This window comes from Floridaenema aerugineum BLCC-F46, from assembly GCF_041929345.1.
Taxonomy (GTDB): domain Bacteria; phylum Cyanobacteriota; class Cyanobacteriia; order Cyanobacteriales; family Aerosakkonemataceae; genus Floridanema; species Floridanema aerugineum.
In genome coordinates, this window is sequence record NZ_JBHFNQ010000227.1 from 1 (window position 1) to 56,431 (window position 56,431).

The following is a 56,431-nucleotide window of genomic DNA, read 5'->3' on the forward strand; positions in this document are numbered from 1 at the left end:
TACCGATAAGAAAGGGATTGGCAAGTTAAAACTCAAAGGAACGTGGGATCTGAACTTCTACCAATTAGAGCAGATAAAACGAGTCAGGATAGTTCGGCGGGCTGATGGCTACTACGTCCAATTCTTAGTAAAAGTGGACAATAAAGTAGATTGTCAGCCTTCAGGTAAAGCGATTGGCTTGGATGTAGGAATTAAAGAATTCTATACAGATTCCAATGGTTATTCGGAACCAAATCCTAAGTTTTATCGAACAAGCGAAAAACGTCTGAAGTTTAGACAAAGACGGGTTTCCCGTAAAAATAAAGGCTCTGCCAACCGGAGGAAAGCTGTTAATAGATTAGGGAGAGTCCACCTCAAAATAAGTAGGCAACGTGAAGAACACGCCAAGAGAGTGGCGCGTTGCGTAGTTCAATCTAACGATTTGATTGCCTACGAAGATTTGAGGATTAAGAATTTGGTTAAAAATCATTGTCTCAGCCTTTCTATTAATGATGTAGGTTGGTATCAATTTAGAAAATGGTTGGAGTATTTCGGGATGAAGTTTGGCAAGATAACCATTGCGGTTAATCCAGCTTATACATCCCAAGAGTGTTTCTCTTGCGGTGCAATAGTAAAAAAATCCCTATCCATGAGAACTCATATTTGTAAATGTGGGTTCATATTGGATAGGGATTGGAATGCGGCACTGATGATTCTAAAAGCAGCCTTGAGTACGGTAGGGCATACCGGAACTTGGATCAAAGATCCGAACGCTTCAGGAGATTTGGCCGCTACCTTGGCTGGAGTAATCTTGTCAAGGCAAGCTGAGTCTATGAATGAAGAATCCTCGTGCCTTTAGGTCGAGGAGTGTCAAGCACCCTAGTAATCTAGTTGCCCAATTTGAGATTTCTGCGTCTTACTCAGAACTTGCACCCACAACCCAGAGCAAATCCAAAATCTAAAATTTAAAATCTAAAATTAATAGACTTGTTGGTGCGGCAATAGATGAAAAAAAAGGCGTGGATTATTTTAGGATTTAGTGCTAGCTGCGTAAGTGCCACAGCCCTAGCCTTCGAGAGTTCCTCAGTAGGAGATTCAGGGATTGATGCAATTCGGCTGCACAATCCTCCTTACAATTTGATTGGGCGAAAAATTGCGATCGGACAAGTAGAAATCGGTCGCCCCGGACTCTTCGGCATAGACAAAGCAGCAAATCGAAATCCCACATTAGTACAAGTTACACGAGTATTTTGGCGAGACAGTCCAGCGAAAACCGACACCGATGTAGATCCCCACGCCTTCAGCGTTGCGGGAATGATGATTAGTAGCGCCAAAGCATTCCCCGGAGTTGCGCCTGGGGCAAGATTGTACTCTTCGGCTATTGGTTCAATGGACAAAGGCGGACAACCAGAAGAATGTCTCGCCTCCCAATATCTCGCCCAACAGAATGGCGGAGATCTGCGTGCGATTAACTTCAGTTTTGGCGAATCTTTAGAAAGAGACCCCCGTCCCCAAGCAGTTTTAGATGGTAATGCCCTGTTAACTCAGTGTATCGACTGGTCTGCTCAGACTCATGATGTACTTTACTTAATTGCTGGAAATCAAGGACGAGGCGGCATTCCCATTCCCACTGATAACTTTAATGGCATTAACGTCGCCTTTACCAAGCGCGTCAAAGGAGTTTTTTCCAAAGTAGACTTTGCCAACATTGGAGATAGTGCAGCTTCTGTGGTGCGTCGTCTTGCGGGAAGAGAAATTAACTTAGGCCCTCGGCGTGCCATTGGTTTAGTCGCACCCGGACATGATATCAACGTTTTGAATATCGAAGGCACAATCCAAAAAGTCAGCGGCACCAGTTTAGCAACACCTCATGTTACTGCCACAGTAGGTTTGTTGCAAGAATTTGGCGATCGCCAACTGCGTACCAAACAACCTAACTGGAGTCTCGACTCCCGCCGTCACCAAGTCACCAAAGCAGTACTACTTAACTCCACCGACAAACTCAAAGACCAAGGCGACGGTTTATTCTTGGGCATGGGTAAAACCATCACCGACAAAAGCAACCGGACTTGGCTAGAATCCGACGCTTACAAAGATGCCAAAATTCCCCTAGATATGCAAATGGGTACAGGTCAGCTGAACGCTTACCGCGCCTATCAACAATTTAAAGGCGGACAGTGGAAACCATCCCAAAATGTCCCCGAAATAGGTTGGGATTACCACAAAATAGACACTAACGCCTCTGTAGACTATGTACTAGAAAAACCCTTACAACAAGGAAGCTACGTTTCTTTAACTTTAGTTTGGAATCGTTTAGTCCAGTTAAACGATACCAACAAAAATGGGCAATATGATATTGGGGAAACTTTTAGAGATCAAGGCTTAAACAACCTCGACCTTTACCTAATACCCGCAGACAGTAACGACACCACCGCCTACACCTGCGCTTCCATCAGCGAAGTTGACAGCACAGAACACATCTTCTGCCCCATACCTAAAACAGGTCGTTACAAAATCCGCGTCCAACACCGCAAACAAGTCAACGAACCTACTCAATCTTACGCCCTAGCTTGGTGGACTGCACCCGCTAAGTAGGGGCAGGGGGCACAGGAGCAGGGGGGCAGGGGAGATAACTTAAAACTCACGACTTTCTTCCTAACTCAAAACTCAAAACTCAAAACTCAAAACTCCCCCAGTCCCCAGTCCCCAGTCCCCAGTCCCTAATCACTAATCACCAAAAACAAATGAGAAAAACTAATCCTTTTGAAAATTCTGACTTGAAGCAATTACAGTTATTTTGGTACTTAATACCTGTGTTTGGCGTTTTTCCGTCCCTTTGGACATTGTACTGCCGCCAAGGTAGTCGAGAGGAAATGGCAGCTAGTAGATTATCTGTAACTCTAGCTTTTGGTTGGCTCTTGGGTTACATTTTATTGGCAGCCGGAGCAGATACTTCTGAATCCTGGAAATTGCCTCTGTTAGTAACCAATAGCTTATTTACTTCTGGTTACTTTGTGGTGAGTACTTGGTTAATGTTCCGGTTGTGGCAGCGCCAATCTTTGCGCTTACCTGGGATTACACGCATCTCCGAACGGGTAGTTCGTAAATATCTACCCTAATGTCCAACCTAACAATTTGAAAATCACGATCGGGATTATGCGTAGGCGTAGCCTCTGCGTAGCAAGTATCGCTACTCAACCTCAAACTACTACTGATAAAATTTATAACCCGGAGCTTTCCACTCCCCAGTAGTAGATACTTGTATGATTATTTCCATCGTCAGGTGTGAGTAACTTTAAAGACAGCCATTTTTTCGTGTGTGAGGAAGCTAGTGCCAACTACAAAAATTTCCAATTTATTCTCTCAAAGGCAAGAAACTGTCCAGAATATTGGCTCACAGCCATCTAAAATTAGTCAGCTACGTTGGCTATGGCTAGGATTTAGCTTAACTGGTGTAGCAATGCTGTCGGCAACCGCAGGAGCTTTGCTGGCAGTATCGCTTTCGACAACACCGTTAATGCAGAGTCGTCTGAGCCCAGAAGAAGCAGCAGTATTTTCGAGCGGCAACATCTCTACAACTAACCTCAAGTTGCCAGAGTTAACCCGACCTGTAAATATTTTAGTTCTGGGAATTAAAGTTTTACCTTCAGATTTGGGAGAAAAACCAGACCCAGCTTTGGGAGGATACGAACCTGTACTCAACTCTTTTGAAGGTTTATCCGATACGATGCTGTTATTGCGGTTTAATCCGCAAACCAAAAAGTTAATTATTCTTTCTGTACCTCGTGATACGCGCACTTTTGTAGAAGGAGTGGGTGTCACTAAAATTAATGCGGCTAATGTTCATGGTGGTCCGGCGCTGAGTGCGAAAACTGTGAGCAATCTACTGGGAGATATTAGAATCGATCGCTATGTCCGCATCAACGTCCAAGGTGTAGAAAAACTGATCGATGCTTTAGGTGGTGTCACTGTTCATATACCTTACGACATGAAATATACCGACAACACCCAACACCTTTACATCGATTTTAAAGCCGGAAAACAACACCTCGACGGCGCTCAAACCCAAAATTTACTCCGCTTCCGCCAAGACAAACTAGGAGATATTGGTAGAGTACAACGGCAACAAATGGTTATGAGAGCATTAATGGAACAAGCTCTTAATCCCGTTACTTTAGCTAGATTACCAGAAATTCTCCGCGTAATTCAATCTCACATTGACACTAACCTATCCGTTGAAGAATTAGTTGCCTTAGTAGGTTTTGGTGTGAAAATGAATCGTTCTGATGCTCAAATGTTATTAGTACCAGGAGAGTTTAGTAACGAAGGAGAATATGATGCTAGCTATTGGTTGCCTAATCGCAGAGGAATTTCTCAGTTAGTCAGTCAATATTTAGAACCTCCTAATCAATCAGAATCAAAAACTAATCGTAGCAGTGATTTGACTGGTGTAAAAATAGCTATTAAAGACAGCACAGGTGATTCACAATCAGTGAATTATTTAGTAAGAAAGTTGCGAAAAGCAGGCTATCGAAATGTTAAAGTTACTGAACCTTGGACAGAAACTTTAAGCGAAACACGCATTGTCGCTCAAAAAGGCGATAGCAAAGCAGCTGAAGCTATAAGTCAAGCATTGGAATTTGGTGAAGTGCGTGTAGAAAGTACTGGCTACCTCAACTCCGATATCACTATTTTTATTGGCACAGATTGGGTACAACAACAAAAATCATCTCAGTAATTTGGCAATTAGTTCGTTGTCAGGACTTTAGTCCTTCTGTGAGTTCGTTGTCAGGACTTTAGTCCTTCTGGAAGAAACAAAATTTGGACTGAAGTCCTCACAACAAACACTAAAAACAATCAATCTAAAATTACTTGGTTTTTTGGCAAATCCAATCAATTAAAATGGGATTGACTACTTCTGGCGCTTCATCTTGGGGACAATGACCTAAACCTTCTAAAGGAATAAACTTTTCTACTTGGGGGAATTTGGCTAATTCTCTTCCTAAATCGATCGGTTCCCAAGGGTCATCTGTTCCCCATAACATAATTGCTGGACAAGGCAAAATTGGTAACAAATCTTCTGGTAATGGCCCTTGAGAATAGCGAGTAAATGCTAAAAACACATCTACTGCGCCTGGATCTAAGGCTGGTGCCATTAACATATCTACTAGTTCGTCTGTGACTGCTTCGGGACGTTTGTAAGCTTGCAGGAGAATTTTCCTGACTACTTTCGGCTTGGCTATTTGACTAAAGAATAATTGCCCGATTAATCTGAATGCTAAGATTTTTTGGACAATGGGAGCACCAGAGCGACGGTGCCAGGGTAGGGTGGCGCGTTTGCGATCGTGCAACAATCGTAAAGAACAATTGAGCAGTGCTACCCCTTTAACCATTTCGGGAAAGTCTACAGCCGCTTGCATTGCTACTATACAGCCGATCGAATTCCCCACCAAAAAAGCTGGTTCACCTACCACTTCTCGACAAAAATCACCGATTTGCTGCGCCCAAGTTTCAAAAGTATAGTTAATTTCCGCCCCCGGCGCAGGTTTCGCCGAACCCCCAAAACCAATTAAGTCAATGGCAAAAACTCGCGCATTTTGCGCCAGTTGGGGAATATTTTTCCGCCAATGCGCCCAAGAAGCCCCAAATCCATGTACTAAAACCATAGCAGGCCCTTGGTTGCCTTGTGCTTGGTAACAGATGGGAAAACCTCGCCAAGTCCAAGTTTGAGTTGTCACAGTTGTTCTGGAAATAGAGCTAGTCATGACATTATTAGGAAAAGCAATCACTCTCTTTATTGTGAACAATTAGATAAATAACTTAAGTTGCTATTGGATAGTACGAATCCCACTACCTACTACCTACTACCGACTACCAGCAACTTGAATAAATACTTCACACACAAAATGTCACTTGTGCTGTTATCTTTAATTGGATACTATTTTTAATTGCAACCATAAGTCATTTCATGGGTACAGGATACCAGCGGATTTTACTGAAGCTGAGCGGTGAAGCCCTCATGGGCGAGCTCGGCTATGGCATCGATCCCCAAGTCGTTCAGGAAATCGCCTCTGAAGTGGCAGAAGTCGTCAGCACAGGCGTACAAGTAGCGATCGTCGTCGGTGGTGGCAACATCTTTCGAGGCGTGAAAGGGGCGGCACGAGGCATGGATCGGGCCACAGCAGATTATATTGGCATGATTGCTACGGTGATGAATGCGATGACTTTGCAGGATGCTTTGGAACAAATTAATGTCCCAACACGAGTGCAAAGTGCGATCGCCATGCAGGAAGTCGCAGAACCTTACATCCGCAGACGCGCTATTCGTCACTTGGAAAAAGGACGAGTGGTGATTTTTGGCGCAGGTTCGGGAAATCCTTTCTTCACTACTGATACTACAGCTGCCCTACGCGCAGCAGAAATCAATGCTGATGTGATTTTTAAAGCTACCAAAGTTGACGGGATTTATGATTCAGATCCATATATCAATCCTCAAGCTCGTCGCTATCATAGTTTGAACTACACTCACGTTTTGACTCAAGACCTACGAGTGATGGATAGTACTGCGATCGCCCTTTGTAAAGAAAACAATATTCCGATTATTGTATTTGACCTGGGAGTTCGGGGAAATATTCGTCGGGCTGTGACAGGAGAACAAATCGGTACCATCGTGGGAGGATTATATGAAGTTACCTGATGTTGAAGACCACATGCACAAGGCTGTTGAATCAACTCAACGATCTTTCAACACCATCCGCACTGGACGCGCTAATGCTTCGCTTTTGGATAAAATAACGGTGGAATATTACGGCGCACCCACACCTTTAAAATCTCTGGCGAGTATCAATACTCCCGATGCTAGTACGATTACGATTCAACCTTTCGATCGCTCTAGTTTGAATCTGATTGAAAAAGCTATTTCTCTGTCAGATATTGGCTTGACTCCTAACAATGATGGTTCGCTAATTCGCTTGAATATTCCACCACTGACAAGCGATCGCCGCAAAGAATTGGTCAAGTTAGCTGCTAAATACGCTGAAGAAGGCAAAGTCTCGATTCGCAATATCCGGCGCGACGCTGTTGATTCGATTCGTAAGCAAGAAAAGAGTGGCGAATTATCTGAGGATGAAGCTAAAGATAACCAAGATAAAGTTCAGAAATTGACTGACAAATATATTGCCAAAGTTGATGAATTACTCAAAGAGAAGGAGAAAGATATTACCACAGTCTAACGCCACTTCCTAGCTACTAACAATTAGAGCTAGTTCCCTGGAGCAGAAATAACTATACAGTTAAAAACAACTGGAAAAGCTGAATTTACATCCCTTCTTTCCTTGGATCTTTCTTGGACTAGGCTGTCTGAAACATCTGTTGGGCATCACCTGCACGCACAATATAAGCTAAGTGTAGTGGATAGCCCCAGGTGTTGTATATTGCATCTACACAACGCAGAGCTTTTTCCCGATTTCTGTAAGAGCGGAGTACTTTTTCCTTTCCGTTGGAGTAGCGAATACAAACGTTCCAAGTCATCTTTTTATCCTCAAATAAAGGGCGCAGGGGGGCTGGGGGCGGGTGAGAGCAATTTTGTCTGTTTATAAATAGTTAGTGGTCCGATTTGGCAATTTGAAATTTGAATTGTTTAAATGCTTTTTTTTAGTCAAGGCGAGTTTTTTGAGCAATAAGAATCAATCAAGTATTAACTTCGGGCGTTACAAAAACTTTATAACCAATACTAGGCTCTTCACAGAAAATTTGTAATCAGTATAAGTAAGTAATTATATGCTATTTGAAATAACAGAGGGTCTCACCCTCCCTGGATACAAAGCCCTGTTATTCACGTTCAGTAATTTCTAGGAGAATCAGAAAAAATGCAAATTATGTAAAAATTATCCCTGAAGATGTTTAAGTAAATAAAGTGGCAATAACAAATAAAATCCTGTTAAACTCCGATCAAGAGGATGACCTGGGAAGTTGGTCAAAATTCATACCCTAGCTAATTGAGGAGCTAATTTTTGCACTATGTTTGATTGCATTATTGTCGGTGCTGGCCCAGCAGGTGGAACGGCGGCGTATCATTTAGCAAAGCGTGGTAGGTCAGTCTTAATTTTGGAAAAGGAAAGCCTACCTCGATACAAACCTTGTGGTGGTGGTGTGTCTCCGGTGATTGCTGAATGGTTTGATTTCGATTTTGCTCCGGCAATTTCCTTAAAAGTAAGTAAACTTTGTTACACATGGAAAAGGGAAGACCCTGTGGAGGCTAAAATTGAAGGTTCCGAACCTATCTGGGTGGTTCGCCGGGATATCTTCGACCATTTTTTGATTCAAAAAGCACAAAAACAGGGCGCAGAACTACGTGATAATACTGAAGTAACGGGCATTGAATTTAAAAGCGATCGCTGGCAAGTAAATACCGCTAATGGCCCAGTGGAAGGTCGCTACTTGATCGCTGCCGATGGTGCAAAAGGGCCAATGAGTAAATGGTTGGGCTTTAAGGAACGGAAAAAGCGTTTAGCTGGAGCCCTAGAAGCGGAAACAACTAACCCTATAGAATCAGAACCGAGAATCCATTTTGAGTTCGGGATGGTAAAAAATGGCTATCTTTGGAACTTCCCGAAAGCAGACGGTTATTCGATCGGTGCTGGTATATTCCAAGGTGGAGATCAACCAGATTTTAAGAGTATTTTGTCAGAATACAGCAAGCTTTTCGGTTTGAATGCGAACAGCTATAAGCAATTCGATCATCCCCTAGCTTTGTGGGATGGGAATCAAAAATTGCATACCCAAAATGCCTTGTTAGCTGGGGAAGCTGCTTGTGTGGTCGATCCTTTTACTGCTGAAGGCATTCGTCCGGCAATGTTTACTGGGATGAAAGCAGCAGAAGCGATCGATCAAGCTATTGGCGGCAATATCAATGCTTTAGAACAATACACCGAAATTGTGAATGAAGAATGGGGCAGTGATATGGTGTGGGCGCAACGTTTAGCGGGTGTATTTTACCGCGTCCCCAAAGTTGGTTACAAAGTTGGTGTCAAGCGTCCAGCCGCAACTGACATAATGGTAAAAATCTTGTGTGGACAACAGCGTTATAGCGAAATAGCTGGTAAAGCAGTAAAACGTTTAAGTTCTGGTTTAATTCCCGGAATGGGACGCTAAAAATTGAGGTAAATAGATCCCCATAGATCCCCGACTTCTCCAAGAAGTCGGGGATCTCGCTTTGGTATCTAAAATTAAAGTGGCGAATTTAATAGTTTTCTTTGGTGGTTTATGGATGCGATCGCACTAACTATTCCTCATCTTAATGCTAAAGGCTTTGTCGAACTCTGCCAAGCAAATCAAAACTTACGGCTAGAACGTACTGCTACCGGAGAAATTATTATTATGCCCCCGACATATCCTTGGACAGGACAACAAAATTCTGGTCTAAATGCTCAACTTTGGCTTTGGAATCGACAAACAGGTTTAGGTATTACCTTTGATTCTTCCACAGGTTTTACTTTACCTAATGGTGCAGTTCGTTCTCCTGATGTGAGTTGGGTAAGTAATGAAAGATGGGAAACTTTAACAGAAACTCAGCAAAAAGAAGAGTTTTCGCCTTTGTCTCCTGATTTTGTAGTTGAGTTACGTTCTAGTAGTGATTCTTTGAAAAAACTGCGGGAAAAAATGCAGGAGTATATGGAAAATGCTGTGCGTTTGGGTTGGTTAATTGATGGGAAAACCAAGGAGGTGGAAATATATCGTCAAGGTCAAGATGTAGAGGTTTTAGGATCTCCGACAACGGTATCTGGTGAGGATGTTTTGCCAGGATTTGTGTTGGATTTAACTCAAGTTTGGTGAGGGGTGATGCAAAAAGTTTTACTTGGACTAGAAACCCGGTTTCTTGAAGAAACCGGGTTTCTGAAATATTCCCGTTGACCCTCTCCCTTTCCCAAACTAAAAGCCTGAAAATCAGTATTTTTCCTTAGCTTATCGATTGTAGATAGTCAGTGAACTACCGAGTTTTCTCGGTATCAAACATCTCGATAAAAGTTGTAATATATTTAAATGTAAAAATTTGTAATTCTGACATAATTAATAGGAAATGCTTTTTAAAAATGCTCTGGTAAAAATATGCCTGAGCGATTAATACAACTGGATGAAATCCGAAATACCCATAGCGCGGAACAAGTCGCTAGACTATTTCAAAAGTTAGGCTATAACGCCACTTGTGAACTGTTAGATCTGGGCAATTTACAACTACCAGAACGAAGTGCTGAAGCTATCGATCGCGCTTATTTAATTGCCAATCAAGGAAATGGAAAACTACAAATATTTCTATTCCAGTTAAATCCTCTAGAGTGGCTTTCCCAGAGGACTGTTAGTAATAGAATGCTGGCAATTGCTAAGAGTTTATGTCAGCCCCATTACTATTTATTATTGTTAGCAACAAAGGACTATAAGCAGTTATTGGTAGTTAGTCCTTGGCAAAGTTTTGATGCTCAGATGAATTTGAGGGTCAACATTCATAAGTATCTGTTTAATTTAGCCGATCCGAGTTATGCTGATTTACATAGATTAGAAAAAATTGCTGCTTTTAACCTTGATGCCCAAACAATTTACCAAATTCAGCAAAAAACTCTGAGATTTGGGGAATACAAGCAGCAGTTTGACAGGAAAGATACTGTTGGTAGCTACTTACAAGAAATTGGTCGAATTCGACTATTAAAATCATCAGAAGAGATTCAGCTTGTTAGTCAATTTGCCAACTTAGAAGAGTTAGAGAAGCGCAAAGCAAAGAACAAGTTAATAGAGGCAAATCTGCGATTAGTTGTCTCTATTGCCAAAAGATATGCTAATCGAGGTGTTGAACTTTTAGATTTAATTCAGGAAGGAAATTTAGGACTGATTCGAGCAGTTGAAAAATTTGATTATACAAAGGGTTATAAGTTATCAACCTACGCTACTTGGTGGATTAGGCAAAGTATAACACGAGCGATCGCCGATCATTCTCGCAATATCCGTTTGCCAGTTCATCTCCACGAAACTATATCTCGGATTAAGAAAACAACCAAGCAAATTTCCCAAGAAAAAAATCGAATTCCCAAGTACGAAGAAATCGCCGATCGCTTACAGATGACAACTGAAAAGTTGCGCTTTATTATTAACTCTGCTTTACCCATGATTTCCTTAGATATGCCAACTGGTGAATCACAGGAATTTACCTTGGGAGACTTGATTGAATTTGATGGTGAAACACCGGAAGTTTACACGCGCAAAATCGATATAGAAATTCTCCTAAATACTCTCAGTCCTCGCAATCGGCATATTTTAGAAATGCGATATGGCTTGGACGATGGTCGTCAAAAAACCTTAGAAGAAATTGGGCAATATTATGGTATCACCCGCGAAAGAGTTCGTCAAATTGAGAAGAAACAATTGCAGATTTTACGTAAATTGAGCCAGCAAATAGATAGAAAAAATAGAGAACATCCGATGATTAATCAACAAGTTATTTCGGCAAAGCCAACCCCACACTTAACTAGCCAAAACACATTTAATAAACCCAAGCATCTCGATAATAAACAAATGACTTATCTGAGAGATTCGCCAATTGAAGAAAGTGGCGATAGGCAGACTAATAAGAATTTACAAGAGGAGGATTGCCGGAACGATATGAGAGAAAATCAATTGAATTTAGACAGGAGAAATATGGAATATACTTCAGCAGAATTAGGCGAACAAATCGCATATATGGAGTCAGTTTTTGCCCAACTGGATACTCAGCTATCCCAGGCGCGTCTGAAGCTAATTGACCCAGGTATACCAATATCGGAAAAGCTGATTTCAGAACTCGCAGAATCACGAGAAAAATTTATTGAACTTAGGACTAAGGTGTTATCCTTGGCTGAATTTTTGGGAGTGTCGCCTAGTAAAAAATTGGCTGAAATTGTTTCTCTTAAAGATATCAAATCTTTGCTTGAAGAGATTGATTTAGCAGAGGAGAAAAGGTTGGCGGTGACTAAAGTGAGAGAAAATGCTTTAATGGTTTTAGAGCGAGTTTTGGCGATCGCTCACCGAGATAACAGCGATTTTCCACCTTTGCAAGAATGCCAGAAAAAAGCTCAAGACCTCAAAATTGCTATATCAGAGTCACAGGAATCTAACTTACATCCTGACAGTCAAAATTTAGCAGATGGCAATCATCCATTTTCGCACCTTTTGACGCTGATTGAACGCGGCGATGAGTTAGATGACGATACTTGCACAAGTTTACAAGATTCCGTCGAAAAATTATTCAGTAGACCACTATCTGTAGCGGCGTTGAGGGGAAAACTTATTATTTCAAGTGATGGTAAAATAAATTACCAAATATTACCTGAAGTTGAAACAGCGCCTATTTTACGAATAGACGATCCAAAATTAGAGTATAATGAGACATCTATTTCAGAAGATATTAGCCATAATCAACCGGAAATAAAGTCAGAAATTAAGGAATTTGAAACAGCGATCGCAACTCCTCAAAATCTAACGCAGTCGCCTATATTGAAAACTGAGAAAGACTCGTCAGAGTTGGTAGAGACAGAAGCCCAGGTAGAGGCTGAATACGATTTAATGCCAGCGGATGCAGAGGAAGAGAATACTGAACTTATTAGTGAGGAGATTAGGGAAGAAGAGGCACAAATTATTTGCGATCGCATTTGGCAACTGCTAAACGAAAACCAACTCAGCCTTGCTTTTCATTTAGCACGTTGCCTGGAAATCAAACACCCTAATTTTCAGCCTCACTTGCCATCAGCAATAATTCGGGGAGTTATTTTAGGTCGCCATATACGCTATGACCTGGGAAGTGGAGAAATTGCCAATATTCTCAAAGATGACTTTACTAACTCGCTCAATGATTATTTTGTCAATCGAGAAGGTGAATGGAACCAAGCAATTAGTTTGCTTTTAGCTACCGCCGCCTTACGTTCTGCCTTATTAGCACCAAATACTAATGCTTCCGAGATTCTCAACTCACTTCGATTGGGAAAAGATTTTAATCAACTCTATGAATATTGCCAAATCATTGGCAAGTACGGAAATCAACGTTTAGCTTTAGACACAACAGCGATCAAGAAAGTAAAAAGTCAGGCAGTATGGGAAGCAGAAATAGCTTCTTTGCAGAAAAAAGTCGAGGATTGGTGGTTTCAGGCTCCGCATTTAAATATGATTTATAACCCAGCCAAGGCAGTTTGGACTGAGTGGATTAAACCAGAAAAAATTATTTATTCTCTGCTATTTCCGCTCAGGCAAAACGATTTTAACCAGCTAGATGTCGCCAAATCTTATGTTGAGAGATTGTCTTCGGAAGCGAAAATTAACGAAGAAGTAAAACGTACCCAAAAAGAAATCAATCAGATTCGTGGTAATAGTACGCCTATAACTGGTAAACCGCTGAATCTGATTCGCCAGCACGTTCTTGAAGCAGTTGATTTTGCCCGTCAGTGGATCGATCTACAGGAATCTCGACCGGAAAAAAGCAACAATTATCATCAAAAACAAACTCAACAATTGAAACTAGATCTGGCAAATCTTCACCAAGCTGTTTTGCAAGAATTAGATTTGGTGGGTAAGAAAAATTCATCAGTATTGGTGAATGCTGGAATTGCTTGTTGTCGAACAGCGGTAGAAGACATTCGCAATCTCTTCAATCCAAACCAGCCGTTATCGACATTTGAGCCAAAGGTGAAATATCTCCTCCATGCAGAATTGTTAAAACTTCCTTCAGTGCAAATGAATTCAGATTGGGAACCGGAAGAAGGCAGCGAAAGTTTAGTGGTGAAGGAGATTCTGAATCAGGTTTATGACTGTAATTGGCGGCAAGCTTTCGAGGCTCGGAGTAATAAAAAAGACCACGAAGCAACCGATCGAATTATCGAATATCTGCAAAATTATCCTAACGCATCAATTAACATCGATGAGCTTGAAAAACAGCGAAATCATCAGATTAATAATTGTCGTTCCCAATTGCAGGAAGTCCTCAAGGCAACTAGAAGAAAACTCGAAGGTGATGTGGCTTTGGGTTTGCTTGAAGAGAAAGATAGGTTGGATTATGCGGGGAAGATTGACAACATAGAAAATGCTATAGCGACAACACTTCGTTTTGGCGAAAAGATTGCCAAATTGGAAGCTATAGCTAAGGAGATTAACGACAACAAAGCCGAAAAAATTGATGAATATAGGCAGACACTCCTGCGGGAGATAGGTTCACAGCATCCAGCTTATAGCAGAATTAGCAGTGTTTTGGATGAAGGTAATGTTTTGGTTGCTAATGAATATATAAATATGGTTCAGAAGGGGCAAACAATTCCCGAACCAGAGGATCAAAGAGAACCTGCATTTATAGACTTCTTAAAGAAGTATGCCAAGATCGAAGATGTCCTTGAGCCTACTGACCGGAATCAAAATAAACGCCGCGAACTGATTAACGATATTTTAAAAGGTAAAAATATCGGGCCAATTCAGATGCAGAAAGTACAGGGAAATCCTGCTAAACAAGCTTCTGAAATACTGGATACTTGGTTTGCGGTCAAAGGAAGGAAACAAGCAATCACAGAGAAAGATGTTGGTCAAATTCTAAGCTATTTCAGTTTGAACACGGCACCAATCAACATTAGTAAATTTGGGAATTATACAAGGATTGACGTTACCACTGAACTGATTCAAGACAAAAATCGTTGTCCTGTTCCCGCATTTGGCTCACAAGCTAAGGGACATTACCGCATTCTTTGTGTATGGGATAGACCAACTGAAGAGGATCTGCTCAATGCTGTGGGAGATACTTCTAGTGGTTCTCCGGTAATCGTGTTCCATTTCGGAAGAATGACGGAAAAAAGACGGCGCGACTTGGCTCGTTTGTGTCGGGAACGTCGCCGCACTTTCATTGTCATAGATGACAGCCTCATGTTGTATCTCTGTGGAGAAAGAGGCGCACGTCTGCCTGTATTGTTTGACTGTAGTTTACCCTTTACTTTCCTAGAACCCTATACGACAGCGGCGGGCGTATTTGTACCGGAAATGTTTTATGGACGGGAAAGAGAACGACAATCGATCGTCGATCCGATGGGTTCTTGTTTAATTTATGGCGGTCGGCAGTTAGGTAAAACGGTTTTGCTTAACTACGTTCACCGGACTTTTCATGCTCCAAATGAAGGCAGGATATCTCTTTTGTTAGATATCAAAAAAGTTGGACAACAGCAACCTCTAGATGATATTTGGCTTCTTCTTATAGAGGAATTAGAGAAATTGCAAATCCTGGATGCCAAGCGACGTAATCCTCCTAATGCCAAAAGCCTACGACAGCAAATTAAAAGTTGGTTGGATGCAAACAACCAGCGGCGCTTTCTGCTGTTGTTGGATGAGGCAGATAATTTCTTGAAAGCAGATGGCAAGGAAGGTTTTCCGCGATGCGATGAATTAAGAACATTAATGTTGGAGACAAACCGACGTTTTAAGGTAGTATTTGCTGGATTACATAACGTTCAACGTACTACCAGGCTGGAAAACCATCCTCTTGCACATTTTGGAGAACCAATTTGTATTGGCCCTCTGCTGAAAAATGGCGAAATGCGCGAAGCAAGAGCTTTAATTGAACGCCCATTAGCTAGCATTGGATATCGCTTTGAATCACCTGAACTGATTACGCTGATTCTCTCGCAAACTAACTACTATCCCAGTCTGATCCAACTTTATTGCGAACAATTGCTTAAGCACTTTACTAACCCTGATGTTGTCAATTTTGATGGCAAAAATAGTCCTCCTTATGTAATCAATTCGCAGCAGGTTGATGAAGCTTACAATAATCAAGACCTGCGGAAAAAGATCCGCGATCGCTTTATGCTGACATTGGGACTGGATGAGCGCTACGAGGTGATTGCTTACTCTATTGCTTACGAAATCCTGGAGAATAAAGCAGGCAATGTCGATCGGTTTAATGTGTCTTTTATTCGGGAACGAGTGATGGAGTGGTGGTCGGAAGGTTTCCAAGATCTGTCATTAGATGAAATTCAAGTTCTCTTGGAAGAAATGGTCGGTTTAGGGGTTTTACATGAAACAGATAATGCTTGTTTTACACTCAGAAGTCGCAACGTATCGCTACTTATGGGAACCCCAGAAGAGATTTATGCCGCACTTGACAAATCCCGTGAAGTTCCTCTGGTATATGAACCTGCTACTTTTCGATCTTCTCTTGGTATCAAGAATGATTCCCGGCGTAGTCCCTTAACAGCCCAACAGGAATCACAACTTCAAAGCAATAAAAATGACGTTTCGATTATATTTGGTTGCCAAGCAGCAGGACTTGACGACTTAAAGGTTTTTCTGGAATCAATGTTCGGTAAGAAACAAGAATTCTTCTACTATTTGGAGGATATCCTAGCTGAAGTTGATTTTACTCAGCGCTTGCAAGATATTATTGGCAATCGGCAGAAAGATGGTACAACCGTTATTTTTGTGTCTGCTTCCTGTCCTTGGAATCACCACTTTCTTGATGAGGCGAAAAGGCAAGTGGGAAAATTGAGATCGAAAACAAAATTTGTGCGGGTTGTTTTCATTGCCGATCCTCAAAAAGCATGGCATTTGATTAACAAACATACCAAAGATTTTGATGGGGTTAAGGAACTGACCATCAGTTTAAAACCTTGGCATGATGCGGCGCTTCGACAATGGCTAGATGATTGTAATTTTACTATCGATCGAAAAGCCCGTCAAAACATCACCGCAGTTACAGGAAATTGGTCGATCCTGCTTCAGCGTTTTTACCAAAATTCTAAATCTGACATCCATCACTGGGAATCTCATCTGCAAAAGTTGAAAGATTCATTGCATGATTCCCAAACGGCGCGTGAGCAGGTATTACTATTAGGAATTGACCGCCAAGAACAACAGAAAGTTTTGCGTGCTTTAGCGGACTTGTGCCAATTTCCTGATGATAAAGTCTCTGCTGATGATTTAGTTGATTTAACAGATGGTATCCCGGCTGAACTTATTAATAAAGTCCTCAGATGGGCAGATTTGCTAAGTCTTGCGAGTCCTGCTGGTAAGGAAGATGGCAAGGACTTATGGCGGATCAATCCTGTTGTTGGTTCTCTTTTGCAATCGATGGGAAGCTGAAAATTTGTAGAGACGTTTCAAGATTTGTAGAGACGTTTCAAGATTTGTAGAGACGTTTCAAGATTTGTAGAGACGTTTCAAGATTTGTAGAGACGTTTCATGAAACGTCTCTACTTAACTAATTTAAAAATAGAGATTGGTAAATTATGGAACTGCCGGATTACATTGACAACAGTAAAGATAATAAACTAGAAGAAGTTTTGCGATCGCTCATTCTCCACGAAACCCAAACTAACCTGGATATTGCTACCGGATTTTTCCGTATCGAAGCATGGGCTAAGTTAGAAAATGAACTAAAAACCCTAAAAAGTTTGCGTTTACTAATAGGTCGCGATCCGACAATTCGACCAGCAGAAAGCGATCGCATCGACCTAATTCGATACTTACGTCGCGAGGTTCAAGAACAACTAGGAAAAGAAAAATTTAAGCAAAAATATAAACATTTGATTGACCGTTTAATTGCCTATTTACAGCAAGAACATATCCACGTTAGACTCTATGGAGCAGTTGGCGATCGCGGACAATTTCTGCACGCCAAAGCTTATATTTTTGATGATTATAGCATTATTGGTTCTAGCAATTTCACTCCGTCAGGATTGTGCAGTAACACAGAATTGAACGTCCTAAATAAACAACGAAATATTGCCCAAGACTTACGCTACAATTGGTTTGAAAAATTCTGGAATGACCAAAGTGTTGATAAAGATTATAAAGCCAAGTTAATCGATGCTTTGAATGCCTCTAAATTTGGCAGCAAACCTTATACTCCTTATCAGGTATTTTTGAAAGCACTTTATGAACTATTTAAAGAAGATAGATTATTACAAGGAAGCAGTGGTACTTCTGTAGAATTAGCCAGTTTCCAGCAAGAAGGTTTTGAACGAGCTATTAGGTTAATCCAAAAACATGGAGGTTGTATCGTTGCAGATGCCGTAGGTTTGGGGAAAACTTATATCGGCTTAAGAGTGCTGGAACATTACTTAATTAAAGAGAGAAAACCGGGTTATGTTCCCCGTGCGATCGTCGTATGTCCAGCCCAATTAAGGGATTTAGTTTGGTTGAAAAAATTAAATGATTATGGCATCAAAGCTGATGTACTTTCCCAAGAAGAAATTAGCCGGAAAAACTTTGAAACTCGCCGCTATAACAAGCACGATATTATCCTGGTAGATGAATCACACAACTTTCGTAATTCAGCTACAAACCGATACCGAAATCTCCAAAAACTGATTGGTAGCGGCAAGCGAGATAAGCGGGTATTGCTGCTAACTGCGACACCAATTAATACTAGCATATATGACCTTTATCATCAAATTATGCTACTGACTCGCCATAATGACACCTATTACCGCGAATCGGGAATTTCCCATCTTAAAACTTACTTTGAAGCTTTAGCTAAAGGAGGAAAAGAAACTACTGAACTGCTGTTTCAAACAATGGTGAGGCGTTCTCGTCAAGATGTGATTAAGCGACAAGAAGCTGGAGAAGAAATTTATATCGATGGGAAAAAGATTCGCTTTCCCAAACGTCAATTAAAACAATTCAGCTATAACTTTGAGGCTAGCTTTCAGGGACTTTACGCGGGAATTGCTAATCAAATTGATGAATTGCACCTAGCACCTTATAATATTAGGGCGTTTAAGAAAAAGCAGGAAAAGTCAGATGAAGTTCAAGTTAAGAAAAACGCAGCTATTGTTGCTTTGATGAAAACGTTGTATTTGAAGCGATTAGAAAGTTCATTGATTGCTTTTGAAACCAGTATTCGTAATCAAAAAAATTTTCAAGAGCGGTTTTTTAGTTTATTAGAAAGAGGTAAACTGTTAGATAGTAATAACTTTCGCAAAATTCTGGTGACGGAAACAGATGAAGAGGAGAGTAGCTCGGTAGAAGAATTAATAGAATCTTTGCCGGAAATTGACCCTAAAGATTACCAGATCGAACAGATGCGATCGCAAATTGAATCTGACCTTAATTTGCTCAATATTATCTTAATAAAATTAACACAAATTCAGCAAAATGTAGAATTGGGAAAAGATTACGATCGCAAGTTAGCCGCCTTCAAACAACTACTTACCACCGAACTAAAAGGTCAGAAAATTTTGGTATTCAGCTATTTTAAAGATACGACGAATTATTTATACAATCAGTTGCTTTCAGATGAGAAATGGTTAAAGTCGATGGCAGGAGAGGATCGATCGCCGATAATTGATAAAATAACTGGTGAAACTCCCGGTAAACAACGAGAGGAAAAAGTTAACCGTTTCGCACCTAAAGCTAACTCCCAAACTGAATCGGAACAGCAAAATCAGGAAATTGATATTCTGATTTGTACTGATGTTTTATCGGAAGGACAAAACTTACAAGATGCTGGTGTATTAGTTAACTATGACTTGCATTGGAATCCTGTGCGGATGATTCAGCGTGCTGGTAGAATTGACCGTTTAGGTACTAACTATGAGGAGTTATTTATTTATAATTGCTTCCCGGAAGAAGGTTTAGAATCTTTACTTGGATTAGTGAAAAGACTGCAAACTCGGATTGCTATAATTGATAAAGAAGTGGGATTAGATGCAAGCGTTTTAGGCGAAATTATTTCCGAGAAATCCCTCGAAGAATTATACCGACTTAAGCAAGCAAAGACAGATGCAGATAAAGAAGCAATTTTACAGGAATTAGAACAAGCTGTTGATTTAGTTTCTCTTGATGAAATGCGGTTGCCTTTATTAGAATTTTTCAAGCAAGAAGGTGAGGAAGCAGCTGAGGAAATTCCACTGGGAATTCACAGTACCCGTTATCTTTCTATTCCCGAAGCTAAAAATGGAGGAATTTTTCTGGCGTTTCATGCTCAAGAGCAACACTTTTGGCACTTTTACCCCTACATTGATGGTGTCATTTCGGTAAAACCAGAGAATTTAATCAGTGACAAACGGCAAATATTTAACTGGTTGAAGTGCAAAGCGGAAGATTTTCTATCTCCTGACCAAATGTTACCAGTGAAGTTTGATGGCACAATTTTTGATATTTTAGATGCTGCTGTAAGTAATTTAATGGGATATTTTAAAAAACAGGAAACTAGCAGGCAAATCAAACCTAAATTGAGCAAGGTTTTACAAAACATTTACTATGCTTTGTCCCACGAGATAGCAGATACTCCCATCGAGGAAGAAACCAAGGAACTGGTGTTAAAGGTGATTACAAAGGTTGATCTTCGGATCTACGATCGCGATCTAAAAGCAATCTGGAAAAAATATGTTGCTCACAAAGATTTAAATTTATTAGTTTCTGATCTTGATGAGTTATTTGTTGACCAAGATCAGTACTATCAGCTTGAAGAGGAAGCAGAATTAAAGCCAATTAATATCATTACAGAAGAAGATATTCAGCTTGTTTGTTATCAATGGTTTAAACCAAAGTAACCTGACATTCAAGTGGAGAAACAATCCCGTCATCAACCATTTCATCAATTAAATCAAACTCCGATTTTGCACCCCCGTGAAAATAATGGCGGGCGCTCCTGCCCACCCCATCCTTAGATAACTATTGTCACTTTATTTATTTGCACCTACTCAATTGCTTATAATTGTTCGGGGTCAATTCCCTTTTCTCGTAACCGTTCTATTAAAGTTTGATATCGTTGTTTTTCCGCTTCGAGTTGTGCGATCGCATCCTCAGCACGTTGGCGTTCTTCCTCAGCACGTTGGCGTTCCTCTTCCCGCGATCGATCCAATTCCACAGAAGTAAGAAATCGCTGTCCATCGGGACGGAAAATTTCTAACGTATCAGAATTTAACTCAAATTTAATCCCTAATCGCGGACTTACCCAACCATTAATTGCCTCAATTTCTGCTAACTGATTTTCCGAACGGATAAAACCAGTCAATTCCACTTTTTCTGGGTCATAAACATAATATTCTTCAACTTCATGATGTTGATAAAACAAAAGTTTTCTTGACATCTCTGTAACTGTGTTCCCTGGAGATAAAATTTCAAAGACTACCTGGGGAGGGATGTTATTTTCTAACCATTGTTTATAAGAACCGCGTTTTCCTTTTGGTCTATCAAAAACAACCATTGCGTCAGGTGCTTGGCGAATTTTGTTATTTCCTTCGACGGGATACCAAAGTAAATCACCTGCAACAAATACATCTGGGTTATTAACAAATAAGATTTCTAGATTTTCTTTAAGAAAAACAATCCATCGGAATTGTTCAGTGTTATCTGACATTGGTTGTCCGTCACTGTCAGGGTAGATTATTGTTGGTTTGGTTTCAGTTGGTATTTGTTGTACCATACTGCTTTTCCTCTGTTTGGATATTTCGATATTAACATTGTTAATATATAACCTGAAAAATCTGGGAGATTCTACCTACCTACCTTGCTGCAAGAATGGAACCTTTAAATAAAAACCTTCAATTTTTCTTTCTACCTTTTTTCTGGGAAACAGTTTGAGACTTATTTTTTGTCGGTTTCTTAGCTTCTTGTTGTTCTAAAACATATTTTGCGATGAATTTTTGCGGTGAATCAATAGGCGACTCTGCAATCCCAAGGCGGGTAAACTCTGTCCATATTTCATCAGTTAATAATTTTACAGCTTGGTCAGGATTTTGAGTAGCGATCGCACCAATAACTTTTCGCCAACCTTCTCGCAATAACTCAATATTTGCATCTTCTCCTGAAAACTGGGTCAGCAAAGAAAGCGCCGTTGGAAAATACTCAGAATCAGATGATATCTTTTTCGATTTTAATCCTTGAAATCCTAACTTCAACCAAATCGGTAACAATTTCAACCAGTTATTTTGCTGTAGCTGTTTTAATGCTTCTTCCTCCATACTGAGTGTAAACCATACGCAAATCGCAGCTTCAGCAGATTGTTCATTGCCCATTTTTAAGGCATTTTTCCATAATTTTTGCGCTTGTTTGTTGAATCGACTGGCGAGAAATTGGTAAGCTTCTTGAACTTGTTCGGGAATAGTTACTTTATAAACAGTTTCTCCCCTGGGGAGTCTATCTCCGCGATAAGAAAGGAAGTTGTGAGAACCGCATAAGTGAATTTTGCGATCGACTACTACTTCCTTGGCATGAGAATTTCCTAACCAAAATATCTGCACCGCTGGTAAATTATCTGGGGTTTTAATTCCGGTTAGTTTTTCTTGAAGAGTTGGGGTAATTTGTCGTTCTTCTTCTTCCTGTTTTCGGGCAATTCCATAACCAATTAAAACTGAAACTCCCTGTTTAGCAAGATTCTCCAGCAGCTTGATAAATTCATCATCTATTACTTCTTCACTCACCCAAGGGGAAAAAATCAGTATCTCTTGACGCGCCGATTTTAAAGTATCTAAAAACGCTGTGCGAATCTGACTGTCTCGCAACAAAATAACACTACCTTTATCAGCAATTAAGGCAGTTTTATTTGCTTGTGGATTAGTCCGATTTTCGAGAACATTTTCAATTGCTATATGATTAATCTTTTCAATTCTTGCCTCAACTTCTGCATTCTTCGCTTCCATTAAGAGATTGCGTTCGCTGGCAATAGTTTCTTCACTCAGAGAGAACAAATCTTGTAAGGAAATCATCCCTGCTTGTTGTATAACATTCAACCAAGTTGAGGGATATTCTAAAACTTGCTTACCGCGTCTAACTTGCAGGTTTATTTTATCTTCAAGTAAGTCAAAAATTACGAATATTGAGATAGATTGCCAGATATTTATTGGTTCATCTATGATACTTGCTTCGGTGATGATTTTGCCTTCTTTCGGTGCGTGAAGTCCTAAACTGGAAGCTTCTATTAGTTGCTGAAATTCTGCAAGTGACAAGGAATAAATATCAGGCGATCTATTCTCGATCGCCATAAAATCCTCCAATTCTGGCAAGTCAATTTTGGTTTCCTCCAAAGCAGAAGCTAGAAAAAAAAGATTACAATTTAGTGGATCTGTAATGGCATAAATTTGTTTAGTTTGTGGGGGTTGGGGAACAGAACCTTGAGCATAAAATTGTCTTCCTTGGGGGGTAAGTGCGATCGATCCATCAGTCGTCCAAGCTAAAGTCTGTAAACTTCGCAGAGTTCGAGTAGTATTTTCCACAAATACCCGATCGAGTCCGAGTACAGTTGCTAATTCATCCACCTTTGGTGGCGGTTCAAGTTCAATTCCAGCGCGAAGAATGAACTCTTCCAATACATTAAATTTCCGAGGTTCGCTAATAGTAACCTCTAGTGAAACTTGCGAGACACCATAGCGAAATTGACGCGCCGCCAAGACAGATAAACCTGGACTTTGCTGCTCAATTTTGTCTGCTGTTTCTTTTAGATTGGCATCAATTGGTTTAGGAGAGGATGCTAGAAACATCAATTAATCCTCCATGACGACGCACGATATCAGAAATATTAGAATACATCCTACCAACTCCCCGCGCTTCCTGAGTAAATAAGGAATGACAACCGACAACTATTAGTAACTCTTGTGCGCGAGAAAAAGCAACATTTACCCGTTCTAACTTTTTGGCAAATCCTACATCTCTCTTGCTATTATTGCGAACCATACTAACAATAACTACGGCGCGTTCCATACCTTGAAATCGGTCAACTGTACCTGTTCTAATTTGCAGGGAGGGAAAGTTTTTTGGGTTGATTCTTTCTTCAATTAGTCTCAATTGAGCACCATAAAACGTAATGATACCGATTTCTTTGCGGGGATTTCCTTCTGCAACTTTGGTCAACCAAGCTGCTTCCATTTCCTGACACAAAAGTTCGATCGCATCCACTTCTTTAATATTAACTCTAGAAGTTCCCTCTTGTCTTTCCGCAAAACCTTCTTCTAATGGCATTTTTACCCAAATCAAATGGTGATTTTCTTGGATAATTTTGCCGTTTAGATTGTGTGCGCGTTGGCGATCGACATCAACAATTCCACATTCCAATCGATGAGCGTAAAATTGATTGATAGCACCCATAATAATTGGGTGCATTCGATACTGAATTGTTAACCTGGATTTGATACTTTCTGATGCAGCTTCAAATTGTCTTTTAAACAAAGATTCTTCTAAAAATTCCATTTCTTCTCTAGTACTTCCCATTTCTTCGGCAATTTCTTCGATGCTATTTTCATGCAGCATTGGCGGTAACTGGCGATAGTCACCAATTAACACTAATTTCTTGCCTTTTAATGCCGGAATTAGTAACTCTGGCGGCGTACATTTACTGACTTCATCGATAATTACTACATCAAAGTTATTGAATTCTCTGGCAAAACTATATCCCGCAGCTTGCACACAAGTAATGCCGATAACGTTAGCATTATCAATATAAGTTCGGCGTAATTCGGTGCGATCTTGTGCTGAGGGATTGCGTAATTTTTGAATCCAATCTTGGACGAGGTTTTCGTAGCGACTGAGATAAGCTTCTTCTTTTTCTAATTCTGTTTGCCAAGCGTCGAATTGCGCTTTTACGGTGCGTAAAAAGTCTGGATCGGATAAACCTGTTGAGGGAATTGGTGGTTTTAGTCGATCGGGTATTGCTTGCCATGCTGACTCCCACCATTTGCGATCGCTAATTAATTGTTCTGAAGGTTTCTGTTTTAATTGCGCTTCTATTTCCCGCAGTTTGTTTTGTAATTCTTTCAGTTTTCCGTTGGCAGTTTCCCCAGTTTCTTGTAACTTAGAAATATCGTGATTCAGGTTAGTTTTAATATTTGCTAGTGCCACCAAAGGATCTAATAACGAAATCAACCTTTTCAAATTAGTAATACCGTTTTCCCAGTCACTCACTTGCGCCGATAATATTGGTAATTCTGCTAAAACAGTTGACATTGAAGTACTTTGCAAACATCTTTCTACGATAGTGCGTAAAGTTTCCGGCAATTTGGCAAACTGTTTTAATTCGGTTAAAAGCGATCGGCAACGACTAGCTTTTATCCCAGCTTGTTGACGCAAATTTTCTAATTGCCTTTGAGACTCAGACATTTGTATTTTCAGATTAGCTAAATCTTCATTAAATAGCTGAGTAGATCCGCTTTGTGAGTTCGCATTTCCTACTACTAATCCTACTTTTAAATCTCGATTAAAAACTTTGACAACAGCAACTTTAATATCGGGTAATTTCTGTTGCGCTAATTTCAATAATCCCTGAGAGCTAATACCTATTTGCACTGTTTCGCCATTGTATGAGAGCAAACAACCATGCTGACTCAATAATGCTTTGATAGCTCCCAACTGAATATTTTCAATTATCTGTTGCCAAATTCGATCGAACTTGTGAGTTTGAATATTTTGTTGTTCTGTCAACATTTGCTGGTAGTTTCTTTGCAGTTGAGCAACGTTGGCAGAATATTGCTGATAAGTTTGTACAGCTTTTTGAGTTTCGTTAATTGATGCGATCGCACTCTTAGCTTCCCCTACTCCCCTTTCAGCTTCCGAAACCCAATTAGGAACAGTATCCCGCAACCAAGCAGCTAACCCAAATGTTTCGCGATCGCCTGGAGAAACTAAACCCATTCTCTTAGCTAAATTTACCGATGCTTGCACATTAGCAATGTATTCTTTTAAAGAATTATCATTAGTTGCCGATTTCTTTAACCGCTCTAATAAATAGAATACCTCTGGATTTTCCCAATTAACTGAATTAGCAGATTTTAGCAGAGAATTTAAACCGGAAACAATCGAATTAATCTGAGTTTCTTGTGCTTTAATCTCCGAAATTTGACTGATTATTTCTCTCTCTTCTGCCTTAGTCCTTACCAAGCGACTCTGCCAAGTTCTTTGGTTTCGCTCAACAGTTTCCTCCGCTTTCAAATAACTGGTAAATTTTTCTGCTGATGCCAACAACTGACGAAAAAACTCGATATTCTCTTTTCTTTTCAACAACCGCTTTTCGCAATCTTCTGCCGTATTTTTCAGCCAAGTACCAATTACTTGTTCTTCTAAAAATGGTAATCCTTCTTCCTCAACTCTCTCTGCACGACCTTTTCGCAAAGCACGAATTACCGGACTATGAATTAATCTGCTGAGTGCGTTATCTACTGCTAAATTTGCTTGGGAAGCAATCAAAGTTCTGCCACCTTGCAAAGCAATTTGATAACAAATTTCGGCAATTACTGTTGTTTTTCCCGTACCTGGTGGCCCTTGAATTAGCACCAAATCATCCGCAGAAAGTACCGCTTCAACTGCGGCAATTTGGTCAGGATTAGCAGCGGGTAATAACAAATTTTCCGGTTTTAGTTTAATCTGTCTTTGCAGAGGTCTTGCTTTAGCAGCATCGAAGAAAAATTCACCTAAATAAGGATTTTGTGCGTTTCCTTTTTGTAGTTCTTCTAATGCTCTTTTCTTTCGTTTAATTTGACTTAAATCGCCTGCTGCCTCGAAAGATAAAAATCCGCGTTTGGGGATTTGATAATTTCCTTCAATTATTTGATCGACAATTTCGGCATCTATCCTGATGCGAAGCAAATTTTTTTCTCGATCGATCTCTTCCACACTTCCTAATCTATACTCAATTTTTTCGCCGTTACTATCAGGTTCTATTTCCAAAAGTTGAATATCTTCATTCCGTGCTTTCGCCGCTCGTTGCCAAAAATTATCTGCTTTAATAAAATCTCCAGAAACACTATCAATAGTCGCTTTACTCGCATCAATTTCAAAGGTGATTTTCCGAGTTGCTGAACCATAGTTATGATTAATAAAAGGAACGCAAAATTGCCGTTCTTTAGCCATGCGTTCTTCAATATTTAAAAAGGTTTTCCAAGCTTGTAACTGTTCTTCTGTTGGTAGATGATCGCCGCAGAAAGGTACATTTGCCATCTGGGAAATAACCGATCGCGGTATGCCAATCCGGTATTGGCGATCGCGCAACAACCGAATCTGATAAGGTATGCTAAAAGCATCTACTTTTCCCTTATCTGCTGATAATAATCGCGCCGATAAAATCCGCAAACCGCCATATCCATCTTGACTGATAACTGCCACCAAATTTAAGGTTTTTTCCCTTTCTTTAAGGATGGTTGGTAATTCCACATCATCGCGATCGGTTGCAAGTGTCAATTCCCATTTTTCTTCCCCAATTTCCTGTCCCTCTCCCCGACGACGCAGGTAAAATAAACGTGGTTCTTCTCCGACAATTTTATCTAGTAATTCTTCGGCGCGATCGCGTTTTTCCCCAAAATCAAAATACCTTTGGATCGCCGCTTTTCCTTCGAGATCGCTAATCAAATTATTAATTCCATTCTCCCCAACAAAGCGATAACCAAACTTTTCCGTTACTAACTCTTCTAACTCACTTTCCCTAGTAAGAATGCTTTCTCGATATGGCAAATTAGAGGTTGCTTTAACTGTGGCAGTAACTTCAATTTCTCGAATCTCTTCCGAGTCAGCTAAAAATATAAAACCTGATAAATTTGTTCCTGGCAAAATGTCTTTGGAGTTCAAACTAATCTCGATATTTTGTAACCCTGGAGATAAGTAATTTTGCTGTACATTAAGCCAACTAAGATCGGATACAATTTCGCAAGGTGCGCCAATTTGTAATTGCCAAGAACGCTGCACTAAGCGATCGCTTTCCACTTCCCCAAAATCCAAAACCGCCGGAATATCCCAGTTAACACCTGACCAACGAACATTTTCCGCTATTCCAGTCAATCGAACTTGCTCTAAAATAGGTAAAGTCCCTTTTTCTGCCAAAAGCGCCACTTCTCCCTTATCGCCTCCCACCGTGCGTGCGATCGCCAAATTCTCAATTCGCACCCCTGCAACTTTGACGATTATTGCTGGTTCATCAGCTGTAAAAATAACTGTATCTGCACCATTTCCGCGAATGGCGATCGCTTTTTCAATAATAAATGGCCCTTTGTATTCTCCTGCCATCAAGTTAATTTCGTAACCATCCCGAATAATTTGCAGCAAATCGCCAATATTGGCAGGATTGGCATCAAAACTGGGCATAATTACTCCTATTTATAGTTATTATTTTTAGTATGGTTTGGCGCTGACTGCGGTCATACTTGTATTAATTGCTTCAATTATCATAGCAAAAACCCGGTTTCTTGAAGAAACCGGGTTTTTATGAGATTTCTGCGATTAATTGCTTATAATTGTTCTGGGTCAATTCCTTTTTCTCGTAATCGTTCTATTAAACTTTGATATCGTTGTTTTTCTGCTTCTAGTTGTGCGATCGCATTTTCAGCGCGTTGGCGTTCTTGTTCCGCTTGTTCAGAACTCCACAACAACAAATTACCTGAATTATCCCACCAACGTAGCCAATTCATCGTTTGTCCTAATCGTTCTCCCGACCAAATTCCCAGATATAATTCTAATTGTGGAATCCACACTCGACCTTGCTCATTTGGTGAGTGTAAAACATATTGTCCATCTTGCAAATAACGCGCTTCTAAACTAACTTCGTAGGGATCGAAAGTGACATAAGTTGGTATTTGCAGAATTTGTTCGTAAAAGTAGAGTTTGCCATAAGGCGGAGTCGATCGAATTGATAGTTCTCCTCCCTCTGCTTCTGACAGAAACTCCATCACAACTGCAACGTTAGCACCCTCAATATTAGGAGTATAACTACGGCGAATTACTCCTTCTGCAACAGGCTGCACTTGCGGCACATAAAACCAATCTGGCGCTTTGACTACAATATTTTTATTGACAGTTGCGACTAGTGCTAAATTAGAGGCAATTAGCATTTCTGGATGGATAAAATCAGCCGCTCCTAGTGCATCGGTGAGAGCCGCTGCCAGAGAAGGTTGTTGAGTATTTTCCACTGGATCGTCGGGTAATACGAAGTTAGCTGGTAGGGGTTCCCAGGTGACAGTTGGTTTGGCTGCGATCGACCTTGCTTGGAGAACCATTGGATTAACATTTACCAGAAATATTATAGCAAATTGCTTTATATTATATCACAAATTATGCTAATTTTAACTATCAAGAATTGTCTGAGTTTTTGAGTTTAGATGATTGGTATGTTGGGGAAGTGCGATCGGAATTTGCTAACCAGTATAACTTGGATGCTTTGTTAGTTTAGGTTTTCGGGTAGGAGGCGATCATTTTCAACATATCTGCTTTTATCAGAAAACACTAATAGCGACAGAGTAATTACACTAGTGATACTACCTGCAAGTTGATAAGATTGTCAGTTTTAATTGTTCGGTAATTTCTTAATTACATCCAATATTTCCTGAATTGAAAAATGAATATAGTAAAAAACCGGAGTTCCATTTATGCCTATAGTGCCGTATCGACGGTAATGACGCTTATTCCTTTTATCCCAACTAGAAGGTTTCGCTTTTTCTTTTTCGTCGGCATAGTATGGGCTTAGGTAACGTACCTGAATCGGAGTACACTTTTCATCAAAAGTGATGCCCCATTTAATTTTAGCTTCTAACTTACCATTATCGTTACGCTCTAAGTCGTTGAAAAAATTTTCATAAAAATAGCTTATATCAATTTTTTCAAAATCTTTTTCTGTAATGAGTTTTGGATAAGGTAGCGGCACTAAACTATGAAAGGGTTGCCTTAATATTTCTGAAAAAAATTTATTTGCTTCATCAATTATATAATTCTCAACAGCTTCTTTCTGTTCTTCATCATTAAATGAGATTAAAGGAACATACTTGCTTTCAAAAGCTAACCTTTCAGATGAAATTCCTATAACATTTATTTCGTGAATCATAAATTTTCCTCTAGATATATTTTTTGAATTAGAAAGAAATTAGCCTTAAATACCTTGATTCCTTTAATGTTTAGATTAGGTTGCGTTTCTCCCAAAGTAGGCTGAGGTTCTGCGCCGTAATACCAAGGAATAAAAAATACGTTTTCTACAACGGTATGGGTCTGCTCAAGAGCAAATTCATAGGTAAGCTGCTTAACCGTATCTTCCTTATATTTTTTTACAGATTTGGGTGACAATAAGGAAGGATTTATATAAAAATCAATAGGTACATCTTTATAATCAAATATTTTTATATTCGCTCCATTTTTTGTTTCTAGCTTCAAAACCAAATCAGGACGTGGAAAACGACGCATTGCTCGACTTCTATCTCGCGCTTCAAAGTTATCATATCCTCTGTTTGAGTAGACAAGATCTCCATGTTTAGTATCAAACTCGATACAAAGTAATTCATTCCATCCAAAATAACCTTTTCTCTTAGGATATGGAATATCCGATATTGTGCAATAAATCCATTGATTGCCATAGCCAGTTCCTTGATGCGTTTTGTTGTTGCCAACTCGTTGGCGTTCTTCGCCTTGCCTTTGTAATGAAGGATTGGGAGGATTTTTTAAAGGGATATCTGTATCTGCATAGCAGATTTCATTGCGGAATTCTTTAAAGAAATAAGTATGACACATATCCTCCCAAACCAGGGAAAACCCTTTTATTCCCCAGTAATCGCCATCATTTTTATTTGGATTTATTTCGCCGTATAGGAATATTTCAATAGCTTCATAAAGTTTCCAATAGTCATCATCTTTGTAATATGTATTTTTGTCTATATTATCCAGTGCTTCTTTAAGGATGCTAATAGTTTCGGCAAAAGTGTCTTTGCCAAAAATTGATTGATTGCTGGTCAGGTAGTCATCTTGAAACCGTTGAGCAAAAAAGCGGATATCTTGAATGCGTGCTTTAATTTTATCTGGTACATCATTTTCTAACTGTTGTACAATCTCATCGAGAATATAACAATATAGGTTCACTATGTCAGCACTTCCATAGCGCACTGTTAGGTGAGGCAAATCCATCGCCTCGACATAAATTACATCCTTATCCAAATAAATAGCACGATCTAAGTATTTGTGGATTTGAGAATAATCAATATCTTCACTACGTCTGGCTTTCTTTTGAATCGAGTTGATAGCCAAGTCATCGTAGGCTTCCAATACCCGCTCAATCATTTTAATCTTGCTATAGAGTACACAAACTTCCCCATCTTCCGTTTGCATACTAATTCCACCAGAAGAAATAGTCGTCTGATCTTGATCTATTTGATATTCACGTTTGTTTGTCTCGAGTCGGTTAGTATCTTTATTGTCACGCTCAAATTTGCGGAAAGTGCGATACATTTTGAAAAACAAATCCCGCACTTCGTCAAAGTTACCATCTGGAAAATTCTCAAAGCCGTTTGGCAGACAAAACTCGTAGCCATCTTCTAAAGCAGATTTACGGATTCCAACAAAAGAGTCGTTGGAATTTTTAATTAACTTAAAACTTGAAAAGTCAAACATGGAGCGTTAAAAAACAGAAGGCAATATTTATGATTAATTAGGCTTAATAGAAATTCAAGTATCTAAGTTCATTATTTCTTTGATGAACTCATTATGTAGCTTAGTGAAATCTCCAAATGTTACGAGATTATTCTTTTCCACCTTCAGAAGGTCTACAAGCGGTTTTTTGTCACGGTTAAAAACACTATCCCATAGGAAAAACATCAGTTTATTTTGGATCTGTTCAGCAGTTACATGGTCTTTGATGAAGTATTTGCCAATTTGCTTGTCCTCAATCCCACGAATAAATCCATGATTACTTTTTATAAAGCTATTAAGGTTTTTGATTAGCTTTTCCCACTCATAGTTATCCAAAGTACCTCCTGTACCGTATGTTGCAGCAGGAGGTTTACTATCATCCCAGTTGACAAATTCCCAATCCCAACGTCGCTTGAAGGCACTGTCCATAAAGTAAATGGAATTGTCCGAGGTGTTCATAGTGGCGAGAATAGACAAGTTAGGTGGGATGCGAATAGATCCACCGACAATTGTACTACCAATTAAATTAATCTTTATTTTTGCTTTTGCAAGAATGTCCTGATACTCTTCTATTGATTTAGGAGTTTTACTTCTGCCGTATTTATAAAACCCAACATTTCCTCCTTCTTCAAACCCTATTAGAATTAAAATTCTATCTATTTCAAGTATGGAAAGATTGATTGGATAATCAGACCAACCATCCTGCCTTCGATCTAAAAGTTGAAAAGTTGTTCCAAAAATTGCCGATGAGTTTCCACGGTTAATCTCATCTATAACCAACGCAACATTTTTTGGTTCTTCTCCATCTTTTTGGGAAAGTATGTTTCTGTAAGCTTGTGCCAATGCCTTTAAGAAATGCCCTTCATAAAAGTTATATTCTACGTTGCTAGATTTCGTAATCGGCATCAATTTTCCCATAAAGTCACCATAAGTGTACTCAGGATGGAAAACTGTTCTAATAACATTTTCTGGATATAATGATTCATCTATTCTTAAATCATGAATAATAATTTCATAATTAACCCTGTGGCTTTTTCCGGTTCCTGGGCTACCAAAAAGGATTTTTTGAATGGGGAGTTTCACGCTTATTGACCTACTTAAGATACAAAACTTTAGTGAAGAGATATCAAGCTACAGATGTAAGCAGCGAGCCATACTCTGATTTGTGAGAGCCATAGGAAAAATACCTGGGGTAATATCCCTTCTCTTTGTATAATGAACTACTTGTAGCTCACTGTCAATCTCTTCCCAATGAGTAATGAGAGCTATACTTGTGGGGTTTCCTTCGGATGATGCGTCAAGTGCGATCACCAATCCTGTAGCGTGCGTTAGGCTTTGAGCCAACTAAACACGATCGCACTATCTACAAGCCCATTAGAACTGAGTTGTTATGATTATGTATGTAACCGCAGGGATGACAAAATGACGATCGCAAATCTTCGCAAGCTTGTACAATATGTTACTAATACTAACGGCGAAACAACAAGCGTATTAGTACCTCTAGAAGTTTGGGAAAATCTCCTCCAATCTTGGCAAAATCTAGCGGATCAAGTTGAGCAAATTGATGAAGCAGAACCCCAGGAAAAAATACTCGAAGATTTAAAGGATTCACTTCGTCAAACAAAAGCAGGGCAAACTTTTCCTCTATCTGAATTATGGGATGGGATTGATATTTAAAAAATCTCCTATTTTGATAGCTAACTAATTAAACAACCTCCGAAAATCTACTATACTTTTGCCAAAACAAGGCACAACTGTTCACTGAAATTTCATTGCTGTTTGTCAAAACTAGCAATAAATTAGCAACCTGAACAGTCGAATTTGTATTTAGCCGCAACATTCACAAAGATCGATCGCCAAAAATCACTCTTACTCTAAAAATTTCCAAATATATTAAAAATTAATACATAAATTTATCAACTCTTTACTATTTTAGACTGGGCAAAATCCCCAAGATAGTCGATAACTAAATAAGGTGGCTTTTTTAACACACCTAACTATTGTTAAGCCCTAAAGCAAATTATGATTAACACCGCAGTCAAGGTACCTTTTGTAGACTTAACCCTACAACACGAACCAATTCAAGGTCAAATCGAACAGGCGATCCAAAGTGTACTCCACAAAGGCGACTTCGTTTTAGGAAAAGCCTTAGCCGAATTTGAAACAGCTTTTGCTACAGCTTGCGGTGTACAATACGCAGTTGGAGTAGCTTGTGGAACCGATGCGATCGCACTAGGACTACAAGCCTCTGGCATTAACCCAGGTGATGAAGTAATCTTACCAGCAAACACCTTTATTGCCACCTTAATCGGTGTGCTCCACGCCCAAGCCACCCCAATTTTAGTTGATTGCGACCGCGAAACCGCATTAATCGACCTGAAAGCCGCCGAAAAAGCCATTACACCCAAAACCAAAGCCATTTTACCAGTACATCTCTACGGGCAAATGGTTTCGCCACAACAACTAAAAGATTTCGCCGCTGCCCATAATCTGCTAATTTTTGAAGATGCAGCCCAAGCACATTTAGCTCAAAGAGAAGGTTATATCGCCGGAAGTATTGGTAAAGCAGCCGCTTTTAGCTTTTATCCCAGTAAAAATTTAGGCGGAGTAGGAGATGGCGGAATAGTTGTTACTAATGATGCAGATATAGCACAAAAATTGCGTTCATTACGCAACTACGGCGCACCACAAAAATACATCCACACAGAATATGGTACTAACAGCCGTCTTGATACTTTGCAAGCTGCCGTACTTAACGTGAAATTACCACATTTAAAACAGTGGAACTTACAACGCAACACAGCAGCTAAAGAATACGATTCACTGTTTACTCCATTACAAAATAAAGGTATTATTCCAATTCAAAATCAAAGTCAAACCGGACACATTTACCATCTTTACGTTGTTCGGATTACGGAAAATTGCCCCATTAATCGAGAAACCCTACAAACCAAATTAGCAGAACTGGGCATTCAAACAGGAATCCATTATCCCCTACCTTGCCATCTCCAACCAGCTTACAAATATTTAGGCTATCAAGAAGGAGATTTTCCCGTTGCCGAAACATTAGCAAAACAAATTCTCTCCTTGCCAATGTACCCCGGATTGAGTCAAACTCAAGTTAAGCAAGTTGTAGAAGTAATAGACGAATTATTGGGTGCTATCTAATTACTATAGGACTAAAGCTGCGTGTCACAACACAAACAAGCATTTTCAAGGTATGTTGTTGCGGGGTGTTAGCAAAAAAATAGGGCAGAAAGCGCCACAAACGAACATTAACAAATTTACGAACAAATAAAAACCCAATAAGAATTAAATAATATTTTTACTATCGGGTGGTCAAAAAACAAAAACATTATTTTAATTTTTTTTTTTGTGGGTTTTTTCCTATAAACTATTGCTAACACCGCCCAACAACGTACCTTTACCAATTTTCCGAACAACTAACAACAAATGACTAATGACTAATTATGCAACCAAAGCTCACACTTCGCCATAAAATTGAGAATAATTTAGTAGTAATTGCCATATCAACTGTTTTGGCATTGATGTATGTACCGCTATTGTGGCATTGGTACGAAGGCTGGCTAAAAAAAGATATTGGCATCATTCATGAATATTTTAGTCATGGCTTAATTGGTTTACCTTTTGCTGCTTATATAGCTTGGTTAAATCGCAAAAAATGGCATCGTTTACCAGATAATTTTCATCCTTTAGCAGCCGGATTTATAATTATCGGTGGCATCTTTTATGTGAGTGGTTTAACTGACTTTGTTAACTTATCATTTCCGCTAATTTTAGCTGGGCTCTGTTTGTGGTTAAAAGGTATTCCCGGATTAAAGTTACAAGGATTCCCACTATTGTTTGTATTTTTAGCCACTGCTAACCAAATTCCCTACTTAATAGAACCTTATGCCTTACCATTACAAAGCTTTATCGCTGCGGTGGCTGGGTTTATTTTGACACAATTTGGCATTCCGGTAGTGGTAGAAGAAATTAACTTATATGTAGGTGGGCAAATAGTGGAAGTAGCACCTCACTGTGCTGGATTGAAAATGCTATTTACCAGTTTGTATGTAGGATTAATGTTACTTTATTGGACAGGAGTTTGGCGATCGCGCACTCGCAGCATCATCTTTTTAATTAGCGCCGCCTCAATCAGCGTCATCGCCAACATTATTCGCAATACACTACTAACATATTTTCACGGCACAGGTAACGAACAAGCCTTCAAATGGTTACATGACGGTAGCGGTGGTGATATCTATTCCGCCTGTATGCTAGGTCTATTAGTCTTACTAATCAATAGCATGGAAAAATACTTTCCCATTGACTCCGAGCAAACAGAAATTACTAATAACTCTGATGAGTAGGAAAGAAGGTAATAACTCTCTCACTCAAAACTCACCCAACTCTCCCTAACTCAAAACTCTCTGACTCAAAACTCAAAACTTTCTCTTACCCATGTTGATGAAACTCGCGAAACAAAATATTAAACTAAACCAAATTATTCTGCTCCTATTCTTGATAATTTTACTCTTAGTAGGAGCAGTTCCCGGATACTTGCAAAAACACTGGTCTTGGGAAAAACCATTACCAGTGACAACAATTTCTCAAATGAGGCAAATCCGCCAAAAAGGGTTAGAAATTCCGGGATGGCAAACCAAAATCAGCAAAGAAGTACCAGTCAGTGGGGAAAAATGGTTATACCAAGAAGTGCAAATTGACCCGCAAACTACTGCTATTCTCTTGCTACGTCCGCAAAAAGATGATAAAGATCAACCGCAGGTGCAATGGGTTGATGTTAAAGGATTTCAACGTTGGCAAACCGATCGCGATCGTACAGTAGAGTTTACCATACCCCCAAATGGCGAACATCCACAACCAACCACAGTCAAAGCTAAATACTTTCGTGGTTGGAATCGGCAACAAACTTTTGCTGTATTACAATGGTACGCTTGGTATTCAGGAGGAAGCCCAGACCCAGCCAGTTGGTTTTGGTCAGACCAAATTGCCCAATGGCAAGGAAAGCGCATTCCTTGGGTCGCAGTTAGCATCCAAATCCCCATCGAACCATTGGGTGACATCGAACCAGTATTACCCCAAGCTAAATCTTTGGGTCAAGCCGTGCAAACTGCACTCATGTCCAGTTCATTGCAAAGAAAGAAAAATTAAAATTTCGCAAACATGAAAGGGGTTTTCTTTCGCCAACATTTCAAAGCCCTCTCTATACTGGGAATTCACACCAGCAGCACCTTGTTGCTTACCGCTAGTTCTATTCTGTGGTTGGGGCAAAAAAGCTGGGGAAGAGAAACAGTAATAGGGAACAGGGAACAAATATTTCCTGTAAGCTTATCCCAGGGATTGTTGGTAGGTCAAAATCAAATCCAAAGGGTAGATCCATCGGTTAGTCCCTTGACTCCCCAACCACCAATCACCATACCAGTAGTTCCCTTTGAACTTCAGCAGACACCCCAACCCTTTCGACCTAATCCCCAGTTTAGACCTTATCGTTTAGGCCCAGGAGATGTATTGGCGATCGCAGTACCCCGATTTCCCGAACTCAGCGTCCAAGCAGTAGTAGGGCCAGAAGGAAATATCATCCTACCACTAGCCGGAAATCTCTCAGTCAGAGGACTAACTATAGAAGAAGTCACAGAAAAAATTCGTGCCGCTTACAATCAATTTGTCATCGATCCCGTAGTCACCGTCGGATTAGCAGCACAACGTCCCGTCCAAATCTCCGTAACAGGTGAAGTAGTCCGCCCAGGTCTTTATGGTCTGGTTGGCGGTTTATCCCGCGTTTCCACCGCGTTATTGACAGCAGGAGGTAGCACCACTCAAGCCGACTTACGACAAGTGTTGATTCGCCGTTTTTTGGTAGATGGTTCTTTTATTGAACAAAGAGTAGATTTGTTTACTCCCTTAGTAGCCGGAGAACCGATTCCTGACCTGCGTTTAGAAGATGGCGATTCGGTAATCGTGCCCAGACTGCAAGTAGGAGGCGACCAAAATTACAATCGTCAACTAGTAGCCACTTCCAACTTAGTTCAGCCAACTATTAATATTCGGATTTTAAGTTATCCCAACCAAACAGTAGGCAATCTTGCTGTTGCCAATGGCAGTAGCTTCTTAGATGCCTTCACGGCGGCTGGTGTCTCTCTACAAGGTAGTGACATAGATAGTGTAGCTGTGATTCGGTTCGATCGAGAAAGAGGAAGAGCGATCGTTCGAGAACTCAACGCTAGACGCGCCCTCTTTGGCGACGCTTCTCAAAATATTCCACTCCAAGATAATGATGTCATAGTCGTTGGTCGCAACCTAGTAGGCAGAATTACCTTTGCCCTCAACATCTTTACCCAACCTTTCCGCGATATATTAGGATTTCTCCTCTTCTTCCAAGAATTAACCGATAATGCTACCAATCTGTTCCGCCCCGGAGGTGGCAACAATGGCAACTAAAAGATACGGAATACTATAGATAATATAGAAATAATAGTTAGTAGATTAATAAGTAGAAATAACCAAGAGAAAAAACTTTAAATAAACCACCAATTCATTATGACTTTACCAATTCTTAAACGTTACATCATCGCCTTTAATCAACATAAATGGACTGGATTAGCCGCTGCTGTGTTAGTTACCGGAGCATCCTTTGTCGTCGCTAAACAACCAGTACCCCCAACAGAATACCAAGCTGAAGGCACCTTGGTTGCTAATCCCCCAACCGTAGTTTTTTCTAAAACAGCAACCGACATTCAACAGCCAGTAGCTTCCCCAAAATTGATCAAAAATAACGATGTAATTTCATCAGTGGCACAGCAGGCAAAGGTAGAGGTTAAACAATTAGTCAGAAAAATAGATATCAGCTTACCCAAAGCACCAGGAAGAAATGAACCAGCACCAACGCCAAGAATAACTGTTAGATACACCGATACAGATGAAAAACGAGCCGAAAATGTAGTGAACGCAGTGTTACAAGAAACCAGTAAGTTCAGTCGCAAAATCAATACGGCTCGCTTAATGGCTATTATTAACGAAATTAACAAACGTTTACCAGCTGTAGAAAAGGAACTAAGAGAAGCCGAACGGAATTTGGAGCAATACACTAAACGGGAAGGTTCAGTTTTATTAGCCGCTAAGAATGGTAGTTTAGTGCAATCGATATTGGCTAGCCAAGGACAGCAGTCAGCAATAGTATTTCAATTACAAGGAATTGATACTCAAATAGCAAGTTTACAACAAAGGTTAGGATTAAATCCAGACCAAGCTTACGCCTCTTCTGCTCTCAGTGCTGACCCAATTATTGCTAATTTAAGAGTGCAAATTTACCAAGCAGAATCTCAGTTGGAAATTCTCAAGAAAGATTTGCGACCAAAACATCCCAATATTATTCAGCTTCGGAAACAGATCAATTCTTATGAAGAATTGCTCAGACAGCGTGCTTCAGAAGTGATTGGTGGTAATGGTGTAGCAGCACCACTCAAAAGTGCTAATGAAGTTCGGCAAGATAGTAATCTCGATCCAGCCAGACAAACACTGGCAAATCAACTGGTAGGTTTGCAAACTCAAAAAGAAACCCTACAACAGCAACTAAAGGCTGTAATCGAGCAAGAACAAAAATTAAGACGGGAATACGCTACTATTCCTAACAAGCAGCTAGAGCAAGCAAGGTTACAAGAAAAGTTGCAGCTTAAGCAAAATGTCTACAGTCAGATGCAAGCAAGTTTGGCGGATGCTCAAACAGCAGAAGCGGAGACTGTGAGTAGTTGGATTCCAGAGGGAGAGGCTCAAGTTAATAAATTAGCGAAAGAAACCTCGAATCCGATTATTATTATTGGGGCTGGAGGTTTGGTAGGAATAGTTGTCGGTGGGGCAATTATTTTCTTGTTGGGTTCTCTGGGTGGCATATTCCAAACTATGGAAGATATCCGTGCAGCAATGGCGCAACGGGATATAGCTGTGTTGGGAATTCTGCCTTATGTGGCGATCGCCGATCCAGATTCAGAGTTCGGAGAAACACCGATTATTTTAGCTCCTCATTCGCCTTATCTGGAGCCTTATGAACGGTTACGGACTAATTTGCGTCGTGCTAGTGAAGATCCAGTGAAGGTAATTTTGTTAACTAGTGTTACTAATGAGGAAGGAAAGAGCGTCAGTGCTTATAATTTGGCTATTACTTCTGCCAGAGCAGGTAAGCGGACTTTGATTATCGAGGCGGATCTGCGATCGTCATCCCTCGCCAGAAGTGTCAAAGTCGCCCCCGATCCCGATGCCTCGATCGAACCCCTACGTTACTACAGTAATTGGAGTGATTGTATCCGGTTGGTGCCAGAGGTGGAAAACTTATACTTAGCACCAAGTCCAGGGCCAGTACAACAACCAGCAGCTATCCTAGAATCCAGTGAGTTTCGTCGCTTATTAGAAGATGTGCGCGGTCGTTTTGATCTGGTGTTGGTTGATGCTCCGGCTTTAAGTCTTTGCAATGATGCCTTTGTATTAGAACCCATGACTGATGGCATTATACTAGTGGCTCGACCTGGTTACACCATAGAAAGTATGTTCGCTGAAGCTGCTGAACAATTAAATGAATCGGAAGATCTCACTTTCTTGGGCGGTATTATTAATGGTACTGATATTGCGATCGCCAAAACTCCTCTATTCCCAGAACCAAAATTAATGGCTACAGAACCAGAAAGCGAAACTTTAACAACCCAACAGGAACAGGAAGAAGTCAAAGTACCAACCAATTGACACTCTCACCGTCGTAGGGGTAATTCATGAATTACCCCTACGCTGTTTAGGTGAGATTCTTCTTTCAGTGAGTGACCTTGCTTAAGAACTGTTTCCAGATTCAAGTAGAGGGTCGTCTCTCCAGAAGCGTTAATTTCGGTATGCCCTACCGTATTTGATATATAGCCAAGTAGTTGTAGTGCTTTAACTAAAATGTTAACTGCGGCGTTTTTATCCCTGTCTAACACACAACCACATTTACAAACATGGGTGCGAACTGATAGGGATTTCTTCACTGTCGCACCACATCCAGAGCAGTTTTGACTAGTATAGTGAGGTGGCACTGCAATAGCAACCTTGCCAAACTTGAGAGCAAAATATTCTATCCACTCCCTAAACAATGACCAAGCTGCATCATTAATTGAAGAAGCTAAGTGACGGTTCTTCACCATGTTTTTCACTTTCAAGTCCTCAAACGCCACAATGTCATTAGACATTACTACGCACCTTGCTAACTTCACTGCAAAGTCTTTACGCTGACGTGAAACTTTTAAGTGTTGACGACACAATCGGTTAACAGCTTTTCTCCTATTTTTTGAGCCTTTAACCTTTTTGGATACTCGACGCTGCAATCTTTTTAGCTTTTTCTGAGACTTCCTCAGATACCTTGGATTTTCTACTTTGTTCCCTTCACTATCAACGTAGAAATGATTTAACCCAACATCTAAACCGATCGTTTTTCCTGTAGGCTCTACTGTCTGTTTTACATCCACGCTGATGCAGAACTGGCAGTAATAGCCATCTGCACGTTTTACCAATCTGACTCTTTGTATTTGGTCTATTTGGTAAAAGTGCAGGTCATGAGTTCCTATCAGTTTAAAAGTTCCCATTCCCTTTTTGTCAGTAAAAGCTATGGTTTTTCTATTTTCTGAAAGCTTCCAACCTGATTTCTTGTATTCTACAGAGCGTTGGTTCTTCTTGAAGTTGGGAAAACCTTTCTTACCTTTTAGCTTCTTCTTGCAGTTATCAAAGAATCTAGCAATACCAGACCAACAACGTTCTGCTGATGCTTGCCTTGCCGTCGAGTTGAGTTCATTCGCAAAGGAAAACTCTTTAGCCAATCTAGCGGTGTATTTGTTTAAGTCGTATTTATTCACACCAATGTTATCCATCCAATATCTTAAGCATTTGTTACGGATGAATTGAGAAGTGCGGATAGCATCATCTACCGCTTTGTACTGGTCAACTTTTCCCTTTAGTTTGAACTCGTAGACAATCATGGTTAATCGACCTATCACCATTTTTATTTTAGCATAGTTAGCACAAAACATGGATTCGCGTTCGCTCAATCTGAGTTGTTGGTCGCAATTCATCTCCCGTTAATCCAGCAGGATGTAACGGGAGTCTTCCTGCTCCATTGAGATAAAACTACCCAAAGTTAGATTCATTGCGGGATTGATTCGCAAATAAACCTAAAATTGGTGCTAAAATTGCGCCAAAAACAAAGCCGCCAGCGTGTGCCCAGTAAGCGATTCCCCCGCTTTCCATACCGACATTTGCGGGAGCTTGTAAACTAGCAATGCCGTAAAATGCTTGTTGGACAAACCAAAGACCTAAGAAGAAGAAAGCTGGAACATAAAATAAGAAATATCCAAAAAATGTGAGAATTCTAGCATTGGGATATTTGAGAATGTAGGCTCCTAAAACTCCGGCGATCGCACCGGAAGCACCCAAAGACGGAATCCCCGACTCCCTGGCAAAAAACCACTGCGCCAATCCTGCTAATACCCCACAAGTTAAATAAAAAATCAGAAACTTGACATGACCTAAAGCTTCTTCTACATTGTTACCAAAGATCCAGAGAAACAACATATTCCCAATTAAATGAGCAAAACCAGCATGGAGAAATTGAGAACTAATTAATGTTGTCCATTCTGGCAATGGTTGATTTATGGCCACACCAGCAAAACTAGCACTCAGTTCCCTTGGTACTACTGCTGCTATATGAAAAAAGCTTTGTAGTTGTTGCGGTGGTAAAGTCAATTCATATCCAAAAGCCAGAATATTAGCAATAATCAGTCCATAAGTCACATAAGGAGTGATTACAGTCGGATTCTCATCACGAAGGGGTACCATTGAAAATTTTCCTTTACAAACATTTACCTGAAGGATATCCCACCTTTTGCGGTACTGCCTTCTAACTTCGGGTGAGTAATGGAATGTGACACAAACAATAAAACTAAAAAATAACCCTTAGTAAGGAAAAACCAAACTAAGGAAAAAGGCTACTGCCTCAAGTAAAATTTCTGTAAATTTTCTCACCAAATTACACTACATGACCAACGTTCTACCAACCCTTTTCGGCTTGCTGTAGGACGTATGTAGCTACATCTTCAATTTGGTTATCGGAAAGACGACCACTAAAAGCTGGCATAGCATTTTTGCCTTTCTTTACCTGATTGATAATAGCTTCGAGAGAATTCATCCCATACTTCTCTAAAGCTTCTTTCTTCAGGTTTTTATTAGCGATAATTACATTGTTTCCACCCAAATGACAGGCAGCGCAATTAGCACTAAAGATCTTAGACCCGATAATTGCATCTCCTGCTAGAGCAGGACGACTAAAAGCAAAAGTCAATATTGCTATGGTTAGCAATAAGACTGTGACTATTTTTTTCAATGTGTTTCTCCTTGGCTCATCAACCTACTCAGCAAGCTATCAAATTATTGCCCAAGAACATTTTATGCTTCTGGCAAGTACTTTACTTTTATGAACCATAGAGAATCACATAGTTGCCGCCTTTGCTACTAGCAGGTTAGGTAACTCAACGGGTGAAACTGCTATTATTGGACAACAATTGTGCCAACCATACCTGCACCACGATGGGGTTCACAGTAGTAAGTGTACTCACCAGCGGCAGCATTAGCAGGAAATGTTACCGAAACTTCGTCACCTGGTTTCATTACCAAGCCTTTGTGAGACAGGGTTTTTGCTAAAGCTGCACTCTTAGCAGGGTTTTTAGCTGTATCAAAAACTACGTTGTGGGGAGGAACTTTGTTGTTTACCCACTTCACAGTGTCTCCTGGTTTGATTGTCACTTTAGCGGGTTGAAAAGATAGCATTCCGTTATCTGCGCCCATTTTCACTGTAACGGTATCCGCAGATGCGGGAGAAGCCATCACAACGAAGCTACTGGCGACTAATACCATAGTCAATAATGCTAAACTCATGCGCCGCCAAATTGCAGACATAAATTTCATAATCTTCTCCTGAGACTACCATTGAACTTGGTTTCCTTAAATTAAAATACCAAGCAAGTGGACAATATTGCTGGAATAATCTTAAATTTTGCCAGCGATTTTAACAGATGAGTCTGGAATTCTGGTTAGCCAGACAGAAAAAATCTTTACCAAATGCCGATTAATTTAGGGATTTAACCTGAGCTTTCCCCGGAGGGGGTAAAGCCAAAAGAAAAAGCTAATGAGAAATATTTTCTGTTTCTTTTGACTTTTGATTTTGGTTTTTTGCTCTAACGGAAAGCGGCTTTAGTAATAGATTTTGCCACCGCCCCATTTAACGCCGACAATTTTTGGTTGAATTAGAATGTGACCAGCGATCGCTTTGAGATCCTCATCTGTAAGATCTCGCATTTCTGAGAAAATGTCACTACTCTTCTTACTTGGGTGAATTTCTGCGATCGAAAATTCCCCATCGTAGCTGGTGGGATCTTTCATATAATCCACCAAACTTTCGATATTGTTACGGGGTGGGGTTGCCAAAGCCAGGGCTTCTGGTTCTAGACCTACGTTCGGGTCAGTTTTGGTAATTCCCCCATTGTGACATTGAGAGCAGACCGCATTAAACAGGCGTTTGCCTTTCTCTACCTGTTTCGGGGTCAGTACTATCGTATCGCCCTGTGCATTCTTAGCCACAGTGCGGGTTTCTACATCGAGTTCAGTGGCAAAAGCACTACCCACCATCATTTGAAAGGTGAAGATCAGGGTAGCCACAGCAAGCCAGAAGTATCTTTTTAGCATTGTTCTCCCAAAACAATAAGGCGAGCGTGATTGTAGTTTTCTTTAAGGACTCAATCTCAGTGAACTCTGGCAAAACTGTATTGCCTCAACAGTTGAACACAGAAGCTCAGCATACCAATTCTTAGGGTTTACTAGATGGATCTGGCTCAGCAGGTGTCCCAGGAGCAACATCACCGGGCAAAGAATCTGTATTCTGGTTTTCCGAGAATAAATCTTCCTGCTGGTTAGTGCCTGAGCCTTGACTATGAGCCATAATTTCGGAAATGATTGCCTTCGCATCCTCCAGAGCTAATCGAGTCTGGGGGTTTTTGTAAGGAATGCCTAATCGATCGCAAATTTGCAACACTTCTGTAACAGATGTGTCGTAGTCGGCTGCGATTTCGGCTATCGAAAGATTAGCAAAACCCATACTGGTTTTTTACAAAAGATTGAGTCTCTCTCATAATGATGCCACTGAGCGGCACCTTTTCTAAGGCAGAATTAAAAAGTTCTAGGACTTACGCACTCTGTTGCCCAAACCCAGATCCCCCCTAGCCCCCCTTACCCAAGGGGGGAATTTCGATGAGCCCCCTTGGGTAAGGGGGTCGGGGGATCGCCAGTTGCTTTGCCCTTCTTTTCCTTAGAGCCGGAAAGCCTTTCTAGAGAGGTTTTACTCTGGACTAGAGACTGGTGCGTAACGTTCTGTACCGACGTTTATCACTCCTGAACGGGTGACGTGATGGGTGGTTAGTTGGGGACGGTGGAGGCGGATTAGTTGGGCTAGAGTGGATTTGAGGTTGGTTCTAGGGACGATCGCATCTACGAAACCGTGCTGTAACAAATACTCAGAGGTTTGGAAACCTTCTGGTAATTTTTCTCTTAAGGTTTGCTCGATCACTCTTTTACCTGCAAAGCCGATCGTCGCTTTTGGTTCTGCCAGAATAATATCCCCTAGCATGGCAAAACTGGCAGTTACGCCTCCGGTTGTTGGGTGAGTTAATACTGGAATGTAAAGCAGTTTCGCTTCTCTATGACGTTCTAGGGCTCCTGAGATTTTCGCCATCTGCATTAAGCTCAACATTCCTTCTTGCATTCTGGCTCCACCAGAGGCACAAATGATGATTACGGGTAGGCGTTCGAGTGTACCTCTTTCAATTAAACGGGTCAGTTTTTCACCGACTACTGAACCCATACTGCCACCCATAAACCGGAAGTCCATTACTCCCAAGGCGACTCTTTCGCCTTCGAGTAGTCCCACTCCAGTATTGACTGCATCGACTAAACTCGTTTTTTCTTGGGTGTCTCGCAGTCGATCGCGGTATGATTTGCGATCGCGAAATTGCAGCGGATCTGTAGGATGTACTCCCTCATCCATCGGTATCCAAGTATTATGATCTATCAACTGACGGATGCGTTCATTGCTGTAAATTCTGATGTGATGACCACAGTCCCGACAAACCATCTGATTAGCTCTCAGGTCTTTGGTATAAGCCACTACACCACAAGCTTCACACTTTGTCCATAGTCCGTCGGCAATTTCTCTTTCTTGCCGTTCTCGACTAATGGGGCTGTTCGATTTCTTCCGATTTGCAAACCAATCAAATAGAGACATGAAAATAGTTTTTTTTAACTAAGTCAGAATATCATCACTTTAAACTGCTTTGGAAACTCGATCTTAGATGGATAAACATCCATTTTTTTCTGCTTCAACCAAGGAAGGGAGGATTCTGAGCCGGTTTTTTCCTGCCTTATTTTTCGGCATTTAGCAATTCTAACACAACCTCTAGGCAAAATCAGCAGATTTTAGTATATTTGATGCTAATGCCAGTAGCAAATCACACTTATTATGTGATATAAGTTACATTTGAACAGCACAAAAGTCACATTGTTTCCTTGCTAGTAATCACGCTACTAGAAATCTGCGTCAAAGTAGAATATATTTCATAGTTACCATTGGGAGACTATAAACAGATGAAGATTTACGACAAGTGCTTAAAGCCGAATCCATTTACTACTTATCGTGACCCCAAGACAGGTAAATGGGTCGTGGTGATACATAATAATGTTCCCAGTCAACAAAGCCAAGCTAGTTCTTAGCTCAAGGGAAAAAATACTTTTAAATAGGTTGTTAAAATTAATTCGCCTAAGAAAACAGTTATTGCTGCCCCCAATGCCAAGAAAGGACCAAAGGGCATAGCTTGTCGTCGGCTTAGTAAGCCAAGAGCGATCGCTCCTCCACCCACAAACGATCCAATTAAGCAAGCCAAAAACCCAGCTAACAATAAATACTTCCAACCTAACCAAGCTCCCATCATAGCGGCTAATTTCGCATCTCCACCCCCCATTGCGGCTTGTCCAAAGATCATTGAACCTACAATAATAATCACATCAAATATCCAAATTCCTAAAACCGCGCCTACTATACCTGCCATTAACTGATTGATTCCTTGAGTTAAGTTAGAATTGGGCAAAAAACCGAGTAAAAATTGAAACAATAAACCAATAATTAAACCTGATTGAGTTAGGGAATTGGGCAAAGTCATGGTATCTAAATCAATTAAAGCTAGGGCTAATAACCAGCATAAAAATGCCCAATAAGCAAGAGTTTGTAAGGAAAAACCGAACTGCCAAAAAACTAACAAAAATAAGATTCCGGTAGCAGTTTCTACTAAAGGATAGCGGGGAGAAATTTGGCTGCGACAATAGCGACAGCGCCCCCGCAACCATAACCAACCAAAAACCGGAACGTTATCATAAACTTTTAATTGATTTAAGCATTTAGGGCAGCGAGAAGGTGGATAAAGTAAGGATAATTCTGCTGGTATTCGGTAGATGACTACATTGAGGAAACTACCAAAACATGAACCTAAGAAAAACACAAATATATAGAGAGATAGTTCTATTAAAATATCCACTTTTCATTCTCCCTGTAAGTTGGAAATTTGCGATCTAATTAAGGTTGTTGCTACTTCCTGATTTCCCAGCTTTTTACTTGTTTTTCTATCACGCTGCACTAGAGATTGCCATAGTTACTATAATATTTCTTTAAGGTAAGAATTTATTGTTAATAACAAATGTATAAAATATATAAAATCACTAAACTTTGTTTGCAAACTTTTATTACTAAATTTAGTAGTATAGGTCGCATTGAGATATTAAGCTGAAGCCGGGAACAATTTATTTTGGCAAATAAAAAATACTAAGGCTATAAGTTAAGTAAAACTTTGGGTAAATTTGGCTCCAGGCAACTACTGACACTGATTTATTCACACTTAGATATCTAAGTTATAGTTTTAACAATGAATCAATCAGTAAGTTAATATAACTCTGATTCAATCTCATTAAATGGCACAAAACATTCTGTGGGGAGGAGAACGAATTTCTGAGAAAAAATCAGCTTACCTCGATAATTATTGCGATTAATTACCACACCCAAAGGACGCTGTGAAACGTTAGGATGTACTTCGTAGTAGAGGCGATAAATATTACGAGCAGCTTTCAGTATACCTGGGTCAGCTAAAGTCGGAACATTTGCTGAACTGATGTTAACTTCTATTTGTTGTTTTCCAGGTTTTAGCACAGTTTTATCCCGTTTTTTATTGAACTTGTTAAGTGCTGCGGCAGCTGAGATTAATAGCTGCCAATTAACACAAAGAAGATTAAGATTGGAGGTTTTCTAGTTCTGTCAGTAGGACATCTCCCATAGCTCGACAGCCCAAAAGTTGCATTCCTTCTGACATAATATCGCCAGTGCGATAACCTTTGTCGAGGACTTGTAATACCGCCTGTTCAATGCGATCGGCAGCGAGGGGTTGATCGAGTCCATAACGCAGCATCATAGCGGCGCTAAGCACCTGTGCTAAAGGATTTGCCTTATCTTGACCAGCAATGTCAGGGGCAGATCCGTGGACTGGTTCAAACACTCCGGGGCCGATCGCACCTAAACTGGCAGAAGGTAACATACCAATACTACCTGTTAACATAGCTGCTGCATCAGAAAGAATGTCGCCAAATAAATTTCCGGTAACAATTGTGTCGAATTGTTTAGGGGCGCGAACTAACTGCATGGCAGCATTGTCTACATAAAGATGGGATAATTCCACATCGGGATATTCTGGGGCTAATTGGGTAATTCGATCGCGCCACAATTGCGAAACTTCTAACACATTTGCTTTATCTACCGAGCAAAGTTTACCACTACGTTTTTGAGCAGTTTCAAAGGCAACTCTACCGATGCGATCGATCTCGCTTTCAGTATAAGCCATTGTATTTACACCGCGTTTTTCCCCAGTTTCAGTCGGAAAAATTCCTTTCGGTTGACCGAAATAAATTCCCCCAGTTAGTTCTCTCACCACCATAATATCCACACCTTCCACCACTTCTTTTTTTAATGTGGAAGCATCAATTAATTGGGGTAAAATTTTCGCAGGTCGCAAATTAGCAAACAACCCTAATCCCGCCCTTAATCCTAAAAGTCCCCGTTCGGGACGTTGCTGCGAAGGTAAATTATCCCACTTCCAACCCCCAATAGCGGCAAGTAAAACGGCATCACTGTTGCGACAAATTTCTAATGTAGAGGGCGGTAACGGATCGCCTGTATCATCAATAGCAGCACCGCCAATTTTTGCTTGTTGAAATTCAAAGGTGATATCTAATTGCTGACCTACTGCTTTTAATACATCTACTGTAACCGCCATTATTTCCGGGCCTATCCCGTCACCAGGTAAAAGCGTAATCCGGTATTTTTGTGATTGTACCATGAGTGTTTCGAGTCTAAAATCGCAGAATATTTATTTTGACATTTAACTGTTACCTGTTTCCGAGTTTTTTCGCAGTTTATTTATATTTTGTTCCCAATTTGCCCCATCGAAAGGAACAATGCGAAACCGCGATCCGACATTTTCATCCAAACAATGCACATTTACATCTATGCCATCGGGGTGCGATCGGGGTATATAAAAAGAATGTATCCCACAAATTCGGCAAAACAGATGTTTCGCTACTCCCGTATTAAAAGTATAAGTCGTTAAAGTATCTTCCCCCTGCAACAGCGTAAACTGTTCCTTGGGAACTATTAAATGCAAAAAACCCTTCTTTTTACAGATTGAACAATTACAATCAGTTGCTTCGTGTTCATCCACCACCACCTGAAAACGCACCGCGCCACAGTGACACCCACCTTGATAGGTAACAGTTTCTCCTTCTCCTGCTTCTGCTGTCATAAAGAAATACTCCTAACCTTCGCGATCTGCTTTCTAGTTTAGCTTTTTAGCAGCCTAAAGCATTCAGACGATCCTCTACTTGAAGAAAGGAAACAGTGCTTGAAGCTTGCGTTACTCGTTGAAAGAAGAATCTCCCTTTACAGGGTAGGGTTAATTCATGAATTACCCCTACCCTGTAAAGGGAGAGTGTCAATAATTAATCTTTACTTTACATCTGTGTTCATCTGTGTTCATCTGTGGATATCTGTGGTAAAAAAATCCCACATTTCGCACTTTCCCATAAATCTAATGATTATTCACTTCGCTACCATTGCCATTAGGGGTATTGTGATTTTCAATTAACTTTAGTAACTCATCTAATGTCTTCTCAAAATCAGCTTCTAATTGTTTTCTTATTGGTTGTAAATCTTCGGCAAATGGTTGATTATTTACTTCTCTACTAAAAGCATCCAATAAATTTTTAATTGCTTGCAATCTGGCAGCTAGAGACTTTATCCTTTGCCATTTCTCTTCGGAAAACCCACTCATAATTAATCAAACATACCCTCTACAAGTGCGAAAAATAAAAAACATGAATAGGACTTACGCTTTACCCTAAAAAAATAGGTGGCAACCGTTAACTGCTTACCGGAACTCTTATTTAGTAAACAGGTAACAGCACTGCGTTTTTTGCGTAAGTCCCAATGAGGTGTCGGTATTCATTGCTTTTCTTTTTTATTGTTTCGCACTAAGGTTATGTATAATTTATATTCAGGTTAAGCTTAGTTGATCCCTTAGAAAAACACTACTTAAGATGGAGGACAGTTAGTTGAGCATTATTTTACACATTACGCAAGAATCCCAATGGGAACAGGCGAAACTTACGGGAATTTACTATAACAATACATTGGATTCAGAAGGTTTTATCCATTGTTCAACTATACAACAAGTTGAAAGAACTGCTAACAAATTTTTTGCTAATCAAACTGGATTAGTTTTACTTTGTATTGATTCAGAGAAAGTGCAACCAGAGATTAAATATGAAGCGGTGGGTGAGGAAAAGTTTCCGCATATTTATGGGGCGTTAAATACTGATGCTGTAATTGATGCGATCGCATTTCCCCCAGATAGCAACGGCAACTTTAAATTACCTCCAGAACTTGCTAAATTTAATGTTTAACTCATCAGTAAACTGGGCAAATGAAAACATACGATTGGATTGTCGTCGGCGGTGGAATTACAGGTGCAGCATTAGGTTACGAACTTGCAAAAGTAGGCTTTTCTGTGCTACTTTTAGAGAAAGATGTTAATCCACAAAATGCTACTCGTTATAGTTATGGAGGTTTAGCATATTGGTCAGGAACAACGGAACTAACTCGGCAACTTTGCAGCGAAGGAATCGCCAAACATCGCATTTTATCTGAAGAGTTAGAAACTGATACAGAGTTTCGGGAATTAGACCTAATTTTAACAATTGATGCCACTGAAGATCCCGAAAAAATTGCCTCTGCTTACAGTCATTTTGCCATTCCCCCAAAACTACTAAATACCAAAGAAGCTTGTGAAGTCGAACCTTTATTAAATCCTGACTCTATCAATGGGGTTTTAACAGTTAAACATGGACATATTAACCCAGAATTAACCGCCCAAGGTTACACTCAAGCTATGATTCGCTTAGGGGGAGAAATCCAAATAGCTGAAGTTTTGGGATTCCTTCAGGAAAAGCAGCGAATTTTGGGAGTAAAAACGGCAAATGAAACTTACCAAAGTGCGAATGTTGTAGTTTGTGCTGGGGGAGTTAGTCGCAGTTTACTAAAAGCTGCGGGAATCAACATTAGATTGTATTTTACTCATGCTGAATTAATTGAAATTCCTCCGGGTGATGTCGAGTTAAAAACATTAGTTATGCCAGCACAACTAAAACGGTTTCAACTAGAAGCAGAGTCTACCAAATCTGAAGTAGAACATCTTTGGGAACAATCAGAAACAGAGATAGTTTCTTATATTTTAGATCCGGGTGCGATTCAATTTAAAAATGGCAGAATTATCATCGGACAAATTAGCCGGACATTGAGCGATCGCCATGCTAAAATCGATCGGACAACCAGCGAAACCGATCTACGTACTCAAGTAGGAAAAATCCTGCCCAAATTGGCAAACTTACCAGGAAACTGGCATCATTGTTTAGTAGCATTTAGTCATAACCGTTTACCTGTTGTTGGGGAAATTCCCAATTTTACAGGCATTCACGTTTTCTCCGGTTTTAGTAATCCTTTAGTGTTTGTTCCCCCATTAGCAAAACGTTTTGCTAAGGCACAAATTGAAGAGGATTCTATTATTAATCAACTAAAAGTATCGTAAAAAACTGAAACTAAAACCGATCGGGATTAATCAGACTAAGGCTAAAAACCGGGTTGAGATCTTGCACCTAGAGGCGGAGCCTGGAGTTTCTCGTTCCCCGGTTCAACCAGGGAACGAGGTGAAAGGAGGTTCTACCTCCATTGCTGCAAGATCTGAGTATAGCCTGATTTTGTCAATACGTAAGTCCACAAGGATTCCCAAACCCCAAACCCCAGTCCCTAGTCCCTAGTCCCTAGTCCCCAGTCCCTAAAACCATGAAAACCTTAAAAATCACAACTTCCGCCCTGTTGACTTCCCTGAGTTTAGCACTACCCGCCCTAGCCCAAACTAGCGCACCTCAAACCACAGCGCAAGTTAGTGAAGAACAAGTAATTAATGCTTGTGTTCAAGGTAGACCAGAAACTTTGCCCATTCCCTTTCGAGACTTATCACCAAATGATTGGGCATTTAAAGCTGTGATGAACTTATATTACTGTGGTGCGATCGGTCCTCACACCCCACCCGAAGCAATTGAAACAATTAGAAATAATCAAAGACGCAGAGTACAAACAACTACTCCCAACTATCAAAATAATCCCACCCAACCAAACATTTCCTTCTAAAAAAGTTCGTTGTGAGGACTTCAGTCCTTCCCAGAATAGAAGACTAAAGTCTTCACAACAAACGATCGGGATTTACGCACTAACTCTAAATATGTTGGAATGGTGCGTTACATTAGCATTAACGCACCCTACGGAATTAGAATGGTGCGTTACATCAGCATTAACGCACCCTACGGAATTAGGCTTTGCATAAGTCCTGACGATTATGAACTTAGACTTTAAAAGCGGAATTGGGTTTGTAAGTTGCCCACAAAAACCGTCGGGTTATCATCGAAATTGTTGATATTCCCAATCACATATAAAGATGGCACAATGCTAATATTGGTGCTCAGGGGAAAAAAGTAAGTTGCACCAATTTCGTATTGAGTTCCGCCATTACCACCGCCAGCAACTAAAAATCTCCGACCTTCCAAAACATCAAATGGAATGACAAAAGTTAGAGTTGCTAAAGCACCTTTTTTCGCTAAGTCAGGAAAAGCTAAACCAGCTTGGATATTTTGAGCATTAATATTCCCATCAGAGAGTGTTGGGTTAATCGGATCGATGTTAGTAATGGAATAGTAGTAACGTCCAAAAATCCCAAAACCTTTGGTAATTAACCAATCAAAATTTACCCCAAAAGTATCAGCAGTAGCATCATGAACTCTGCCACCAAAACCATCATCAGCTACTCCTAAAATTGGCTGGACAGCAATTTGTCCGCGAAAGTTTCTCGCTAAATTAGAACGTTGATAAAGCAGACGAATATTAGCCGTTGATGTTGGTTTAAAAGTCAACTCAGCCGTGATAGTATCTGCACCGTTAAATAAGCCTCGGTTGGGATCGGCAGCGGGACGTACACCAGGAATAAACTCAATATTTTCGACTAAATATCCGGTGCGAAATTCAAAGTTTTTCGAGATATTCCACTCGACAACTGCACCAGCACCCCGCTTGGTAGAAGTAAGAGTAGTGCTGTTAATTGCGTTGAAATTATTAGCACCTGTAGTAGGCAGAGTGAAAGGATTAAAATCAAAGTGAAGATACCAGTTAATTCTTGGCCCAAAAGTAACTCGTAGGTTGTTAGCGACAGGGAAACTATAGTACAATTCACCCAGGACAACTTCATTGGCAAATACACCAGCAGTTTGATCGAAAAATGGTGTACCAGCAGTGTTATATAAACCCGCAGAAAGTAATTGGTTGATTGGTGAATCACCATTTCCAGCTACTAATTTAGTGACTAAAGAATCTCTGCCACTAAAAGAAGTATTGAAGGTTAACCATGCTAATCCACTTAAGGTAGTATTGGGACTAGTTGCTCTTCTAACCATTGGGCGACCATTCTCGCGCATGGCGTTAGCTGGTGGGCCACTAAAACCTTCAACTTTGACATTATCTCCAGCGATCGAAGCTGTGGTAACATTAAAAGCAACAAAACCACGAAGTTTAGTAGTAGTAGAAAATTGATTTGCTTCTACTTCATTAACTCTGGCTTCTAAAGCATCTACACGACCGCGCAAAGTTGCTAATTCCGAGGCAAATTCTTCTTGTAATCTTTGCAAACGATCTAAATCTTCACGACTAACACCTTGAGGTAAAGCAGCAATTAATTCTTGAATTCGATCCAAACAACTATTTAATCCAGCGGCGAATTCATAACGAGTCAATGCTCGATTACCACGATAAGTTCGATCGGGATAACCTTCAATACAACCGTAACGTTCCACCAAAGATTGTAATGCTTGAAAAGCCCAGTCTGTGGGTTGAACATCGCGCAATTGAGAAACGGATGTTACTTGATCTATTTCGGAAAAATCTAGGGAATCAGTTGCAGTTTGGCTGAGATCGTCAATGGTAGTAGTGTCTCCTAAATCAGAGGCTTGAGCAATGACGATCGCCTCTTCACCCCTATCTTTTCCATTTTCCCCCACCTCGGCGGCGAAGGCACCCCAAGACATTAACCCGCTAGCAACCAAAATCGTGGGACTAACTAAGCAATGCCACAAAAATTTACTCATTTCTCCTCACACCAAAAAAAGCTAGTAAAACATAAGATACTAACAAACCTAGATATACCTAATAGTAAATTTCAGCCAAAAACTGTTTTATCTGATACTGGCATAATACTGACCGGGCAATTGCCCAAGAGTAGCTTATGATGGAAAGCTGGCATACTTTGAAGTTGCGTCAGTGCTTCCATGAACATCACTGCTGGTAAAGTCCTACAAAATGGCAAGTACGTCCTGGATAATGCTATTGGTCAGGGAGGATTTGGCATTACCTACAAAGCTACCCACAACTATCTAGGACAGACAGTTGTCATCAAAACCTTGAACGAAGAACTGCGCCGAGAAGGGTATTTCGAGCGATTTGAGCAACAATTTGTTGCCGAAGCCCAAAGACTTGCCAGATGTCTGCACCCCAACATTGTGCGAGTGCTAGACTTTTTTGAGGAAGATGGGAGGTCTTTCATTGTCATGGATTATATTCCAGGCTTGACCCTAGCCGAATTAGTTGCCCCAGGAAAGCCTTTAGGAGAAGCACAAGCGATCCACTACATCCGTCAAATTGGTTCAGCTTTAAAGGTAGTTCACGAAAATGGGTTACTGCACCGAGATGTCAAACCCCAAAATATTATTCGGCGCGAAGGGACTCAAACCGTCATCTTGATCGATTTTGGCATTGCCCGTGAGTTTACCCCTGGAGTTACCCAAACTCATACAGGCGTATTGTCAGCCGGATATGCACCTATAGAACAATATTTACCACAAGCCCGTCGAAGTCCAGCTACAGATGTTTATGCGTTAGCCGCCACGCTTTATTTTTTGCTGACAGGACAACCACCAGTAGCATCTGCATTGCGCGATCGCATTTCTCTTCCTCATCCTAGCCAACTCAACCCCAACATTAACCGCCAAACCGAACAAGCAATTTTGCGGGGGATGGAAATGGAAGCCGCCAAACGCCCATCAAGCGTAGAAAATTGGTTATCCCTACTGCCAGACACAGAAACGGAAAATCCTGAGCTAAATAGCGTCACCGAAACTATTATGCCCGTTAGTGCGATCGGCAACTGGGCTCGCCCCCAAGTCAACATTTCCCCCATCTTCCAAAATCCTAAATTCAAATCATTAGCTATTACCGCATCGATCGCCGCCTTAGTCGGAATGACAATCGGTTTAGCCCTCCGCTTCAGCAATGGCGGAACCATCATCCAGCGCCCACAGTCCTTCCCCCCCACCCAAAATTGGCCCACCGCAGAACCTACGATTACACCCACCCCCGAACCAGAAGCAACCCCAGAAAACCCTCAACCTAAAAACTCACAACCTAGAAGAAATTCAAATTCATCAACTAGAAGAAACACACAACAAACACCTATAGTCGAAGCACAACCCACCCCACAACGCCCTCGCCGCCGAGTCCGTTCTGAACAGCCCAAAGAGCAGCCTTTACGCAGCTACCGCCAAACCACACCCCCACCCCAAACCACCACAGAAACCCCCAACTCCAACCCACCAGAAGCAACAACGATCGATTCCAACTCCTCTCCCAATTCCAACACCTTAACCACCCCAGAAACAAATTCCCCACCCCAAACCCAACCCACACCAACTACCAATTCCGTAACTACAAATAATCAAAATCAATCGCAAACCGAACCTTCTCTATCTCCAGCCGTCCAAATAATGCCCCCTATCCCCGCCACTGAGGACACGGGGACGCAAAGACGCAAAGAGGCAAAGACACAGGAAACACAGGAAACGCAGGAAACACAGGGAACACAGGAAACGCAGGGAACACAGGGAACACAGGAAGGTGGAGACACGAAGTTGTGAAGAGGCTGTTGACACGATTGTTGCTAAAGTCGAACCTAAAAGCCTTCTTCCTTTCTGCCCTGGAGCCTTCTTGTACTAGCTCGAATGCTACCTAGACTGTCACCGTAGGCTTTGACCAAACATAAGGTTGAAACGGTTTGTCGAGGGGCGTTCTGGCAATATGATTCGTGTAATTGTGCATGATCTTAATTGCAATGCCAAGGATGACTTCCAGCACTTGCTGTTGGGTATTGTAAAACTTCACTTAATTTGTAGTCATTTATAAGCTAAAATAGTTAACAATTATTTTACTTTAACCCTCAAGAATCAATGACCTGAGTTATCAGGGTGAAATGTCCCGGGACTCTAAGCAACCACTAGTACCATT

The 56,431-nt window shown here is 40.5% G+C and carries 42 protein-coding genes and 1 pseudogene; 20 read left to right on the plus strand and 23 right to left on the minus strand.

Annotated features, from left to right (window positions below; all coding sequences use genetic code 11):
* The 4 genes from ACE1CC_RS31815 to ACE1CC_RS31830 form a co-directional block, all read left to right on the plus strand.
* Positions 1 to 838 (plus strand): RNA-guided endonuclease InsQ/TnpB family protein (locus ACE1CC_RS31815; protein WP_413274446.1); only part of this gene is annotated, 838 nt, incomplete at its 5' end.
* A 146-nt stretch (positions 839 to 984) separates the two neighbouring features.
* On the plus strand, positions 985 to 2,574 hold the full coding sequence (locus ACE1CC_RS31820; protein WP_413274447.1) for a S8 family serine peptidase: 1,590 nt from the start codon (positions 985 to 987) through the stop codon (positions 2,572 to 2,574).
* 149 nt (positions 2,575 to 2,723) lie between these two features.
* A complete protein-coding gene (locus ACE1CC_RS31825) occupies positions 2,724 to 3,098 on the plus strand; it encodes a hypothetical protein (RefSeq protein WP_413274448.1) in 375 nt (124 codons plus the stop codon).
* A 212-nt stretch (positions 3,099 to 3,310) separates the two neighbouring features.
* Positions 3,311 to 4,717 carry an LCP family protein gene (locus tag ACE1CC_RS31830; protein WP_413274449.1) on the plus strand — a complete coding sequence of 469 codons (1,407 nt, stop codon included), beginning with the start codon at positions 3,311 to 3,313 and terminating at the stop codon, positions 4,715 to 4,717.
* Between the two features lie 130 nt (positions 4,718 to 4,847).
* Here ACE1CC_RS31830 and ACE1CC_RS31835 read toward each other — a convergent pair whose 3' ends face one another.
* A complete protein-coding gene (locus ACE1CC_RS31835) occupies positions 4,848 to 5,744 on the minus strand; it encodes an alpha/beta fold hydrolase (protein WP_413274450.1) in 897 nt (298 codons plus the stop codon).
* 203 nt (positions 5,745 to 5,947) lie between these two features.
* Between ACE1CC_RS31835 and pyrH the strand changes: the two genes are divergently transcribed.
* Complete coding sequence (pyrH, locus tag ACE1CC_RS31840; RefSeq protein ID WP_413274451.1) at positions 5,948 to 6,676, plus strand: UMP kinase; 729 nt, start codon at positions 5,948 to 5,950, stop codon at positions 6,674 to 6,676.
* The gene (gene frr, locus ACE1CC_RS31845; protein WP_413274452.1) at positions 6,663 to 7,211 is read left to right on the plus strand and encodes a ribosome recycling factor; all 549 of its coding nucleotides are present in this window, start codon (positions 6,663 to 6,665) and stop codon (positions 7,209 to 7,211) included. Before pyrH ends, frr begins: the two co-directional genes overlap by 14 nt.
* 118 nt (positions 7,212 to 7,329) lie before the next feature.
* Here the strand turns inward: frr and ACE1CC_RS31850 are convergent, their stop codons facing one another.
* Positions 7,330 to 7,509, minus strand: coding sequence for a family 2 glycosyl transferase (locus ACE1CC_RS31850; RefSeq protein WP_413274453.1), 180 nt, complete (start codon positions 7,507 to 7,509; stop codon positions 7,330 to 7,332).
* Positions 7,510 to 7,998: 489 nt separating this feature from the next.
* Between ACE1CC_RS31850 and ACE1CC_RS31855 the strand changes: the two genes are divergently transcribed.
* The 4 genes from ACE1CC_RS31855 (at position 7,999) to ACE1CC_RS31870 (ending at position 20,522) form a co-directional block, all read left to right on the plus strand.
* On the plus strand, positions 7,999 to 9,132 hold the full coding sequence (locus ACE1CC_RS31855) for a geranylgeranyl reductase family protein (protein WP_413274454.1): 1,134 nt from the start codon (positions 7,999 to 8,001) through the stop codon (positions 9,130 to 9,132).
* A gap of 111 nt (positions 9,133 to 9,243) precedes the next feature.
* Positions 9,244 to 9,813, plus strand: a complete 570-nt coding sequence (locus ACE1CC_RS31860) for a Uma2 family endonuclease (RefSeq protein WP_413274455.1) — start codon at positions 9,244 to 9,246, stop codon at positions 9,811 to 9,813.
* Positions 9,814 to 10,086: 273 nt separating this feature from the next.
* Positions 10,087 to 17,106: a sigma-70 family RNA polymerase sigma factor gene (locus ACE1CC_RS31865; protein ID WP_413274487.1), complete on the plus strand. Its 7,020-nt coding sequence runs from the start codon at positions 10,087 to 10,089 to the stop codon at positions 17,104 to 17,106.
* Positions 17,107 to 17,252: 146 nt separating this feature from the next.
* On the plus strand, positions 17,253 to 20,522 hold the full coding sequence (locus tag ACE1CC_RS31870; protein ID WP_413274456.1) for a helicase-related protein: 3,270 nt from the start codon (positions 17,253 to 17,255) through the stop codon (positions 20,520 to 20,522).
* Positions 20,523 to 20,680: 158 nt separating this feature from the next.
* Here the strand turns inward: ACE1CC_RS31870 and ACE1CC_RS31875 are convergent, their stop codons facing one another.
* The 7 genes from ACE1CC_RS31875 to ACE1CC_RS31905 all read right to left on the minus strand — a co-directional run bounded on the left by ACE1CC_RS31875 (position 20,681) and on the right by ACE1CC_RS31905 (position 32,412).
* Positions 20,681 to 21,397, minus strand: coding sequence for a Uma2 family endonuclease (locus ACE1CC_RS31875; RefSeq protein WP_413274457.1), 717 nt, complete (start codon positions 21,395 to 21,397; stop codon positions 20,681 to 20,683).
* Between the two features lie 118 nt (positions 21,398 to 21,515).
* The gene (locus ACE1CC_RS31880; RefSeq protein ID WP_413274458.1) at positions 21,516 to 23,450 is read right to left on the minus strand and encodes a phospholipase D-like domain-containing protein; all 1,935 of its coding nucleotides are present in this window, start codon (positions 23,448 to 23,450) and stop codon (positions 21,516 to 21,518) included.
* The gene (locus ACE1CC_RS31885) at positions 23,428 to 28,032 is read right to left on the minus strand and encodes an AAA domain-containing protein (RefSeq protein ID WP_413274459.1); all 4,605 of its coding nucleotides are present in this window, start codon (positions 28,030 to 28,032) and stop codon (positions 23,428 to 23,430) included. The genes ACE1CC_RS31880 and ACE1CC_RS31885 overlap by 23 nt, the downstream gene beginning before the upstream one ends.
* 143 nt (positions 28,033 to 28,175) lie before the next feature.
* Complete coding sequence (locus ACE1CC_RS31890) at positions 28,176 to 28,940, minus strand: Uma2 family endonuclease (protein WP_413274460.1); 765 nt, start codon at positions 28,938 to 28,940, stop codon at positions 28,176 to 28,178.
* A gap of 287 nt (positions 28,941 to 29,227) precedes the next feature.
* Entirely contained in the window at positions 29,228 to 29,761 is a 534-nt protein-coding gene (locus ACE1CC_RS31895; protein WP_413274461.1) for a hypothetical protein, read from the minus strand.
* Positions 29,758 to 31,311 (minus strand): hypothetical protein, encoded by a 1,554-nt coding sequence (locus ACE1CC_RS31900; protein WP_413274462.1) that lies wholly within the window; start codon positions 31,309 to 31,311, stop codon positions 29,758 to 29,760. Before ACE1CC_RS31900 ends, ACE1CC_RS31895 begins: the two co-directional genes overlap by 4 nt.
* 54 nt (positions 31,312 to 31,365) lie before the next feature.
* A complete protein-coding gene (locus tag ACE1CC_RS31905) occupies positions 31,366 to 32,412 on the minus strand; it encodes a restriction endonuclease (protein ID WP_413274463.1) in 1,047 nt (348 codons plus the stop codon).
* 252 nt (positions 32,413 to 32,664) lie between these two features.
* Here ACE1CC_RS31905 and ACE1CC_RS31910 point away from each other — a divergent pair, with 252 nt between their 5' ends.
* From ACE1CC_RS31910 to ACE1CC_RS31935, 6 genes are all read left to right on the plus strand, one after another.
* A complete protein-coding gene (locus ACE1CC_RS31910; RefSeq protein WP_413274464.1) occupies positions 32,665 to 33,006 on the plus strand; it encodes a hypothetical protein in 342 nt (113 codons plus the stop codon).
* Positions 33,007 to 33,351: 345 nt separating this feature from the next.
* The gene (locus ACE1CC_RS31915) at positions 33,352 to 34,497 is read left to right on the plus strand and encodes a DegT/DnrJ/EryC1/StrS family aminotransferase (RefSeq protein ID WP_413274465.1); all 1,146 of its coding nucleotides are present in this window, start codon (positions 33,352 to 33,354) and stop codon (positions 34,495 to 34,497) included.
* A 302-nt stretch (positions 34,498 to 34,799) separates the two neighbouring features.
* Positions 34,800 to 35,702, plus strand: a complete 903-nt coding sequence (crtB, locus tag ACE1CC_RS31920; RefSeq protein ID WP_413274466.1) for a cyanoexosortase B — start codon at positions 34,800 to 34,802, stop codon at positions 35,700 to 35,702.
* Positions 35,703 to 35,793: 91 nt separating this feature from the next.
* Positions 35,794 to 36,504: a cyanoexosortase B system-associated protein gene (locus ACE1CC_RS31925; RefSeq protein ID WP_413274467.1), complete on the plus strand. Its 711-nt coding sequence runs from the start codon at positions 35,794 to 35,796 to the stop codon at positions 36,502 to 36,504.
* A gap of 12 nt (positions 36,505 to 36,516) precedes the next feature.
* The gene (locus ACE1CC_RS31930; protein WP_413274468.1) at positions 36,517 to 37,791 is read left to right on the plus strand and encodes a polysaccharide biosynthesis/export family protein; all 1,275 of its coding nucleotides are present in this window, start codon (positions 36,517 to 36,519) and stop codon (positions 37,789 to 37,791) included.
* A 99-nt stretch (positions 37,792 to 37,890) separates the two neighbouring features.
* Positions 37,891 to 40,083 carry a GumC family protein gene (locus ACE1CC_RS31935; protein ID WP_413274469.1) on the plus strand — a complete coding sequence of 731 codons (2,193 nt, stop codon included), beginning with the start codon at positions 37,891 to 37,893 and terminating at the stop codon, positions 40,081 to 40,083.
* 5 nt (positions 40,084 to 40,088) lie between these two features.
* Here ACE1CC_RS31935 and ACE1CC_RS31940 read toward each other — a convergent pair whose 3' ends face one another.
* From ACE1CC_RS31940 to ACE1CC_RS31995, 12 genes are all read right to left on the minus strand, one after another.
* The gene (locus ACE1CC_RS31940) at positions 40,089 to 41,342 is read right to left on the minus strand and encodes an RNA-guided endonuclease InsQ/TnpB family protein (RefSeq protein ID WP_413274486.1); all 1,254 of its coding nucleotides are present in this window, start codon (positions 41,340 to 41,342) and stop codon (positions 40,089 to 40,091) included.
* A gap of 148 nt (positions 41,343 to 41,490) precedes the next feature.
* Positions 41,491 to 42,198 (minus strand): rhomboid family intramembrane serine protease, encoded by a 708-nt coding sequence (locus ACE1CC_RS31945; RefSeq protein WP_413274470.1) that lies wholly within the window; start codon positions 42,196 to 42,198, stop codon positions 41,491 to 41,493.
* A 211-nt stretch (positions 42,199 to 42,409) separates the two neighbouring features.
* Positions 42,410 to 42,742, minus strand: coding sequence for a cytochrome c6 PetJ (gene petJ / locus ACE1CC_RS31950; RefSeq protein ID WP_413274471.1), 333 nt, complete (start codon positions 42,740 to 42,742; stop codon positions 42,410 to 42,412).
* Positions 42,743 to 42,906: 164 nt separating this feature from the next.
* Positions 42,907 to 43,323 (minus strand): plastocyanin, encoded by a 417-nt coding sequence (gene petE, locus ACE1CC_RS31955; RefSeq protein WP_413274472.1) that lies wholly within the window; start codon positions 43,321 to 43,323, stop codon positions 42,907 to 42,909.
* A gap of 285 nt (positions 43,324 to 43,608) precedes the next feature.
* A complete protein-coding gene (psbV, locus tag ACE1CC_RS31960; protein WP_413274473.1) occupies positions 43,609 to 44,100 on the minus strand; it encodes a photosystem II cytochrome c-550 in 492 nt (163 codons plus the stop codon).
* A gap of 121 nt (positions 44,101 to 44,221) precedes the next feature.
* The gene (locus tag ACE1CC_RS31965) at positions 44,222 to 44,509 is read right to left on the minus strand and encodes a hypothetical protein (RefSeq protein ID WP_413274474.1); all 288 of its coding nucleotides are present in this window, start codon (positions 44,507 to 44,509) and stop codon (positions 44,222 to 44,224) included.
* A gap of 240 nt (positions 44,510 to 44,749) precedes the next feature.
* Positions 44,750 to 45,691, minus strand: a complete 942-nt coding sequence (gene accD / locus ACE1CC_RS31970) for an acetyl-CoA carboxylase, carboxyltransferase subunit beta (RefSeq protein ID WP_413274475.1) — start codon at positions 45,689 to 45,691, stop codon at positions 44,750 to 44,752.
* Between the two features lie 481 nt (positions 45,692 to 46,172).
* Positions 46,173 to 46,994: a prepilin peptidase gene (locus ACE1CC_RS31975; RefSeq protein WP_413274476.1), complete on the minus strand. Its 822-nt coding sequence runs from the start codon at positions 46,992 to 46,994 to the stop codon at positions 46,173 to 46,175.
* 401 nt (positions 46,995 to 47,395) lie between these two features.
* Complete coding sequence (locus tag ACE1CC_RS31980; protein ID WP_413274477.1) at positions 47,396 to 47,659, minus strand: hypothetical protein; 264 nt, start codon at positions 47,657 to 47,659, stop codon at positions 47,396 to 47,398.
* Between the two features lie 79 nt (positions 47,660 to 47,738).
* Positions 47,739 to 48,839 carry a 3-isopropylmalate dehydrogenase gene (gene leuB / locus ACE1CC_RS31985; RefSeq protein ID WP_413274478.1) on the minus strand — a complete coding sequence of 367 codons (1,101 nt, stop codon included), beginning with the start codon at positions 48,837 to 48,839 and terminating at the stop codon, positions 47,739 to 47,741.
* A gap of 42 nt (positions 48,840 to 48,881) precedes the next feature.
* Complete coding sequence (locus ACE1CC_RS31990) at positions 48,882 to 49,301, minus strand: GFA family protein (protein ID WP_413274479.1); 420 nt, start codon at positions 49,299 to 49,301, stop codon at positions 48,882 to 48,884.
* A 285-nt stretch (positions 49,302 to 49,586) separates the two neighbouring features.
* Positions 49,587 to 49,829, minus strand: a complete 243-nt coding sequence (locus tag ACE1CC_RS31995; RefSeq protein ID WP_413274480.1) for a hypothetical protein — start codon at positions 49,827 to 49,829, stop codon at positions 49,587 to 49,589.
* A gap of 280 nt (positions 49,830 to 50,109) precedes the next feature.
* Here ACE1CC_RS31995 and ACE1CC_RS32000 point away from each other — a divergent pair, with 280 nt between their 5' ends.
* The 3 genes from ACE1CC_RS32000 to ACE1CC_RS32010 all read left to right on the plus strand — a co-directional run bounded on the left by ACE1CC_RS32000 (position 50,110) and on the right by ACE1CC_RS32010 (position 52,243).
* A complete protein-coding gene (locus ACE1CC_RS32000) occupies positions 50,110 to 50,460 on the plus strand; it encodes a DUF952 domain-containing protein (protein ID WP_413274481.1) in 351 nt (116 codons plus the stop codon).
* A gap of 20 nt (positions 50,461 to 50,480) precedes the next feature.
* Positions 50,481 to 51,641, plus strand: a complete 1,161-nt coding sequence (locus ACE1CC_RS32005; protein WP_413274482.1) for an NAD(P)/FAD-dependent oxidoreductase — start codon at positions 50,481 to 50,483, stop codon at positions 51,639 to 51,641.
* A 254-nt stretch (positions 51,642 to 51,895) separates the two neighbouring features.
* A complete protein-coding gene (locus ACE1CC_RS32010) occupies positions 51,896 to 52,243 on the plus strand; it encodes an S-layer protein (protein ID WP_413274483.1) in 348 nt (115 codons plus the stop codon).
* A gap of 218 nt (positions 52,244 to 52,461) precedes the next feature.
* Here ACE1CC_RS32010 and ACE1CC_RS32015 read toward each other — a convergent pair whose 3' ends face one another.
* Positions 52,462 to 54,243, minus strand: coding sequence for an iron uptake porin (locus ACE1CC_RS32015; protein WP_413274484.1), 1,782 nt, complete (start codon positions 54,241 to 54,243; stop codon positions 52,462 to 52,464).
* A gap of 180 nt (positions 54,244 to 54,423) precedes the next feature.
* Between ACE1CC_RS32015 and ACE1CC_RS32020 the strand changes: the two genes are divergently transcribed.
* A complete protein-coding gene (locus tag ACE1CC_RS32020) occupies positions 54,424 to 56,064 on the plus strand; it encodes a serine/threonine protein kinase (protein ID WP_413274485.1) in 1,641 nt (546 codons plus the stop codon).
* Between the two features lie 91 nt (positions 56,065 to 56,155).
* Here the strand turns inward: ACE1CC_RS32020 and ACE1CC_RS36995 are convergent.
* Positions 56,156 to 56,293, minus strand: a pseudogene (locus ACE1CC_RS36995) (carboxymuconolactone decarboxylase family protein); the annotation flags it as partial.
* Between the last annotated feature and the right edge of the window lie 138 nt (positions 56,294 to 56,431).

What these genes read in the sequence shown, in the direction of transcription:
- accD (WP_413274475.1), bottom strand. Translation starts at nt 45,691, where the DNA reads ATGTCTCTATTTGATTGGTTTGCAAATCGGAAGAAATCGAACAGCCCC.
- ACE1CC_RS31825 (WP_413274448.1), top strand. Translation starts at nt 2,724, where the DNA reads ATGAGAAAAACTAATCCTTTTGAAAATTCTGACTTGAAGCAATTACAG.
- ACE1CC_RS31855 (WP_413274454.1), top strand. Translation starts at nt 7,999, where the DNA reads ATGTTTGATTGCATTATTGTCGGTGCTGGCCCAGCAGGTGGAACGGCG.
- ACE1CC_RS32005 (WP_413274482.1), top strand. Translation starts at nt 50,481, where the DNA reads ATGAAAACATACGATTGGATTGTCGTCGGCGGTGGAATTACAGGTGCA.
- pyrH (WP_413274451.1), top strand. Translation starts at nt 5,948, where the DNA reads ATGGGTACAGGATACCAGCGGATTTTACTGAAGCTGAGCGGTGAAGCC.
- petE (WP_413274472.1), bottom strand. Translation starts at nt 43,323, where the DNA reads ATGAAATTTATGTCTGCAATTTGGCGGCGCATGAGTTTAGCATTATTG.
- ACE1CC_RS31860 (WP_413274455.1), top strand. Translation starts at nt 9,244, where the DNA reads ATGGATGCGATCGCACTAACTATTCCTCATCTTAATGCTAAAGGCTTT.
- crtB (WP_413274466.1), top strand. Translation starts at nt 34,800, where the DNA reads ATGCAACCAAAGCTCACACTTCGCCATAAAATTGAGAATAATTTAGTA.
- ACE1CC_RS31880 (WP_413274458.1), bottom strand. Translation starts at nt 23,450, where the DNA reads ATGTTTCTAGCATCCTCTCCTAAACCAATTGATGCCAATCTAAAAGAA.
- psbV (WP_413274473.1), bottom strand. Translation starts at nt 44,100, where the DNA reads ATGCTAAAAAGATACTTCTGGCTTGCTGTGGCTACCCTGATCTTCACC.
- ACE1CC_RS31835 (WP_413274450.1), bottom strand. Translation starts at nt 5,744, where the DNA reads ATGACTAGCTCTATTTCCAGAACAACTGTGACAACTCAAACTTGGACT.
- ACE1CC_RS31925 (WP_413274467.1), top strand. Translation starts at nt 35,794, where the DNA reads ATGTTGATGAAACTCGCGAAACAAAATATTAAACTAAACCAAATTATT.
- ACE1CC_RS31885 (WP_413274459.1), bottom strand. Translation starts at nt 28,032, where the DNA reads ATGCCCAGTTTTGATGCCAATCCTGCCAATATTGGCGATTTGCTGCAA.
- ACE1CC_RS31890 (WP_413274460.1), bottom strand. Translation starts at nt 28,940, where the DNA reads ATGGTTCTCCAAGCAAGGTCGATCGCAGCCAAACCAACTGTCACCTGG.
- ACE1CC_RS32020 (WP_413274485.1), top strand. Translation starts at nt 54,424, where the DNA reads ATGAACATCACTGCTGGTAAAGTCCTACAAAATGGCAAGTACGTCCTG.
- ACE1CC_RS31915 (WP_413274465.1), top strand. Translation starts at nt 33,352, where the DNA reads ATGATTAACACCGCAGTCAAGGTACCTTTTGTAGACTTAACCCTACAA.
- ACE1CC_RS31940 (WP_413274486.1), bottom strand. Translation starts at nt 41,342, where the DNA reads ATGATTGTCTACGAGTTCAAACTAAAGGGAAAAGTTGACCAGTACAAA.
- frr (WP_413274452.1), top strand. Translation starts at nt 6,663, where the DNA reads ATGAAGTTACCTGATGTTGAAGACCACATGCACAAGGCTGTTGAATCA.
- ACE1CC_RS31965 (WP_413274474.1), bottom strand. Translation starts at nt 44,509, where the DNA reads ATGGGTTTTGCTAATCTTTCGATAGCCGAAATCGCAGCCGACTACGAC.
- ACE1CC_RS32015 (WP_413274484.1), bottom strand. Translation starts at nt 54,243, where the DNA reads ATGAGTAAATTTTTGTGGCATTGCTTAGTTAGTCCCACGATTTTGGTT.
- ACE1CC_RS31990 (WP_413274479.1), bottom strand. Translation starts at nt 49,301, where the DNA reads ATGACAGCAGAAGCAGGAGAAGGAGAAACTGTTACCTATCAAGGTGGG.
- leuB (WP_413274478.1), bottom strand. Translation starts at nt 48,839, where the DNA reads ATGGTACAATCACAAAAATACCGGATTACGCTTTTACCTGGTGACGGG.
- ACE1CC_RS31850 (WP_413274453.1), bottom strand. Translation starts at nt 7,509, where the DNA reads ATGACTTGGAACGTTTGTATTCGCTACTCCAACGGAAAGGAAAAAGTA.
- ACE1CC_RS31935 (WP_413274469.1), top strand. Translation starts at nt 37,891, where the DNA reads ATGACTTTACCAATTCTTAAACGTTACATCATCGCCTTTAATCAACAT.
- ACE1CC_RS31945 (WP_413274470.1), bottom strand. Translation starts at nt 42,198, where the DNA reads ATGGTACCCCTTCGTGATGAGAATCCGACTGTAATCACTCCTTATGTG.
- ACE1CC_RS31870 (WP_413274456.1), top strand. Translation starts at nt 17,253, where the DNA reads ATGGAACTGCCGGATTACATTGACAACAGTAAAGATAATAAACTAGAA.
- ACE1CC_RS32010 (WP_413274483.1), top strand. Translation starts at nt 51,896, where the DNA reads ATGAAAACCTTAAAAATCACAACTTCCGCCCTGTTGACTTCCCTGAGT.
- ACE1CC_RS31900 (WP_413274462.1), bottom strand. Translation starts at nt 31,311, where the DNA reads ATGTTTGACTTTTCAAGTTTTAAGTTAATTAAAAATTCCAACGACTCT.
- ACE1CC_RS31865 (WP_413274487.1), top strand. Translation starts at nt 10,087, where the DNA reads ATGCCTGAGCGATTAATACAACTGGATGAAATCCGAAATACCCATAGC.
- ACE1CC_RS31820 (WP_413274447.1), top strand. Translation starts at nt 985, where the DNA reads ATGAAAAAAAAGGCGTGGATTATTTTAGGATTTAGTGCTAGCTGCGTA.
- ACE1CC_RS31895 (WP_413274461.1), bottom strand. Translation starts at nt 29,761, where the DNA reads ATGATTCACGAAATAAATGTTATAGGAATTTCATCTGAAAGGTTAGCT.
- ACE1CC_RS31995 (WP_413274480.1), bottom strand. Translation starts at nt 49,829, where the DNA reads ATGAGTGGGTTTTCCGAAGAGAAATGGCAAAGGATAAAGTCTCTAGCT.
- ACE1CC_RS31930 (WP_413274468.1), top strand. Translation starts at nt 36,517, where the DNA reads ATGAAAGGGGTTTTCTTTCGCCAACATTTCAAAGCCCTCTCTATACTG.
- ACE1CC_RS31875 (WP_413274457.1), bottom strand. Translation starts at nt 21,397, where the DNA reads ATGGTACAACAAATACCAACTGAAACCAAACCAACAATAATCTACCCT.